Origin of the sequence: Flavobacterium sp. KACC 22761 (assembly GCF_034058155.1) — a bacterium.
Taxonomy (GTDB): Bacteria; Bacteroidota; Bacteroidia; order Flavobacteriales; family Flavobacteriaceae; genus Flavobacterium.
The window spans coordinates 3,921,663-3,979,333 of sequence record NZ_CP139148.1; the positions used below are offsets into that span (position 1 = coordinate 3,921,663).

Here is a 57,671-nt window from a genome sequence, read left to right on the forward strand (position 1 = left end):
CTGGTACTGTGTATTTTTTCCTCAGTAAATTCCCAAACAATTACTATTCCTGACGTTGATTTTAAGGCTAAACTTCTAGAAGCGGATGTTACTAATGATATTGCCAAAGATAATAATCAAAAAAATATCAAAATTGATTCAAACGGAGATGGCGAGATTCAGGAAAGCGAAGCATTAGAAGTGCGTTTTTTAAAGATAACGTTTACTAAAGCAGTTAGTCTAGAAGGGATTAAAAAGTTTACTAATTTATGGGATTTGCAATGTAGCAAAAATCAATTGACAAGTTTAGATGTAAGCAATTTGCCAAATTTAACAGCAGTTTCGTGCTATGATAATATGCTGACTTCGATAAATTTGAGTGGCTCAAATAAAATACTTGAATTAAATTGTTCAAGTAATTTTTTGACAGATTTAAATTTAACAGGATTAACTAAGCTCTTTAGGCTTGAATTTTATAGTAATTCTGTTGAAAATTTAGATCTTTCGAATTTACCTGAATTACTTTTTTTAGAGTGTGATGGCAATAGGTTAAAAAATCTAGATTTGAGTGGAAACCCCAAATTAGTATTTTTAAGTTGTGCAAATAATGAAATTTCGAACTTAGATTTATTAGATTTAAAACTTGTTAATTTATTTGTAAGTGGAAATAAGCTATCAGCACTAAATTTAGATAATAAAACCGAACTCCAAGCACTGAATTTTGAAAACAACCCATTATTAGATATTGAACTTGGCAAGCTAAATATGCCAAATTTGAAGATTTTGGTGTGCGGTGGTACTGCTACAACGAAATTTGATATTTCAAAGTTCAAAAACCTAACAATGTTATCTTGCGATGGGTTAAATTTGGAGGAATTAGATCTTACAAATCATAAATTTATAGAGTATTTGTGGTGTAGCAATAATAAATTTAAAAAATTGGATGTAAGCAATTTATCAAATCTAAAATCGTTTTATTTTGATTGGAATCCATTGTTAGAAACTGTTTTTATGAAAAATGGAAGCATTGAAAATGAGATATCTATGAATGAAACACCAAATTTAAAATACATTTGCGCAGATGATGATCAGTTGTCTGAAGTTCAAAGCATTGTGTCTTACTATAATTATAATAATTGTTTGGTTAATTCTTATTGTTCTTTTGAACCAGGAGGAGAGAATTATTCAATTCAGTTGACAAATCGTAATGATTTGAATAATAATGGCTGTGATGCTTTGGATATTCCAGCTTCTTTCTTAAAATTCAAAATTGATGATGGCGTCAAAGCAGGAAATTTTATAAGTAATGAAGCAGGAAAGTATGATGTAAAAGTTTCGGCAGGAAATTATAAAGTTACTCCAGTTTTTGAAAATCCAAGCTACTTTTCAATTTCTCCAACTTCAACCCAAGTTGAGTTTCCAACGGTTTCAAGCCCATTTCAACAGGATTTTTGTGTCAAAGCAGTAGGAGTTCATAATGACTTAGAAATTACATTTTTGCCAATTTGGCCATCGAGGCCTGGTTTTGCCGCTAGATACAAAATTGTGTATAAAAATAAAGGAAATGTTGCCCAATCGGGGACAATTAGTTTAGCATTTGATGATTCCGTTCTTGATTTAACTGGTGCAAATCCTTTAGTTTCGACAACCGCATCAAATAAAATTTCATGGAATTTCACTAATTTAAAGCCTTTTGAATCGAGACAAATTTTACTAAATTTTAATATAAACGCTCCAACTGATATTCCAGCAGTAAATAATGGCGATATTCTTTCTTATGTTGCAACCATAACTTCTTTTGCAACAGATGAATTGCCTATTGATAATACTTTTTCATATAATGAAACTGTTGTTGGCTCTTATGATCCAAATGATAAAACCTGTCTTGAAGGAAATATTGTTACTCCAAGTTTGATAGGTGAATATGTTCATTATATGATTCGTTTTGAAAATACAGGAACTTATATGGCTCAAAATATTGTAGTTAAGGATTTGATTGATCTTTCAAAATTTGATATTTCGACTTTGGTTCCTACTAGTTCAAGCCATTCTTATACGACAAAAATTTCTGATGGAAATAAAGTCGAATTTATTTTCGAAAATATAAATCTTCCTTTTAATAGTGTCAATCGAAATGGGTATATCGCCTTTAAAATCAAAACATTGCCAACTTTAAAAGTTGGTGACACTTTTGCAAATGAAGCTAATATTTATTTTGATTACAATTTCCCTATTTTAACCAATAAAGCGACTTCAACATTTAAGGCGTTGGGAATACAAGACTTTGAGTTTTCTAAATATTTTAATATTCATCCAAATCCTGTAAAAGATGTTTTAAATATCAATTCAAATATTGAAATGGAGAAACAAGCGATTTATGTTTATGATGCGCTAGGACAATTAGTAATTTCTGTTCCACATGCTGAGAAGGTTTCAAATATTGATGTTTCGAGACTTCAGGCTGGAAATTATATTTTAAAAATAAAATCAGATAAAGGAATTTCAGCCGTGAAATTTATTAAAAACTAATAATGCATATTAAGAGATAAAATCGTACAAAGTAAATATATCGACTTAATAGAATTAATTTTAACATTTGGCTTAGAGCCTTGTCAAATCAATATATAGAGGCAGTTTCGAAATTAAGAAACTGTCTCTTTTTTGTAAAATAATTGTTTTTCAAAAATCGCTTTTATATATTTATCACACAAAACCGAAGGATAATGTTAAAAAAATGAAATCCTTATATTAAGTAAAATCTCAAAGAAGAAAATCTTGCCCCAAAATATCATGAAGACTTCTACTTTACTATTTGATGTTGTTGACGATAACACGCTTTGGAACAAATTGAAAGATGGTGATGAAAAATCATTTTCAATGTTGTTCGAAAGATATTATGCCGATTTAGTTCGATATGGAAATTCGCTTTCTCCATTTGAGGAAAAGGTGCAAGATTGTATTCAGGACGTTTTTACAGATATTTGGATTTATCGCGATACACTTCAAAATTCGGTTGTTGTAAAAGCATATTTATTGTCGAGTGTGCGAAAACGCATTGCACGTTTGCATGAGCGCGATCATATCTTTCGAAAAACAACAAGCACAGATTCTGTTGCTTTTCTTCTTGAATTTTCGGTTGATCATGAACTTTTAGACGAAGCTGATGACGATGCGAAGGAAAAAATTATTCACTTGAACAAACTGTTGAATGAATTACCGGCGCGACAGAAAGAAGCTTTATATCTTCGTTATCATCAAGGTCTTAGTGTAGAACAAATTGCAGAAATGTTAGATGTTAATTATCAGTCTGCTAGCAATTTGTTGCATCGCGGTTTGATGAGTCTTCGCAAGGATTGGAAAGGCAGTTTTGGCTTATTTCTTCTGCTATCTGCAAGCAGTTTTTAGTTTTCTTTCAAAAAAAATAAAAAAAATCACAATTTAGTGAGTATATAATAAGAGTGCTGTCCTCTATGTTTTTGTAACCTTATTTTTAGATGCAAAAACGTAACACATATACTCAAATTGAAGACTTCTTGTCTGACGAATCTTTCCAATCCTGGATTTTGCTTAAAGTGGATCAAGATGGTTGGGAGGAATGGACTTTAGAAAACTTAGAACGCGCCAAATTGGTAGAAGATGCTAGGCATTTACTACTGGCAATGCAAATTCCTGATTCAGATTTAGAAAGATCTGATATTCAAAAAGCACTTCAAAAGACATGGCTGAAAATCGAAGAAAAAGAAAATGAAATTCTATTCAGCAAAAATGCCGATACTAAGTTTTTCAAAAACTATTTTTTTACAGGAGTTGCGGCCAGTTTATTCTTCTGCTTCATTTCAGTTTGGTATTATAAAAACTACATGACGGCAGACAATATTGTCACTTATAAGGAACTGATAGCCGAAAATAGTGAAGGATTAGTGGAGCAGACTAACAATTCCAATAATCCGCAAATTATCACATTATCTGACGGTAGTTCTGTTTTATTACAGCCAAATAGTAAATTAAGTTATCCTAAAATCTTTACCGGTAACGAAAGAAAGGTGTATTTATCCGGCGAAGGTTTCTTTGAAATTAGTAAAAATCCTAAAAAGCCTTTTTTCGTTTACGCAAATGAGATTGTCACAAAAGTTGTTGGAACTAGTTTTAGAGTTAAAGCTTTTTATGATCAGCCAGATGTTGAAGTTTTAGTGCGCACCGGTAAAGTGAAGGTAAAATCTAATGATTTGGTTGCCAAATCGAATCAGGAGGAAGTGGTGCTTCTTCCAAATCAGGCGCTTCGTTTTTTCAGAAATGAGCAGAAATTTAATAAAATAACAAATATTACGCAAGACAAAGAATTGGTTCAGAGCGCAGGCAATATTGAACAATTGAGTTTTGAGTTTAGTGATATTCCGGTTTCTCAAATCTTTGAAACCATTGAACAAGCTTATCAAGTCAAAATCGATTATCCTAAAAATAAATTGAAAGACTGTCATTTGACCACTTCGCTCAGCGATCAGCCGTTGCCAGAAAAACTTAAGATTGTCTGTAAAAGTATCAGCGCCACGACGAATTTTGAAATGAATGGAAATCAAATCATTATAACTTCTGAAGGTTGCAATTAATTTTTGTTTTATAACTGTAATTGTAAAGCATTTTTTGATTGAAACTAAAATTTAACACCAAAAAATAACCAAAAACCAAACTAATTGTATAAGCCTATGTAAAACAAAAAGCATAAAAAAAAGTGCCGAAATGCTGTAACATTCTCGACACTTATTGGGTTGAATTTCTCTCTGTAAAGAGCAATTCAGTTCGTTTCTTAAAATACACGCGAATCAGTATTAATCAAAACAAACCAAAATTATGAAAAAACCAGTTGGTAAACAACGATTACTCCATCGAATCATGAAAATAACACTATTTCAGTTTGTCTTAGCACTTATATTTTCAAGTGTTACTATGGCAAACAGTGTAAATGGACAAAAAAAATTAGATACTAAAGTTACCATTACAGTTGAGAATTTGACTTTAGACAATGCTTTATCTAAAATTGAAAAGTCGGCACAGGTAAAATTTTCTTATAACTCAAGATTACCTCAGTTAAACCAAAAAGTTAGCATCGAGGCCAATCAAGAAACGCTTTCAAGTATCTTGAACAGAATTTTATTGCCTTTTAATATTACTTTTTCTGAAGTAAGCAATCAAATTGTTTTGCAAAAAAGTGTATCTGAAGATTCATTTTCAAGCACAGCAAATCACGACGCTTTATCAAATATATTTACGGCGGGGCCAATTATAAAAGGAAAAGTGACTGATGTGACGGGAAACCCGCTTCCTGGCGCAACAGTATTGGCTAAAGGAACCAAAATTGCAGTTTTGACAGATTTTGATGGAAATTTTTCTATCGAAATGCCAGTAAATAGCACAGTTTTAGTGATTTCTTATGTTGGTATGGAGACAAAAGAAATTGGAACTTCTAATACTTCGCCAACCATTGTTTTGACAGAATTAGGTCAAAACTTGAAAGAAGTAGTAGTAACAACAGGTTATGAAAAAACATCTAAAAGAACTTTTACAGGAGCAATCAGTAAAATTTCTGGAAATGAGTTAAAAATAGATGGAGTAGTTGACGTAAGCCGAATGATCGAAGGAAAAGCTGCCGGAGTTACAGTTCAAAATGTCACGGGGACTTTTGGTACAGCGCCAAAAATTACAGTTCGTGGTTCGTCTTCAATTTTTGGAGATACAAAACCATTGTGGGTAATTGACGGTGTGGTACAAGAGGACATTATTAATTTAACATTTGCCGACTTGGCATCTGGAAATTCTGAAACTTTATTAAGCTCATCTGTTGCCGGTTTGAATGCAAATGACATTCAAAGCATTGAAATTCTTAAAGATGCATCGGCTACGTCAATTTATGGTTCAAGATCACTAAATGGAGTAGTGGTCGTTAATACCAAACAAGGAAGAAGAGATTCTCCTCTAAAAATAAGCTATTCAGTCGAGCAAACTGCGAGAACAGTACCAAATTACAGTCAGTACGATATCTTGAATTCGCAGGAATCAATGAGTATTTTCAAAGAAATGGAAGCAAAAGGATATCTTGATTTGCCATCGACAGTAAATGGAAGATATGGTGGAGCATACAACCTTTTAGGCAGAGCAATCAATACGTACAATCCTGAAACAGGAACTTATTTGGTAAATAATGATCCTGTAAGCCGCAATAATTTCTTGAAGAAATATGAATTGGCAAATACAGATTGGTTTGGCACTTTGTTCAGGCCTTCTTTGACTCAAAACCACTCTTTGAGTTTTTCTGGCGGAGGAAAAAATAACACGTTTTATGCTTCTTTAGGCTATTATACAGATCCAGGATGGACAATTGCCGATGACGTTAAACAGCTTTCTTCAAATATTAAAGGAACATTTTTCATCAATGACAAATTAAATGTTACGTTATCTACACTTGCTTCAGTTCGTGATCAAGGCGCGCCTGGAAGTTATGAAAGCGAAAAAGACATGGTTTTTGGAAAAGTAACGCGTGATTTTGACATCAATCCGTTCAATTATGTTTTAAATACCAGCAGAACGCTTAGGCCTTATGATGAAAACGGAAATTTAGAATATTACAGGAACAATTGGGCACCAATGAATATCATCAATGAATTGGCAAACAATTTTATGGAGATTAATGTAAAAGATGTTCGTTTTCAATTGGATTTGGAGTATAAAATAAATCCGCATTGGACTTATAATTTGACTGGTTCTGCGCGTTATGCAAACACCACTCGTGAGCACAAAATTTTAGAAAATTCTAACGTAGTTGGTGCTTATAATGCAATGGAAAATACGCTTGTAAGAGATGAAAATATCTTTTTATACCAAGATCCAAATGATTTGACAGCACCAAAAGTTTCGGTATTGCCAAATGGAGGTTTCTTAAGAAAATTTACAAACGACATGACTTCTTATAATATGAGAAACAGTGTTAGTTATAGAAATACATTCAATGAAAAACATGAATTAGAAGGTTTCTTCGGAACAGAAATGAGAGCAATTGATAGAACGAGCGATAATTTTGTTGCAGCAGGAATTCAATATGACAGAGGAATGACGGCTTTTACAGATCCGAGATTATTGGAAAAAATCATCAACGCTGGAGATTCATATTATGGTTTTAATGAAGAGAAAGAAAGAACAGTTGGTTTCTTCGGAAAAGTAGGATATACGTACGATCGTCGTTATACAGCTTCGGTTACAGGACGTTATGATGGTTCAAACAGACAAGGAGACAGTGGTTCATCAAGATGGCTTCCAACTTATACTTTCAGTGGAAAATGGAATCTTTCTGAAGAAAAGTTCATGAAAAATGTTGAATCTGTAAACAATTTAAGTTTAAGAGGTTCTTATGGTTTGACTGCAACTGCTGGTCCTGCAACAAATTCATTAGCAATCTATAAAAGTTTTATTACAGATCGTTTAAATCTAGACGACAGAGAAACTGGAATCAGAATTGACGAATTGCAAAATGGAGATTTGACTTGGGAAAAACAATACGAAACCAACATAGGTCTTGATCTTGGGATGTTCCGCAACAGAATTTCATTTACAACCGATGTATATCGCCGTAAAGCGTTTGATTTGGTTGATTATGTTGTGACTTCAGGCATTGGAGGACAAAGAATAAAACAAGGAAATAATGCCAATATGGAGACAAAAGGTCTTGAAATTGGTTTTACAACAAGAAATATTGTTGCAGATAAATTCAAGTGGTCAACAACGCTTAATTTCTCTGTTTACGACCAAAAAATCACAAAATTGGAAAACAAGCCAACTACTTTTGACTTGATTGACGGAAACGGAGGAAATACCGTTGGTCATCCAAGAAATTCATTGTATTCATACCAATTTACAGGTCTGAATGAACAAGGTTTGCCAACTTTTATTATGCCAGAAGGAGAAACAGATAATATTACTGGAGCTGATTTTCAGGATAATAAAGACGTTACAAAATACTTGAAATATGAAGGTTCAATTGAGCCGAATAAATCTATTGGTCTTGCGAATACGTTCACATATAAAGATTGGTCATTATATATCTTTTTTGTTGGTTCAGGCGGAAACAAAGTGCGTTTAAATCCGGTTTACGATAGTTCGTATGATGATTTAACCGTATTTACGAAAGATTTTACAAACAGATGGATCAATCCAGGTGATGAAGAATTTACAAATGTTCCTGTAATTGCAGACAAACGATTGAATGCAAATTACGGTGGAGAGCGTACGCTTGCAAGAGCTTACAATACGTATAATTATTCTGATGTTAGAATTGCAAGTGGTGATTTTGTGCGATTGAAAAATATTTCATTAGGCTGGGAGTTTCCTCGTGATTTCAAGAAAAAAATCGGTGTGAGCACTTTTAATTTAAAAGCATCTGCAGTGAATCCTTGGTTGGTTTATTCAGATAAAAAACTAAACGGACAAGATCCTGAGTTTAGAAATTCTGGTGGTGTTGCGTTGCCAGTTACGTCTCAATATACTTTTACTCTAAACATTTCATTATAATATTTAAAAATATGAAAAAGATAAAAATAACTTTATTTCTATTAGTACTTCTAAGTATTACTAGTTGTGATGATTTTCTTTCTGAAAAGCCAGATAACAGAACCGAAATAGATACTCCCGAAAAAATCTCTGAATTATTAGTTAACGCTTATCCGCAGGATAGTTATTTCGACTTTGCTGAAACAATGTCTGATAATGTTTTTGACAGCGGTTTGGCTAATACATTGAGAAAAAATGAGCAAAACTACAATTGGGAAATCCAAAGCGAGACAGATACAGACAGTCAAGCCGCATATTGGGATGCTTGCTATAGAGCGATTGCTCATGCAAACAAAGCATTGGTTGCAATTGAAGAATTAGGAAGCCCAAAAAGTCTGAATCCGCAAAAAGGAGAAGCATTGTTAGCAAGAGCGTATTCGCATTTCATGCTGGTTTCTTTCTGGTCACAACGATACAATCCAGCAACAGCCGATAAAGATTTGGGAATTCCGTATGTAACAAAACCAGAAACGGCTTTGATTACAAAATATACAAGAAACACAATGGCTGAAGTTTTTGATTTTATTCAGAAAGATATTGAAGAAGGTTTGCCATTATTGACAAATGATTATAAAGAGCCAAAATTTCATTTTAATAAAGAGGCCGGAAAAGCGTTTGCAAGCCGTTTTTATTTGATAAAAGGAAATTGGGATCGTGTGATTGAGTTGTCTAATGATTTAGGTTCAAGACCCGTTGGGAAATTAAGAGATTACGCTTCATACTTGGCAAATGACTTCCAGACTCAAAACATGCGTTATGCAAAAAGCGACGAAGCGACAAATTTATTGATTGCTTCACCAGAATCGTATTATGCAAGAGCTTCTTATGGCGGGTCTAACGCGTATCGCTTTTTTCTTGCGGGAAACAAAACAGAAGAAATCATTGGTACGCAGACAAATATTTTTGGGAAACCTTGGTATTATCTAATTTATTCTCGAAACAGTTTCATTACGGCTTTTGTGCCAAAATTCTATGAATATTTCAAGTACAGCAACGTGACGGCAAACATCGGAAATGGATATTTAGCCCAAGTTCTATTGAGCAATGACGAATTTTTCTTGAACAGAATTGAAGCGCATGTAATGAAAGGACAAATTACAGAAGCAAATGCCGAATTGGAATATTTTCTTTCAACAAGAACCAATGGTTATAATGCGACGACAGATAAATTGACACAAGCAAAAATTGTTGCAAAATATCCTGTAATCGACAATGAATTTACTCCATTTTATGCGTTGACGCCAGTTCAAACTTCTTATATCAAAGCACTTGCAGAAACTAGAAGAAGAGATTTTATTCACGAAGGAATGAGATGGTTTGATGTAAAACGATTCAATATCGTTGTAAAACATGAAACGATCAATAAACCGACAAATACGCTTGCAAAAGATGATAAACGTAGAGCAATCCAAATTCCGCTTCACGCTTCAAGCAACGGTATTGAGTCAAATCCTAGATAAAAACTTTAATTGAAAAGACATGAAATTATCAAAATATAACAAAATAGCAGGGTTGTTTCTATTAATCATATCACTTGTTTCTTGTGCTCATGAAGAGCAGCCGGGAGAAAGTCAATTAGATTTTACGCAACCACAAAAAACAGCTTTAGATAATTGGATTACAACAAATTATTTGATTCCGTACAACATTAATGTGCAGTACAAGTGGAACCAAAATACGGTTGATAATAACCGTTATTTATTTCCTCCTTTGACAGAAAAAGTGCAACCAGCTCTAGAAATCGTTCAGAAAATCTGGCTGGACAGTTACAGAGTAATTGGTGGAGCCGATTTTGTAAAAAAAGTGGCTCCAAGAGAATTTGTTTTAGTTGGAGGCGTGAACTTGAATACAGTTGGTACAAAAACACTTGGTTTAGCAGAAGGTGGCCAGCGCGTTACACTTTTTGAAACCGATTATGTAGATAAAGAGGATAGAGAAAACATCAAACAATTTCTGCATACAATTCAGCACGAATATGTTCATATTTTAAATCAAAACAAGCCTTTTGACGAAAAAACATGGGCAACGATCACTCCGGTTGGTTATACGGCAAGCTGGCATTTATATACAGACGCAGCGTCTAGAGAAATTGGCTTTATTACCAATTATGCAAGAAGCAATATCAACGAAGATTTTGCTGAAATGGCGTCAATGATGCTAATTAATTCTAAAGCGGAATACGCAGCAATTTTAGCTGGAATTAAAAGCACTACTGCAGTTGCGCAACTAAAAGCGAAAGAAGCTCTTGTGGTTAAGTATTATAAAGATGCTTACAATATAGATTTCTATGCATTGCGAGACGAGGCTGAAAAAAATACTAACGCTGTAATAAACAACTAATAAATGAAGATTATGAAAGCAAAAAATATATTGAAATATCTGGTTTTGATACTAATTTCATTGCAGTTCTTCGGTTGTAGCAGTACCGATGCAGAACAAAAATTTGATCAAACACCAACGGAGAGATTAAATGCACAGAAAAAAGAATTAGCTGATCTTTTGCTTACTTCTGAATACGGATGGAAAGCAGTTTATTTTACAGATAATACCCTTTTAGGCGGTTATACACATTTGTTCAAATTTGCTGCTGACGGAACTGTCCAAATGGCATCAGATTTTGACAGCGACACCAATACATACAAAAGTGAATATGCCGTACAATTAGGAAGCACAGTAAGTTTGACCTTTACTACCAAAAACAGGATTCACCTTTTGTCTGATTCAGAAAGTTATCCAATTGATGTATTGCGTGGAAAAGGATATTTAGGCGATTTTCAGTTTCTGTATTACGGACAAGAAAATGGTGAAATCATTTTCAAAACAAACAGAACTGTTCAAGAACTTCGTTTTGTGAAAGCAAATGCCGCTGATTGGGCAAATCTTCCAAAACATACTATAATGGAACAAAATGTTATTGGTTCAGATGCACGCCCATTATTTAGATTGTTAGAAACGAATGATGGAACAACAAAACATCAGTTTGATTTTAATTTTGCTGTTGAAACCAGATTTGCCGAGGCTAATTCATTGGAATCAGGATTTGCTATGACCTATGATATGGGAATCGCATACACGCCTGACGGAATTATTGTAAGTCCGGCTGTGCAAGTTGGAAGCCAAAAATTATCTGTATTTAAATATAATGATACCGATGGAAGTTTTACAGCTACTGGAACTGGAGGCGTAAGTGCAACCATAAAATACAGCACTAAACCTTTAATTATTACAGAGGATTACAAAGCATTATTAGATGGGAAGCCACAAATGGTAATCGGTTATATCGCTGCAAATTTATATACAGCGCCAACAACTTCTAAATATTGCAAAGCATTATTAGATAAAGCGAATGCAACGCTTCCAGTAAATCAGAAAATCAGCAGAATACAAATTTATTTTAATTCTCCATTTGGAAATTACATTGAATATCGTTTTGGTGGAGGAAAACCTACCGTTTATCACAACTTTACTACTACTGAAGATGCAACAAATAAGACACTAATTCTAAATCACGATTCATGGGATAATGGAAGCGCTTATATTCCGGCACCGGCTTTCTTAAAAGAACTTGATGATGAATTTATGAATCCTAAAGGATTGTACATCAAGAAGGAAAGTTTCAAAATAACATATAGTAATACTATTTGGACGCTTACAAGTGCAACGTCAAACTTTAGGATTACTACATATCAACTTAATTAGTTTTTAGTTTTTAGTTTTGTTTTAATTTTGGAAGAAAAGCAACTCATTTTATGAGTTGCTTTTTTTTCACTTTTTCAAAGAATGTAGATCACTTTTAAATAATTAAAATATTTGTAAAATATGATAAAAAAAATAGTAACACCAGTAAATGTTATTTTCCTTTTTTGGGGATTAGTATTGTTGACGTTTTCAGAATCATATCCGCAATACACAAGGTATTATTTGTATATGTCAATTCTCGTTATCCTTCCAATAATCATTTTCGACATGATGAAACAGAGAAAACAAGACAAACAAAACGGAACAGCAAAATTTCAATCAGCGATTTTTAGAATGTTTATTATGGCAATATTGCTTGTAATCGCATATTTAGTAACGCGACAGAATTATTTATAGATTTTTATTTTTTGTTTTTATTTTTTTTGAGCAAAAAGCAATCCAATTATGGGTTGCTTTTTTGGGTTAAAAAAGAAGATTAAATGCCATTTTTTGCAATCCAAATTTTATTAAACGCCCAAATAATCTATATTTGTAGTTCAAAAAATAAAAACGAATACCTTAATATGAAATTACTAGAAGGAAAAGTAGCAATCATTACGGGCGCTAGCCGCGGAATTGGAAAAGGAATTGCAGAAGTTTTTGCTAAACACGGCGCAAACGTAGCATTTACATATAGTTCATCTGCTGCATCTGCAGAGGCTCTTGAAGCTGAATTGAATAGTTTAGGAGTTAAAGCAAAAGGTTACCAATCAAACGCAGCCGATTTCAATGAAGCTCAAGCTTTTGTTGATGCTGTTTTGGCTGATTTTGGAACTGTTGATATTTTGATCAACAACGCCGGAATCACAAAAGATAACTTATTAATGCGTATGTCTGAAGCTGATTTTGACCAAGTTATTGATGTTAACTTGAAGTCGGTTTTTAATATGACAAAAGCGATCCAAAAAACATTTTTGAAACAACGTGCTGGTTCAATCATCAATATTAGCTCTGTTGTTGGTGTTTCTGGAAATGCAGGTCAAACTAACTACGCAGCTTCTAAAGCGGGTGCAATTGGTTTTACAAAATCTGTAGCGCTTGAATTAGGTTCTCGTAATATTCGTTGCAATGCAATCGCTCCTGGTTTCATCGAAACTGAAATGACTGCAAAATTACCTGAAGATGTAGTAAAAGGATGGAGAGACGGAATTCCGTTGAAACGTGGAGGAACTACAGAAGATGTTGCAAATGCTTGTCTTTTCTTAGCTTCAGATATGAGTGCATACGTTACAGGACAAGTTCTTAACGTTTGCGGAGGAATGCTTACATAAGGAGTTGATTGTTTGTTGTTTATTGTTCTGCAACCAAAACTATATACCAAAAACTATAAACTATAAACCCAAATAATATATGACTTCAAATACGATATTTTTATTATTGCTTTCTTTAATAATAGCTGGTGGATTGTCGTATTTTCAATATTTTTTTAAGGCCAAAAACAAATCAAATCTGATTTGGTTTTTGGCTTTTTTGCGTTTTTCAGCGATTTTTGGATTATTGGTTTTATTGATAAACCCAATAATTTCTAAAAGTTCGCTTGAAATAACTAAAACACCTCTGGCAATTGCCGTTGATAATTCAAGTTCTATAACCGCTTTAAAATCGGATAAAAAAGTTGTCGAATTATATCAAAAACTGATTTCGAATCCTGCTTTAAAAGAGAAATTTGAAATTCAATCGTATCAGTTTGATGCTGATTTTAAATCTTCGGATAAATTTGATTTCAAAGGCAATCAAACCAATCTTGATGAAGTTGCCAAAAATCTAAAAAACATCAACAAAAACTTGATTTTTCCAACGGTTATTATTACCGACGGAAATCAGACTACAGGAAACGACTACGTTTATAGATTTGATCCTGTCAATAAAGTTTATCCTTTGGTTGTGGGAGATACAACTACTTTTTTTGATTTAAAAATCAATCAACTCAACGTAAACAAATACGCTTTTCATAAAAATAAATTTCCTGTCGAGGTTTTTCTTCAATATTCAGGCGATAAGCCAGCAACTGCAGATTTTACTATTTCACAAGGAAGTTCTGTTGTGGCAAAAGAGAAAGTTTCTTTTTCGCCATCTAAGAAAACTGCTTCTTTAAATTTGCTTTTGCCTGCTGATAAAGTTGGATTGCAGATTTTTAGAGCGTCAATTTCTTCAAATGCAAAAGAGAAAAACAGCTACAATAACATCAAAAATTTTGCTGTCGAAATAATCGATCAAAAATCGACAATTGCAATTGTTTCGGCTATAAATCATCCAGATATTGCGGCATTGAAACGTTCAATAGAGGTTAACGCACAACGTAAAGTGATTTTGGTTAAACCAAATGATATCAGTCAATTACAAGAAGCTTCGGTTTTGGTTTTATATCAGCCAAATGCTTCTTTCAAAGCGGTTTTCGACAATAATAAAAATGCAGGAAGAAACACCTTTATCATTACCGGAAACAATACCGATTTTAATTTTTTAAATCAGCAACAAAATAATTTGATTTTTAAAATGAGCGGCCAAATTGAAGATTATCTTTCAGAATTTCAACCTCAGTTTAATTTGTTTGCCATCGATAATATTGGTTTCGAAAACTTTCCTCCATTGCAAAATGCTTTTGGAAATATTTCTACAAACGGAAATGTTTCAGTTTTGCTTTCTTCAAGAATTAGAAATGTTTCTACAAATGCGCCTTTATTGGCTTTTGCCGAAAATCAAGGAAAAAGAACCGCTTTTCTTTTAGGAGAAAACAGCTGGAAATGGCGTTTGCAGAGTCATATCGACAATCAATCTTTTGAGAAATATGATATTTTTATAGATAAAATCATTCAGTTTTTGGCAACTTCGGCTTCAAAAAAATCTTTGGTGGTAACACATGAAAGTTTTTATAATTCCGGAGACGAGCTTGTAATCAATGCGCAATATTTCAATAAAAACTATGAATTTGACGAAAAAGCGAGATTGACAATTTCGGTTACAAATGCCGAAACGAAACAAAGCAAAAACTACGATTTATTGAAAGGGAATAATTCATACTCCGTCAATCTGGACGGATTAACGGCTGGAAAATACAATTTCACAGTAAAAGAATTAAATTCAAATACTTCGTATTCAAGTCATTTTGAAATTTTAGATTTTGATATCGAAAAACAATTTGTAAATCCTGACGTTATAAAATTAAAGCAATTGGCATTACAAACTAACGGAAAAGCTTTCTTCGAAAATCAGGCTGACGATTTGATTAATGCACTTTTGGAAAACAAGGAATACAAATCAATCGAGAAAAACGTTTCAACTAAAACTCCAATTATTGACTGGGTTTGGTTGTTAATCTTAATTGCCACTTTATTAACAACGGAATGGTTTGTTAGAAAATATAATGGGCTATTGTAATTTTTAATTGAACATTATGAAAAATGATCATCCCATATATCATATATTAGAAGAATTAGATAAAGCGGAAATTTTTTATCAATTGCAGCGCACAAGAGAAAACTCAATTATGATTTGTGCATCAGTCATTGGGTCACGAATCGAAATAGAAGTTTTTAATGATGGAAGTATAGAATCAAGTATATTCACTGGAGATGAAAGCATAATATCAGGTTCTGATTTTGTAAAAAAAATAGTTGAAAGTAGCCGAGACAAATAGCTGATATCTAATTGAATTATTCATTTTGTAATCGTGTGGTTATAAATCAAAAGTCTCAAATTATGAAAGTTAAATTCTTCTTTGTTGTAGCAATTTTGATGGTAATTTTTTGTTTTTTTTCATTTTCAGAGATAAATAATACCAACAAAAACAATCTTTCGGAAAACACGATTCAGCAACGTTTTCAATTACCTCAGGGATTTGTGAGAGAAGAGGAATCTAAAACTTCGTTTGACTTTTTTTTACGAAATCTTCCATTAAAACCCTTGGGTTCAAATGTTTTGTATTTTGATGGAACTATAAAGCCAAATCGAAACGTTTATGAAGCGGTTGTGGATTTGCCCATTGGAAAACAGGATTTGCATCAATGTGCCGATGCCGTGATGCGTTTGCGAGCAGATTATTTTTATAGCCAAAAACAGTACGATAAAATACATTTTAATTTTACAAATGGTTTTCGAGCTGATTTTAGTAAATGGGCCGAAGGTTACAGAATTGCAGTTAAAGGCAACAAAACGAGTTGGGTTAAAACTGCAAAACCATCTGACAGTTATGAAACGTATTGGAAATACTTAGAGACGGTTTTTATGTATGCAGGAACGGCTTCGCTAGAAAAAGAACTGAAGCCAATCAATGTTTTAGACATAAAAATAGGTGATGTTTTTATAAAAGGAGGTTTTCCAGGTCACGCTGTTATTGTGGTTGATATGGCTGTGAATCCAAAAAACAATCAAAAAATTATGCTTTTAGCACAAAGTTATATGCCAGCACAGGAAATTCAAGTATTGAAAAATCCAAATAATAGTTCGTTGAGTCCTTGGTACGCTGTCGATTCTGGAACTTCTGTGAAAACTCCTGAATGGACTTTTAGTTCTTCACAATTAAAACGTTTTTAAATGAAACAATTCCTTTTTTTAGTCCTCATATTTCAAAATGCTTTTTCTCAAGAAATTCCATTGAATGTTCAAAAATTAATTAAAGCATATCCAGATCAAATTGTTGGTTACAACGACAATAAAATTATTTTTAGTGACAAATCAAGCTTGATTTATGATGATTTTAAAAATAAAACGAATCAAGAATTATTAGATAATCCTGATATTGAGGATCAATTTAGGTTTGTTTATACTAAAGGAGCTAAAAGTTTAATTCCAAAGGAAGATCCAGGAAGAATTCGAAATGAAGATTTTTTTAAGAAAATTTACGGAAATTCAAAATCAGAAGTTGAATCAAAAATGACTGAAATTATTTGGTGCCCGAAATTAGTCAATCAAAAAGTTAAAATAACAACCGTAAATGGAATTGATAAAATAATAAAAAAACTCTCATCAGAATTAGATAATAATCCAGAATTTAAAAAATACATTACTGATATTGGAGGTACATTTAATTGGAGAAAAATTTCAGGAACAAACCGATTGAGTATGCATAGTTTCGGAATGACAATAGATATTAATGTCAAAAATTCTAGTTATTGGCAATGGGATTGTAAATGTAAAAATGAAGAAGCTGCTCTTTCGTATAAAAATCAAATTCCCCTCAAGCTAGTTTCAATTTTTGAAAAATATGGCTTTATTTGGGGAGGAAATTGGAAACATTATGACACAATGCACTTTGAGTATCGACCTGAACTTTTGTTATAAATTTTAAAATTGTTTTATTGCAAAAAGAATATTGCAAAGGAAAGTGTAGTGTTTAGGAATTAAAAATTTATGATTATGGATTTCAGGCTAAAAGTATTTTACACCGTTGCGCTCCGCCTTAATTTTACTAAAGCGGCGACAGAATTATATATTACACAGCCAGCTGTTTCCAAACACATTCAGGAACTCGAAGAAACCTATAAAACCAAACTTTTTGAACGAAATGGTTCTAAAATTGCCTTGACTCCAGCGGGGCAAATTCTATTAAAACATACAAAAGATATTTTTGAAATTTACCGAGAAATTGATTTTGAAATGAGTTCATTCATCAGTGAACGCCAAGGTTTATTACGACTAGGGGCGAGTACAACTATTTCACAATATGTTATTTCTCCCGTTTTGGCGCGTTTTCATCAAAAACAAAAAGATATAAAAGTCAATTTGCTGAATGGAAATACAGAACAAATTGAAAATGCTTTGATCAATAAAGAAATCGAAATTGGAATTGTAGAAGGGCAATCAAAAAATCAGTCGATTAAATATATTCCGTTTTTGAAAGATGAATTGGTTTTGGTCTGCAACAGTAAAAATCCGTTAGCAAAGCAAAACGAAATTTCAGTAAATGATTTAAAATCAATGAAATTCATAACCAGAGAACGTGGTTCAGGAACACTTGAAGTTATAGAATTTGCTTTGAAAAATTTAAATTTAAAACTTTCTGATTTGCAGATTGAAATGCAATTGGGAAGTACAGAAAGCATAAAATCATATCTCCTAAATTCAGATTGTTTTGCATTTATGTCCATTCATGCTGTTGGTAATGAATTGAAAAATAAAGAATTAATGGTTTTAGATGTGGAAGGATTAACAATCGAAAGATATTTCTATATTATTACTTTATTAGGAAAATCAGACCCGTTGTCAGAGTTGTTTATTCATGATATTTCATCTCATTATAACTTGAGGTTATAGCAGATTGTTATTTGCGATTGGCGATTCTGTTGAAAAGAACAGAACTTTGCAAAGTAAATACCAATTATCTTTATTTTGAAAACAAAACAACAAACAGCATCACAATTATTTGAAATCAATCAATCTTTGCAAAAATTACTTTTTGCAGTAATAATTCTTTTGTGCTTATTTTCGATTATTTCTCCGCCAATTGCTTTGCTATTGGGTGTTGTGCTTGTAAATTTTTTCGGAAATCCATTTGTAGAATTTAATGCCAAAGCAATCACATTTTTATTACAGTTTTCTGTAGTTGGATTGGGCTTCGGAATGAATGCTTCAAGCGCTTTTTCAGCTGGAAAAGAAGGTTTTGTATTAACTGTATTTTCAATTTTCAGCACATTAATTTTTGGTTTTCTATTGGGAAAATGGCTTAAAACCGAGAAAAAAACTTCTCATTTAATTTCATGCGGAACGGCAATATGTGGTGGAAGCGCAATTGCAGCGATTTCGCCAGTGATCAAGTCAAATGAAAATCAGACTTCTATTGCTTTAGGAGTGATTTTTATCCTAAATTCAATTGCATTATTTGTTTTTCCTTTTATTGGACATCAATTAGATTTGTCACAAAAAGACTTCGGTTTATGGTGTGCAATTGCTATTCATGATACCAGTTCTGTAGTGGGCGCAGCAAATAAATACGGCGCCGAAGCTTTGCAAGTGGCAACAACTGTAAAACTGGCCAGAGTGTTATGGATTATTCCAATTTCGTTGATTACGGCATTTGTTTTCAAGAACAAATCCCAAAGCGTCGGGACAAAAATCAAAATTCCTTATTTTATCGGTTTCTTTATTTTGGCAATGCTATTGAATTCGTATGTTTCAAGCGTTTCTGTTTTTGCATCGCATATTGTAAATGTTGCAAAAATCGGATTGACAATAACCTTGTTTTTAATTGGTGCAACTTTGAATTTTACAACGTTAAAAGCGGTAGGAGTAAAGCCTTTGCTTCAAGGTGTTTTTCTTTGGGTTTTTATAGCGGTTTTAAGTTTGCTATCCATTTTGTATTTAAGTTAAATCACTTGGCATTAGAAATTTTTACAATTGGTTTTCCTGTCATTTTATAGAATTTTCCTTTGAATTCAAAACGTCGTTCAATTACAAAATCAAATTGTTTTTTGGTTTTGGCTATGGTAGCGAACTCTTCTGGCAAATCAACTTCGTAATCGTCTTCTGTGTTTTTTGCTTTTTTATAAGAACCCGTTGTTTTGATTATAAAATCCCTAAAAAACTTTTTGTTGTTATCTGTTACTACAGTGTAGGAACTTGACCAGTTTGTACTTGGACTATTGGAAAGCGTATAGTAATCTACGTCCATTAATGGTTGATATTTGCCGTCAAATCCTGCAATTAAATATAAATAGCCATTATATGGCGCGCCAGGGCCTCCATTAGTATGCCAAATTGTGAAAGCATATTGATTTTCTCCAATTTCTACAAGTTTGGGTTTTGGTGCTTGAGAAAATGAACCAAATGCCGCAATAGCAGGCTGAAATGACTTCATTTCCCAAATCTTTTCGTTTTTGGCAAATTTAGCAACACCGACAAGACCTCCAGAAAAACGGCCTGTTTGCAGTCCGTCTTCGTCGTGATTAGAATGATTAAAGAAAAGCAACTTGTATTGATTTCCCTGAGAGTCGGAATAATCAATGTTTTCAAGAAGTCTTGTTGCAACACCTTCGGTATATGGAAATAACTGATCGCCTTCAGTGCCATTTACATCCAAAAAAGGAGCAGGTTTGCAAGATTTACATTTCCAACTTATAAAAGTGTTTTTATCAGCGTAATGGTATATTTTTCCTGGAAATAATTTCAACATTGCAGTTTCCACATTAAATGGATCGGCAATTTTTAGTGTTCTTTTGGTATTTAAAATAGTGTCGCTAACATTTTTTAGCTGGATGTCAGCTTCTTGTGCGAATGAAATAGTTGTTATGAAAAGAAATAAATGTAAAGCTACAAGGCGCATAGTAATTTTGTTAAATTGTAAAATCAAACGTACAAATAAAAATTGAGTCAGAAATAAACTTAGGTAACTTATAAAGCGTAAAATGGATAAAAAATTAAATTAGTACAATCTTAAATAGTATTCTTTGAATTATCTTTAAATTATGTGTAGATTTGCCCCCTCAAATAACAAAAACAAATGAAAAACTTCAGAATGAGACCAAGGTTAATTGCCTTATTTGCTTTAATTATTGGTTTTTTTACTTTATCATGGGGTATTGTTGGCCATGAAAGAATCAACAAAGCAGCTGTAATGGCTTTGCCAAAACAAGTACAAGTATTCTTTTACAATCACATTGATTTTATTACTCAGGAAGCTTCAGTTCCAGACATCCGCAAATATGCCTTAAATTACAAAGAGGAAAATGGGAGACATTATTTTGATATGGAAAATTTTGGACCTGTTGAGAGTTTGCCACAGACATTAGAAGAAGCAAAACAAAAATATGATGCTAAGTTTTTGAATGACAACGGAATTTTGCCTTGGTACATTGAAGAAATGATGGCAAAGTTGACAAAAGCTTTTAAAGATAAAAACAGAGCTGAAATTTTGTTTCTTGCTGCAGATTTAGGTCATTATATTGGAGATGCGCATATGCCTTTGCATACTTCTGCAAATCATGATGGTCAATTAAGTGATCAAAAAGGAATTCACTCACTTTGGGAAAGCCGTTTACCTGAATTATTTGCGAAAAATTACAAGTATAATGTTCCTGAGGCACAATATTATGAAGATGTTCATAAGGCAACTTGGGCTATGATTAATGATACGCACAGCCTGGTTAAGCCTTTATTAGATATTGATAAAAAATTGAGAACTTCGACTCCGGAAGATGGTGTGTTCAAAAAAGATGCTGAAGGCAAAATTTTGAAAACAAAATACAACACTGCTGTTTTCTCTGAAGAATATGCTGAGAAATTGCACAAAGATTTGAATGGAATGGTTGAGTCTCAAATGAGAAAAGCAATCGCTGCAACAGCAAGTTTTTGGTACACAGCGTGGGTAAATGCAGGGAAGCCAGATTTAAGCACTTTGGATGCTCCAGCTGTTACACAAAGAAATTATCCTTTCTTACAAGAAGATTTGAAACTATATCAAAAAGGTGATTTATTTGGAATGAAGAATCAAAACGATTAAATCTTTTTGTTTCACGTTTCATGTTTGAAGTTTCAAGTTACTTTGGATTTAAACAAAAAAGAGAAAGCCTCAAGTTCAAGATGAATTTGAGGCTTTCTCTTTTGTTTTATGGTTTGTTATAATTTTTCGGTTGCGTAGAGCTTGGCATTTTTTACTTTAAAATTATTAAGCTGATATTGTTTTTCTTTTAATAAATAAGAAGCTGATTGATAAAATGAAATTGCATCGTTTACCAAATCGGTTTTTTCTACTTTCAATGGACTTTCTTCATACATAATTTGAAATTCTGGTGCAACACCTGCTGTTGGTTTTACTTTTAAAGCGTATTGTTTTACTACTTGTTTTGGCGACAAAATAGTCAAAACATTGTCCTTAATAAGTCCTAAGTCTTGATAAGTTGCAATGAAGGCTCTTGGTTTATAGTCGGCTTTAAAAACATCTTGGCCAAAAAATTTGCTTTCATAATCAAAATGCAACATTCCAAAAAGTGTTGGCATTAAATCAATTTGCGACATCAATTGATTGTATTGCGCTGGTTTTTGATTTGGTTGATAAATGAAAGCTGGAATTCTATACTTGTCTAATGGAAGTTGCGTTTTTCCAGCACTTGATGCGCAATGATCAGCCACAATAACAAACACAGTATTATTGAACCAAGGTTGTTTGCTCGCCATTTCAAAGAATTTTCGAAGGGCAAAATCAGTATATTTTACACCGCCTTCACGAGATTTAATATCACCTGGAATATCAATTTTATTGTTTGGATATGTAAATGGCCTGTGATTGCTCACCGTCATGATATGATTAAAGAAAGGTTTGTTTTCCTTGGCTTCAGCATTCATTACCTTGATTGCTTTGTTGTACATATCTTCATCGCAAACTCCCCAAACATTTGAAAACGTAATTTCTTCTGGCGAAAAGCTTGATTTGTCTACAATTTGATAGCCGTTTCCAGAATAAAAATCTCTCATATTGTCAAAAAAAGCATCGCCTCCGTACATGAATTTTACATTGTATCCTTTTTCTTTGAAAACAGATCCAGTTGAAAACTTGTTTTTGTTGTCTTCACGTTTTACAACGCTTTCGCCCGCAGTTGGAGGCAAACATAAAGTTACTGCTTCTAGACCTCTAACAGTTCGGTTACCGGCTGCATATAAATTAGTAAACTGTAAACTTTTTTGCGCTAAGCTATCTAGGAAAGGCGTAATGTTTTGCTTATTTCCGTAAGCTTTCATAAAATCGGCACTATAGCTTTCGATTGTAATCAAAACAACGTTTTTGCGAATTTCAATAGAATCACCAGCAATTTTTCTCGTAGTATTTTCGCCCGAAATATTAGGGAAATTTTCTTTTAGATTAGCAAATGCTTGATCATTTGGCAATGTTTTATAAAACTTGAAATAATCTAATTTGTTGTTTTGGAAAGCCAAGTAAAATTTATATATACCGTTGGATTGCAATTCGTTGACAAAAACATTTTTAGAGTTTTCTGTTTTTGACATCGTTGGAACTGCAAATAAAGAAATCAGAAATAAGCTTAAATAAACTCCTGAAATTTTTAATTTTTCACCCACATTCGGAATATCTTCAATATAATTTTTGGATCTTTGTAAAATAAAATACGTAATCGTAGCAGTTACAATAAAAAGAACTGAAAAAATAGGAACAACAGGGTAGGACTGCATGATATTTCCAATGACTTCATTTGTGTAAATCAAATAATTAACGGCAATAAAGTTGTATTTTACTCCAAATTCATTCCAAAAGAAATATTCACTCAATCCATTTTGAAGAATCAATAAAACGTAAAGAAAAATAACAAAAGCAAATAACCAGTATCTGATTTTGTCTCTCCATTTTGGAAGAAAAAGCAACAAAGCGAAAAGAAGTGTTTTTATTCCAACAAATATTAAAACAATTCGTGGCAAAGCACCGCCATATTCATCAAATATGCTTTTTCCTGAAGCGATATATAAAAGTAAAGCAACAAAACCACCAAGAATGATATATCCGTAAGGTTTGTTGTATTTTGCATTAGAAATGAAAATCAAATAAAGCCATAAAAATCCACTTGCCAATACAAAAACAAAAAAATCAGAAATTAATCCTAAGCTGAAAATCTTCAAACTTTCAACAATTGTAAAGGAGCTTTGCGTGATTGGGTGGAAAAAAAGCACAATTCGCAATAAGAAACTAATTAGAAAATAGAAAATTGCGAGATTGTAAAAAGGTGAAAACTTCTTATAAAAAACCATGGTACTATATTTTATGTAAAATTAATTTGCATTAATGAATAGCAGATGAAGATATGCTTTTACCTTGCTTAGTATTAACTTAATGTTGTCTTAAGATGATTAAATTGGTTTATTCTAGAGCATTGAGGTTACTTCTAAGTATGAAAATTTTTATCTTTGACAAACCAAGAAGGGATTCAATTTTAAATCTAAATCGGAAATACATGCATATTTTAATAGTTGAAGATGAATTAGGAATTGTTCAATTTTTGCAACAAGGACTACAAGAAGAAGGTTATTTGGTGACAACTGCCAATGACGGCTCAAAAGGATTTGAGTTGGTTCAAGAGCACCAATATGACTTGATTTTGTTGGATTGGATGTTGCCTAAAATTAATGGTTTGGATTTGTGCAAAGCAATCAGAATCAAAGATCAGCACACGCCAATTATTTTTTTGACTGCAAAAGATACCGTACAGGAAACGATTGCCGGCCTAAAAGCGGGTGCAAATGATTATATCAAGAAGCCATTTAGTTTTGAGGAGCTTGTAGAGCGCATTAAAATTCATTTTAGACATAAAAAAGGAGATCAGGAATTGACGCTTGGAACCATAAAAATCGATTTGGCAAAGCATATTGTGCTTAAAGACGAGGAAGAAGTGGCGCTTACGCAACGAGAGTTTGAATTGTTGACCTATTTGATTCAGAATAAAGGTAAAGTTTGTACCCGAAACCAGATTTTGAAAGATGTTTGGGAGATTAATTTTGAGTATGACACTGGTGTTATTGATGTTTTTATGAATGCCATCAGAAAAAAACTCAATTTGAAAATTGAAGAAGATTATATAAAAACAATTCGTGGTATTGGTTATATCGCTAATGATTTATAAATGGAGCAACTATCCTTTAAACACAGAATCGCTTTAAATTATATCATAACAACAGGATTGTTGATATTGGTGGTTTTTTCAGCAACTTATTTTACCGTAAAATTTACTGTTTATAAGCATATTGATGAAAATTTGATGATTGAAATTAACGATCATTTAAAAGAAGTCAGAGTCGAAAATAATAAAGTGATTTTTATGGATGCCCAAGAGTGGGAGGAGCGAGAGCACAATTCTGTTGATGTGAATCCTGTTTTTGTTCAGTTTTTAGATTTGAATAAAAAAATCATTGAAAAATCGCCGAATTTAAAAATCGAAAAATTAGTTTATCACGAAAGCAAAGACCATTATGAATTGTTTGATACCAAATTATTAGGCAATAAAATCAGGCAAATTCAGGTTCCGCTTTATGTAAAGTCAAAAAAAGTTGGCTATTTAATTATTGCAATGTCGCTTTCTGACTCGGCTAAAGTATTGAAGAATCTTTTTGATACCTTGCTGATTGCTTTTCCGATTATTTTGGTTGTGCTGTATTTAATTGCGAGGTTTTTTGCGGGCCGAAGCATAAGGCCAATAAATGCAATTATAAATACGTCTAAAGTAATTACAAAAGATAATCTGAAAACGAGAATTCCGTTGCCGAAAACGCGCGACGAATTGTTCACACTTTCAAAAACAATAAACAATTTATTGAACCGAATTGAAGATGCAATTGAGCGAGAAAAACAATTTACTTCAGATGCTTCACATGAGTTAAGAACACCTTTAACTGTTATTAAAGGAACTCTTGAAGTATTGATTCGTAAACCTCGTGATAATAAGGAGTATGAAGAAAAAATTAACTATTGCATAAATGAAGTCGATCACTTAAATGCACTTGTCGATCAGTTGCTTTTAATGGCGCGTTTTGAGAATCAAAAACAGAATATTAAAACAGAATCGGTTTATTTGAATTCAATGATTTTAGATGTTTTGACGTTGAATTCTGAGAAGATAAATGCGAAGAATCTTAATGTAAAATTCGATGCGATTACCGACTGCTATATCCAGTCGGATACTTTTTTAATGATTACGATTTTAAGAAATATCATTTCAAACGCAATTAAATATACAAATAACGGAGGAAGCATTTTGATTTTGCTTCTGAAACAAAATGGCAAAATAATCTGTAAAATAAAAGATAACGGAATCGGAATTGCAAAAGGTGATTTGGAATCTATTGTGAATCCGTTTTTTAGGTCAAATTCAACTGATCATCCTGAAATTAAAGGAACTGGACTGGGTTTGTCTATTGTTAAAAGAACTACTGAATTGCTTGATATCAAGTTTAAAATAGAAAGCGAATTAGAAGAAGGAACAACTGTGACTTTGACTTTTAACGAGGGCTAAGAAAACGTTATCGTAAATTGAAAATCCACAGTAAAAACGGTACTTCAATTTTTATTTAACAATAAACTATCGTTAAGTTATATTAAAAATTGTTTTTTTATGAAATTAACTAGTATATTTGCAACCGAATCAAAGAATTATAAAACAAACCAAACAATGATTTCAAATCAATTACATCATCATCATTTTCATTATTGCTCTCAGGCGATGTGTTAATGGTATGTGTGTAAATCATCATATTTTAAAACCCGTTTGAGTACATCAAACGGGTTTTTTTATACCAATTCTTTGTACTCAAACTATTAATCAAACAACAACTAAAAAAAAATGAGTACTTTAAAAATTGCAATTCAAAAATCTGGTCGTTTAAACGAAGACAGCATTCAAATCCTTAAAGATTGCGGTATTTCAATCAACAACGGGATTGATCAGTTAAAAGCAGAAGCTTCAAACTTTCCTCTTGAAGTTTTATATCTTAGAAATTCAGACATTCCTCAATATTTAATTGATGGAGTAGTAGATTTGGCCATTGTTGGCGACAATCTTTTGGTAGAAAAAGGAAAAGGAATCGAAGTGGTTCAAAAATTAGGATTCTCAAAATGCAAAGTTTCTGTAGCAGTTCCTAAAACATTTGACTACAATTCTGTGCAAGATTTAGCAGGTTTGCGAATTGCAACCTCTTATCCAAACACTGTAAATGAATATTTTAGTAAATTTGGTTTAAAAGTCGATATTCACCAAATCTCTGGTTCTGTTGAAATTGCACCAAACATTGGGCTTGCAGATGCTATTGTTGATATTGTTTCAAGCGGAAGTACATTATTTAAAAACAACTTAAAAGAAGTTGAAGTAATCTTAAAAAGCGAAGCAGTTTTAGCAGTTTCTCCAAAAGTTTCTCCAGAAATCCAAAAACACATCGATACTTTAAAGTTCAGAATTCAGGCCGTTTTGCGTGCCAGAAATTCAAAATATATTCTGATGAACGTTCCAAATGATAAAATTGATGCTGTAGGGAAGATTCTTCCTGTTTTAAGGAGTTTAACAGTTCTTCCATTGGCACAAGAAGGCTGGAGTAGTGTTCACTCCGTAATTGACAAAGATACTTTCTGGGATGTAATTGATCAGTTAAAAGAAGTTGGAGCCGAAGGAATTTTGGTTTGTCCAATCGAGAAAATGGTTCTTTAAAAAAAAGAAAATCTGAAGTGGAAATTCCAAATCCGAAGTTGTAGATGCAGCTTTGAAAACTTAGTGTTTTTCAAGACAAAGAGAATAATAAAACCTTGCGCCCTTTGCGATAAAAAAAAATAAAGGCATGAATAAAATAGACAATCCAAAACCAGAAATCTGGTCAGAAATATTAAAAAGACCAACTCAAACTATTGATGATATTGAGGTTACGGTAAAAGAAATTTTCAGAGAAGTACAGAAAAAAGGAGATGAAGCTGTAGCTAAATATACTTCAATTTTCGATGGTATTTCACAAGACAATTATGAAGTTTCTTTAGAAGAAATAAATGAAGCAATCGAATTGATTCCGAATGAATTGAAAGAAGCAATTCAATTGGCAAAAGACAATATTTACAAATTTCACAGAGCGCAGAAAACCGACAGAATTGAAGTTGAAACTGTTGAAGGAGTAAATTGCTGGCAGGAAAAAAGACCAATTCAGAAAATTGGTTTATATATTCCAGGTGGAACTGCACCTTTGTTTTCTACAGTTTTAATGTTGGCAGTTCCAGCAGAAATCGCAGGTTGTAAAGAAATCGTGTTGTGTTCGCCACCAGATAAAAAAGGAAAAATTAATCCGGCAATTTTGTATGCTGCAAATTTATGTGGCGTAACTAAAATTTTAAAAGTTGGTGGTATCCAGGCTATTGCAGGAATGACTTTTGGAACACAATCCATTCCGAAAGTATATAAAATCTTCGGACCTGGAAATCAATTTGTGACTGTAGCCAAACAATTAGCAACGCAATTTGGTGTGGCGATTGATATGCCGGCCGGACCATCAGAATTATTAATTGTGGCGGATGATACAGCAGTTCCGGCTTTCGTGGCTTCAGATTTATTGTCTCAAGCAGAACACGGAACAGACAGTCAAGTGATTTTGGTTTCGACTTCGAGAAAATTAATCAATGAAGTTGAGGATGAAATTCAGTCGCAATTAGAGGTTCTTCCGAGAAAAACCATTGCAGAAAAAGCAATTGAAAATTCGAAATTGATTTACGTTGAAAACGATCAAATTGCTTTAGATTTAATCAACGAATATGGGCCTGAGCACTTTATAATCTGTTCAGAATATGATGATTTTTATTGTAACGGGATCGTAAACGCAGGTTCAGTTTTCATTGGGAATTATACTCCGGAAAGTGCCGGAGATTATGCTTCAGGAACAAATCATACACTTCCAACAAATGGTTACGCGAAGAATTACAGCGGTGTAAACTTGGATAGTTTTATGAAATCGATGACGTTTCAAAAAATATCTAAAACCGGAATTCAAAACATCGGAAAAGCGATTGAAGCTATGGCTGAAGCCGAAGGTTTGCAAGCGCATAAAAACGCGGTGACGTTGAGATTGAAGAGTTTAAAATAAAAGACAAAGGGAGAAGAAAGAGCAAAGAAGTAAGATTTTAAAAAAAAAATCTTTCATCTTGGTTCTTGCTTCTAAAAAAATAAAGCAATGAGTACTTTCGATATAAATACAATTACACGTGAAAACGTAAAATCCTTAAAACCTTATTCTTCCGCGAGAGACGAGTTTGAAGATTTTGATACTGCCGAAATGATTTTTTTAGATGCCAATGAAAATCCGTTTCAAAATGGCGTAAACCGTTATCCGGATCCACAGCAGAATTCGGTTAAAGCGATTTTGGCTAAAAATAATTTAATAAAACAAAATCAGATTTTGTTAGGAAACGGAAGCGATGAAGTTTTAGACTTGCTTTTCAGAGCTTTCTGTGAGCCAAATAAAGACAATATTATTTCGTTGCCACCAACATACGGGATGTATGGTGTTTTGGCGAATATCAATGCAGTTGAAAATAGAGAAATTCTTTTAACTACTGATTTTCAGCCACAAGTAGAAAAAATTATAGAAGCGGTTGATGAAAATACCAAAATCATTTTTTTATGCTCGCCAAATAATCCAACAGGAAATTCTTTTTCAGATGAAAGCGTGGTGAAATTGCTTCAAAATTTCAAAGGTTTGGTGGTGATAGATGAAGCGTATATAGATTTTTCAGAGAAAGAAAGCTGGCTGGCAGAAATCGATGCTTATCCGAATTTAGTAATTACGCAAACACTTTCTAAAGCCTATGGTTTAGCAGGAATTCGCTTAGGGATTTGCTATGCTTCTGAAGCGGTAATTTCAATTTTGAATAAAATAAAGCCACCTTATAATGTAAACGAATTAACACAGCAAAGAGCAATTGAACGCTTAAAAGATTCTGATAAAATAAAACAAGAAATAGCTTCAATTATCGAACAAAGAGAAGAGTTACTTAAAGTTTTGCTTGAAGTGAGTTTTGTAGAAAAAGTATATCCAACTGAGGCCAATTTTATCTTGGCAAAAGTAGATGACGCGAATAAAAGATACGATCAATTAATCGAAAAAGGAATAGTAATTAGAAACAGAACAACACAGCCTTTATGTGAAAATTGTCTTCGTTTTACAATAGGAACAAAAGAAGAAAACGCTGTTGTAATTAGAGAATTGAAATTATTAAACTAGAAATTATTAGCTACAGATTAGAAAGATTAAAATGATTTCTTTCTGTTCGTGATTTTTAGCCACGAATTAAATTAGAGAAATTCGTGAATTCGTGGCTAAAAAAATCATATTAATCTGTGAAATCTGTGGCAGAAAAAATAAATTATGAAAAAAGTACTTTTTATCGATCGTGACGGAACGATTGTTTTAGAACCTGAAAATTATCAATTAGACAGCTTAGATAAATTAGAATTTTATCCGAAAGCCTTTCAATATTTGGCTAAAATCGCTACTGAATTAGATTACGAATTGGCAATGGTAACCAATCAGGACGGATTAGGGACAGACAGTTTTCCAGAAAATACATTTTGGCCAACACAAAATTTTATCCTGAAAGCATTTGAAAACGAAGGAGTTGTTTTTGATGAAATTTTTGTAGACAGAACTTTCCCTGAAGAAAATGCGCCTACACGCAAACCAAGAACTGGAATGTTGACTAAATATTTAAACAATCCAGAATATGATTTAGAAAATTCTTTTGTTTTAGGCGATCGTTTAACTGATGTAGAATTGGCTAAAAACCTTGGTGCAAAAGCCATTTTTATGAATGATACGGATGGTGCGGGAAGTAACGAAATTTCGGCAAAACGTGAAGAATTGAATGAAACAATCGTTCTGCAAACAATGGATTGGAAGAAAATCTATGAGTTTTTGAAATTAGAAGCGCGTTCAGCTTCAATTACAAGAAAAACAAACGAAACTGATATTTACATCAATCTAAATCTTGACGGAACAGGAAAAAGCAAAATTGATACTGGAATTGCATTTTTCGACCATATGTTAGACCAAATCTCACGTCACGGTCAAATGGACTTAGAAATCACTGTAAAAGGCGATTTAGAAGTCGATGAGCATCATACCATCGAAGATACAGCAATTGCTCTAGGAGAAGTTTTCGCGAAAGCGTTGGGGAACAAATTAGGAATCGAACGTTACGGATTCTGTCTTCCAATGGATGATTGTTTAGCACAAGCAGCAATTGATTTCGGAGGAAGAAATTGGTTGATTTGGGAAACAGAATTCAAACGTGAAATGGTCGGAAAAATGCCGACTGAAATGTTTTATCATTTCTTCAAATCTTTCACAGACGGGGCAAAAGCCAATTTAAACATCAAAGCAGAAGGAATCAATGAGCATCATAAAATCGAAGCCATTTTTAAAGCTTTCGCAAAAGCGATAAAAGTAGCCGTAAAAAGAGATACCGAAAAAATGATTTTGCCTTCAACGAAGGGAATGCTTTAAATTAGTCAAAAGTGGAAAGTCATAAAGTCAAAAGATTCCAAAATTGTAGGTATTAAAAATAGACTTTAAGACTTTCGACTTTCGACTTTAAGACTAAACAAAATGAAAATAGTAATTATAAATTACGGAGCAGGAAATATTCAAAGCATTATGTTTGCTATTGAAAGATTGGGTTTTAAAGCTGTTCTGAGTAATAATCGGGAGGAAATTAAATCGGCAGATAAAGTGATTTTTCCTGGCGTTGGCGAGGCGAGTTCTGCTATGACAAAACTTCGAGAAAGTGGTTTAAATAGTTTGATTCCTGAATTGAAACAACCTGTTTTAGGGATTTGCCTGGGAATGCAATTAATGTGCAATCAAACGGAAGAAGGAAATACAAAAGGTTTAGGAATTTTTGATGTTGACGTTTTGAAATTTTCAAACAACGTAAAAGTGCCTCAAATGGGCTGGAATCAGATTTATGATTTAAAAACCGATTTGTTTAAAGGAATTTCTGAAAATGAATTTATGTATTTGGTTCACAGTTTTTATGCACCAAATTGCGCAGAAGCCATCGCAAAAACAAATTACGATGTTGAATATGCGTCGGCTTTACAAAAAGATAATTTTTACGGAACACAATTTCACCCAGAAAAAAGCGGTGACGTTGGAGAGAAAATCCTTGGAAATTTTCTAAAAATGTAGAATTTTAAAATTTCAATATCAAAAATCAATTTCAATTTTTAGAGACTCTAAAATTTTGACTTTAAGACTTTAGACTTTCAAACTTTAAGACTAAAAAAATGAGAATAATACCAGCCATAGATATCATTGAAGGAAAATGCGTTCGTTTGTCCAAAGGTGATTATGATACTAAGATAATTTACAATGAAAATCCGCTTGAAGTGGCAAAATCATTTGAAGCACACGGAATTGAATATTTACATTTAGTAGATCTTGACGGAGCAAAATCAAGCAAAATTGTCAATTATAAAATATTAGAGCAAATCGCAACTCAAACCGGTTTAAAAATTGATTTTGGCGGCGGATTAAAATCAGATGATGATTTAAGAATTGCTTTTGAAAGCGGAGCAAATCAAATAACTGGCGGAAGTATTGCCGTAAAAAACAGAGCAATTTTCGAAAAATGGATTTCAGAATACGGTTCAGAAAAAATTATTTTAGGCGCTGATGCAAAAGATGAAAAAATAGCAGTTTCTGGCTGGCTAGAAGAATCAAATGAAGATTTGGTGCCGTTTATTCAGGATTATCAATCAAAAGGAATTCAGTATGTTATTTGTACCGATATTGCAAAAGACGGAATGCTTCAAGGACCAAGTTTTGATTTGTACAGTAAAATTTTGGCTGAAGCTGGCGGCATAAAGTTAATCGCTTCTGGAGGAATTTCAACTTTCGACGAATTGCCAAAATTAGCCGAATTAGGCTGTGAAGGAACAATTATCGGAAAAGCGATTTACGAAGGAAGAATTTCCTTGAAACAACTAGAGGATTTTATAATTAGAAAATAGAACAATTGAAATAATGTGTCAATTAGAAAATTAGTCAATTATTTAGCGTATGGTTAAAATTATCTAATTTTCTAATTTTCAAATTATCTAATTGTACAAATTGATACATTAAAAACATGTTAGCAAAAAGAATCATACCTTGCTTAGATATAAAAAACGGAAGAACCGTAAAAGGCGTTAATTTCGTTGACTTGCGTGATGCCGGAGATCCTGTAGAATTAGCTGCAATTTATTCGGCTGAAGGCGCAGACGAATTGGTTTTTCTGGATATTTCGGCAACAGAAGAACGACGCAAAACACTTGTAAATATGGTGCGAAGCGTGGCAGAAAAAATCAATATTCCGTTTACAGTTGGTGGCGGAATTTCATCTGTAGAAGATGTTGATATTCTGCTGAATAACGGAGCAGATAAAGTTTCGATCAATTCATCGGCAGTAAAAAATCCGCAATTGATTAATGACTTGGCACAGAAATTTGGAAGCCAATGCGTTGTCGTTGCTATAGATGCCAAACAAATTGATGGTCAATGGATTGTGCATTTAGTTGGCGGTAAAGTGCCAACAGAATTAAATTTATTCGATTGGGCGGTAGAAGTTGCAGAACGTGGTGCAGGAGAAATTTTATTCACTTCGATGGATAACGACGGAACTAAAAACGGTTTTGCAAACGAAGCTTTGGCTAAACTTTCAGAATTAGTAAATATTCCAATTATAGCTTCTGGAGGAGCTGGAAACATACAGCATTTTGTAGATTCATTTAAAGAAGGAAAAGCAGACGCAGCTTTAGCAGCAAGTGTTTTTCACTTTAAAGAAATCGAAATCAAAGCGTTGAAACAAGAGTTAAGAAATAATAATATAGAAGTTCGATTATAGTTTTAACTTTAAGACTTTGGACTTTACAACTTTAGACTAAAATTATGGAAATCGATATCAAAAGCGCACACGGATTAATTCCGGCAATTATTCAGGACTCAGAAACAAAAAATGTTTTGATGTTGGGGTATATGAACGAAGAATCGCTTCAAAAAACAATAGAAACACAAAAAGTAACTTTTTTCAGTCGTTCGAAGCAAAGACTTTGGACAAAAGGTGAGGAGAGTGGCAATTTTTTGAATTTGGTAAGCATTAAAAATGATTGTGACGGAGATACGCTTTTAATTCAGGCAAAACCAGTTGGCCCAACATGTCACACAGGCGCAGATACGTGCTGGCAAGAACCAAATGATGCCAATTACGGTTTTATTTCTCAGTTGGAGAATACAATAAAAACCCGAAGAGAAAATGCTGATTCTGAGAAAAGTTATGTAGCTTCTTTGTTTGAAAAAGGAATCAATAAAATTGCTCAAAAAGTAGGAGAAGAGGCTGTTGAAGTTGTTATTGAAGCAAAAGACAATAATGATGATTTATTTCTAAGCGAAAGCGCCGATTTGCTTTTTCATTATCTAATTTTATTGCAAGCAAAAGGTTATCAATTGAATGACGTTGTTGAAGTATTGAAAAAACGTCAGAAGTAGTGAATTTGCGAAAAAATATTTACTAAATTATGTTAAAATAGAAATTATTTTTTGATATTTACGTAAATATTTAATTTATGGATATCGAAACTTTCAGAAAACGTTTTGTAGATCATTCAGATGATGATTTGATTTTAATGGTGACTAAAAACGCCAGCAAATACAATCCTGATGCCCTGCTTGTAGCAAAGGAAATCTTGATTTCAAGAAATGTTGATATCGAAACTATTCTCAAAGAAGAAAGTGAAAATAACCAATCGGAGAAAGAACCTGAAATAAGACATATTGAGGATCTTTCTCCTTTGGAACAAATCGAATATTTATCGGAGAAAAGGCTTGAATTTGAAGAGAATATTGAGGAAATTATTGAAAACAGCAAAAAAGATTTGACAGATGAAGAACTGCTTCAAAATTTTGAAAGCATTCTTGACAAGATTATAGAAAACGGAAAATTCGGGGAATTTTCAGACAGTCATTCTAAAGAAAATTACTTTATTGTCAGTACTATTATTGAGCAGCGAAGCATCAAAATTCCAGTTTCAATTCTGAAAAAAATTGACAGTTTAAACGGCCTTGCCCGAAAAGATTTTTCAAGAAAATTTACTAGAAATATTATAATCGGACTTGTTCTTTCAACTCTTGGGCTAGTATTTTCTATAGGAACGGGTGGTGGCATTATTTTTTATGGTGCTGTATTATCTGGCTTAGGACTTATTGTTAATGGTATTGTAGGAAAAAGGCAATTGAAAAGAGGAGATCAAATTGTGCTTGAATCTTACGGTTAATAGTTGCCATAATTTTTTTTTGCTATGAAACTTTTTGTATGCTTGATTTTGACTTTATTGCCCTCTTTCAATTTTGATTACAAAAAAATGGAAATACCATATTCGATTGTAATTTCAAAAGCTGACCTGATTGTTGACGGTACAATTTTAAAAGTTTCAAAAAACAGTTACGAATTCAAAGCGAATCAGTTCATTAAAGGAAAATCAAATTCAAAAATCAATGTTGAAATTTGGGATGAATGGCTTTGCGATCCGAGAAATAAAGAATTAAAAGCGGGACAGCGATTAATCTTGTTTTTAGAAAAAAAGGCGAATGGTAATTTTTATCCAATAAATGAAAGTACTGGCGAATTGTATATTGATAATGATGCTTTTCTGAATATATTTCTTCCAAAAGATTTTTCTTCTCCAACAGTCTTAAAAGAAGGCGTTTCTATGTTTTCTAGAACATTTACAATACATGGAAATTTAAATGATAGATATTTTCAAGATATTTACTTTCAATCCAATAAGTCAATATTCGAAATTTATAAGATGAAAGAAAGCAATTCCTGTTTTAAATTTATAGTTGATCATAATTTAGTTACTCCACTGTAAAATATATTTCGGAATCGCAATTTCCTAACTAAATGATTTGTTAATAATAAAGTTATTCTATGAAAAAGTATTTTGGTGTTGTTTTGATTGCTTTTATTTCCAATTTTCCAACACAGGCACAATCCATTTTTAGTAAAACTGATGTTTTGACACATCAAGACACTTTGCGCGGAAGCATCACAAAAGAAAGAGCTTGGTGGGATTTGAAATATTATCACTTAGATATAAAAGTAAATCCGTCTGATAAAACAATTACGGGTTCAAATACAGTGCGTTACACTGTTTTATCTGAAAATAATAAAATGCAGATTGATCTTCAAGAACCAATGAACATTTCAAAGGTAACTCAAAATGGAAAAGATCTAAAATTTGAAAGAAACGGAAGCGCTTTTTTTATTACGTTAATCGAAAATCAAAAAATTGGTGAAACAAAAGAGATTGTAATTTCTTTTGGAGGAAAACCTAAGGAAGCCGTTAATCCGCCTTGGGACGGAGGAATTACTTGGAAAAAAGATAAAAACGGAAAAGATTTTATTGCCTCATCATGTCAAGGACTTGGCGCTAGTATTTGGTGGCCGTGCAAGGATCATATGTATGATGAAGTAGAAAATATGCTAATCAGTGTAAATGTTCCAGGAGATTTAACTGATGTTTCAAACGGAAGACTGCAAAGCGTTAAAAAGCAAAAAGACGGAACCAAAACTTTCAATTGGTATGTTGCCAATCCAATCAATAATTACGGAGTAAACATCAATATTGGGGATTATGTAAGTTTTTCTGAAAAATTTAAAGGAGAAAAAGGTGATTTAGACTGTGTTTATTATGTTTTAAAAGATAATTTGGCTGTTGCCAAAGAACATTTTAAAGACGCTCCCCGAATGCTAAAAGCTTTTGAAAACTGGTTTGGTCCTTATCCGTTTTATGAAGATAGCTATAAATTAGTCGAAGCACCATATTTAGGAATGGAACATCAAAGTTCTGTGACATACGGAAATGAGTTTAAAAATGGCTATCTAGGTCATGACTTAAGCAGAACGGGCTGGGGTTTGAAATTTGATTATATAATTATTCATGAATCTGGGCATGAGTGGTTTGCCAATAATATCACTTATAAAGATATTGCTGATATGTGGATTCATGAGAGTTTCACTAATTATTCAGAAGCGTTGTTTGTGGAATATTATTATGGAAAAGATGCTGCAAATGCCTACATAAAAGGTTTAAGAAAACAAATTAGCAATGACAAACCAATTATTGGCATTTATGATGTAAACAAGGAAGGTTCAGGAGACATGTATCCAAAAGGGGCAAACATGCTTCATACAATTCGCCAACTAGTGAATAATGACGACAAATGGAAATCAATTTTAAGAGGCTTAAATAGTACTTTTTATCATCAAACGGTTACCACCAAGCAAATTGAAGATTATATCAGTGCACAATCGGGGATTAATTTAAAGACTGTTTTTGATCAATATTTAAGAACAGCGCAAGTGCCAACTTTAGAATATTTTTTCGCTAATCATAAATTAGGTTTTCATTGGATCAATTGCAATTCAAATTTTGACATGCCTATAAAAGTCACTTTAAATGGCGTTGAAACTTGGTTAAAACCAACCGCAGAATGGCAAGATATGAATGTGAAAGGAGAACAGAATACTTTAGTAGTTGACGAGAATTTTTATATCATAAAATCCAATTTGAATAATTAATTCCTATAATTGTTTAAAAATCAATCCCGACAAGCGTTTTTGACTTTTGTCGGGATTTGTTTTTTGTTTCAAAAATCATAAAATTTTCAAAAACTTAATCAGTTTGTTTACATTTGCTGAAGACTATATAGGTCTATGTATCTTTTTTTTACAAATTTTTAAATAATGAAGAAATATTTTGGTAGCGCTTTTATCGCTTTTTTAGTTGGTTTCGGCGCAAATGCACAAGGGCTTTTAAATAAGTCAGAAACTGTTTTTACACATCAGGATACTTTACGCGGAAGCATTACAAAAGAAAGAGCTTGGTGGGATTTGAAATATTATCATTTGGATGTAAAGGTAAATCCGTCAGAAAAAACAATTACGGGTTCAAATACAATGCGTTATACTGTTTTGAGTGAAAACAACAGAATGCAGATTGATTTGCAGGAACCAATGAACATTACTAAGGTGACTCAAAATGGAAAAGATTTAAAATTCGAAAGAGACGGAAACGCTTTTTTTATCACTTTGACTGAAAAACAAAAAGTTGGAGAAACAAAAGAAATCGTAGTTTCTTTTGGAGGAAAACCTAAAGAAGCCGTGAGACCGCCATGGGACGGAGGAATTACGTGGAAAAAAGATAAAAACGGAAAGGACTTTATTGCTTCATCTTGTCAAGGACTTGGCGCGAGTGTTTGGTGGCCATGTAAAGACCACATGTACGACGAAGTCGAAAATATGTTGATAAGCGTAAATGTTCCTGGAGATTTAACCGATGTTTCAAACGGAAGATTAAAAAGCGTTAAAAAAGAAAAAGACGGTACTAAAACTTTCAATTGGTACGTTTCAAACCCAATCAATAATTATGGTGTAAACATCAATATTGGGGATTATGTGAATTTCTCTGAAAAGTATAAAGGAGAAAAAGGTGATTTAGATTGTAATTACTACGTTTTAAGAGATAATTTGGCTCTAGCCAAAGAACAATTTAAAGATGCACCAAGAATGCTGAAAGCTTTTGAAAACTGGTTCGGACCTTATCCTTGGTATGAGGACAGTTATAAGTTAGTTGAAGCACCCTATTTAGGAATGGAGCATCAAAGTTCTGTAACTTACGGAAATGGCTATAAAAATGGTTATTTAGGCCGAGATTTAAGCGGAACAGGCTGGGGATTGAAATTCGATTTTATTATTATCCACGAGTCTGGACACGAATGGTTTGCTAACAATATTACATATAAAGATATTGCAGATATGTGGGTTCACGAAAGTTTCACAAACTATTCTGAAAGCCTTTTTCTAGAATATTATTATGGAAAAGACGCTGCTGCAGAATATATTATCGGTTGCAGAAAAAACATTAAAAATGACACTCCAATTATTGGACATTATGATGTAAACAACGAAGGTTCAGGCGATATGTATCCAAAAGGAGCTTCAATGCTTCACATGATTCGTCAGGTGATTAATGATGATGCAAAATGGAAATCAATTTTGAGAGGAATGAATAAAAAATTCTACCATCAAACGGTTACCGGAAAGCAAATTCAGGATTATATCAACGAACAATCTGGAATTAATTTCAATAGAGTTTTTGCACAATATTTGACTACAACTCAAATTCCGGTTTTTGAATATATGTTTAAAAATGGAACTTTTGGATATCATTGGACAAATTGCGTAGCCAAATTTGATATGCCGATAAGAGTAAAATTAAACGGTGTCGAAATGTGGCTAAAGCCAACAACAGAATGGCAGTCTGAAAAAACAACAAACGAAGATAGAAAAGTAGAAGTTGATAAAGATTTTTATGTGACGAGTTCTAATATTGTCGAATAAAAGTTCAACAAATTTCAATTTTTAAAATCCCAAATTCCAATTTTAAGTGGAGTTTGGGATTTTTTTACGTTTGGTTTGTGCAAAGTATGTCATTTCGAGGAAGGAGAAATCTCCGCAAGTAGCTCCGCAAGCAATGTCATCAATCTTTGTAGAGTTTCTCGCGAAGATTTCTCCTTCCTCGAAATGACAAAAAGCGTGGAAAATTAAATTTTCCACGCTTTTTTTATTGGAATTTAGAATTTAGAATTTAGAATTTAGAATTGAAAATTTTATCGACTATTTAGCTTCGCCTTTTCTTTAATAATATCAGCAATTTTGCGATTCTCAATTTTGCTTTCCAACCACGAAATAATATCTAAATACAAGAAAGCTCTTTTTTCATAAGTATTCTTTTCAAGTTCTACAAAACGGGCGTGCATTTTTTTGAATTCCTTCTTGATATCTGCCGGATAAAAGTTATTTAAGTTTCTTAGAAATTTAATGATTTCCTTTTGGACTTCATGTAAATCATTCATTTTCAGCAAGAACTTATAAGTGCTTTTAAGATGATTCTCTAAATAATAATCTTTTCCTAATTCATAATGTGCAATCAAAGATAAAAGTCTTGCAAAGCACATTAAATCTTCACGCATCGTTAAATTCTTGTTGTTGATGATTTTATCCAAATAATTGATGCACTCGTTGTATTTTTCGTTTCCAAAATAAATTGAAGCAATTTTATAGAAAAACAACATTTCGTGATGCTCATCCAAGTGTTCACTGTGAAGTTTTAGTTTTTCTAAAATCTCCGGAATCAAATATTCGCTTTCTGCAAAAGTTCCTTCCAGAATATGCAAATTCAATTTATTATTATAGATGTACAGAAATGATAGCGATGCAATGTTATCGTTTACCGGAAATTTATCATCAGCAATAGTTTCTTCTAAAAGCGAAAGGTATCTTTTGAAATTCGAAGTATATTTCAGCATATAAAGTGATTCCAAAAAATAATGATTTCCTTTTAAGAAAAACACCGGATTCAAATAAATCATATTCGGATTATCATAAAACAAAGTCACCCATTTATAGGCATATTTGTAGCTCGCCAAGAAATCCTGAACCAAGAAACTACGCCATAAATTGGCATTGTAAAACCAGTATTTTTCTCTGAAACCAAATTTGCTTTCGTCAAGTTTTGCAATATGTCGGTTGAAATAATCGTCGATATATTTATATTCGGCATCACTTTTTACGTAACCTGTTTTTAACATGATTCCGTACAATTGAAGCGATAAATTCGATAGTTTGCTTGAAATCGTATTTCTGTAATTCAATTCTTTTGCTTGAATAACTAATTCATCAGCGCGGCCTTGAATACTTCGGGTAATATATTGTGATTCGATCAATTTTTCGAATTCTACAATTTCATACGCCATATATTTTTCATCGTTTTCTAAAGCTTGCTGTTTTGTCTTGTCTAGAATTTTTAAACTCTGTTTATACAAACCTTTATTATAAAGAATAACAGCAAAATCTATCTGTTCGCGCAATTGATAACGAATATTCTGACTCGGAATATTTAATCGGATGCTAACTAAAATTTGCTTGTATAAGTATGATTTTAAGTTAGATAATTGAACTTTTTTGATGCTTCCGCTTTTTAAAATGAGCTTTTCATCATACGTTTCAGACTTGTCTAAAATATTGAACAGTTCGATAAATTTTGTATTCGAACTGGTTTCTAAGCGACTCGCAAAAATTTTAAATTGTCTTTTTTCAGATTTGGAAAGCGATTTAATCAGAACAAATAAGAAATCTTTTTGATGGTTAGCCATTGTAAAAAATAATAATATAACTTATTGATTATAAGGTTATTAGATGGATATAAAATGATTTATGAACAGTATAATTTCATTAAATTGAATTTCGTACTGCATAAGTACAATATATATTTGTTATCACAATGTGAAATTACATTAAATTAATGAATATGAATAGAGAGAAAGTTCAAATTTTTGACACCACTTTGCGCGATGGTGAACAAGTTCCAGGATGTAAGTTAGATACTAAACAAAAATTAGTTATCGCAGAACGACTAGACAAAATGGGAGTTGATATTATCGAAGCAGGTTTTCCTGTGTCAAGTCCGGGCGATTTTTTATCGGTCTCTGAGATTTGTAAAATTGTAGAAAATGCAACCGTCTGCGGATTGACAAGAGCCGTGAAAAATGACATTGATGTTGCTGCAGCTGCCTTGAAGCACGCGAAGAAACCTAGAATCCATACCGGAATCGGAACCTCAGAATCTCATATCCTCCACAAATTACAAACCACGCCCGAAGATATTATTGCTAGAGCAAAATTTGCAGTTTCTCACGCAAAATCTTATGTAGAAGATGTTGAATTCTATGCTGAAGACGCTGGAAGAACTGATAATGCGTTTTTGGCAAAAGTTTGTGAAGAAGTGATCAAATCTGGTGCAACTGTATTAAATATTCCTGATACAACAGGATATTGCCTTCCGGAAGAGTACGGAGCAAAAATTAAATATTTGAAAGAAAACGTAAAAGGAATTGAAAATGTAATTCTTTCATGCCACTGTCATAATGATTTAGGAATGGCAACTGCAAACTCAATTGCAGGAGCTATAAATGGAGCAAGACAAATTGAATGTACCATTAATGGTATTGGTGAAAGAGCTGGAAATACAGCACTTGAAGAAGTGGTGATGATTTTCAAACAACACCCTTACTTAAATTTGGATACAAACATCAATACGAGAGAATTAAACGAAATGAGCCGTTTGGTTTCTGAAAGTATGGGAATGATTGTACAGCCAAATAAAGCGATTGTTGGAGCAAATGCATTCGCGCACAGTTCTGGAATTCACCAAGACGGTGTTATCAAAAACAGAGCAACGTACGAGATCATGGATCCGTTAGATGTTGGTGTGAATGAATCTTCAATCATTTTAACTGCTAGAAGCGGAAGAGCAGCTTTGGCTTACCGTGCAAAAAAAATAGGCTATGAGCTTACAAAAGTACAATTGGATATTGTATATATTGAGTTTTTGAAATTCGCTGATATTAAAAAGGAAGTTGTTGATGCTGATATTCATCAAATTATTGAAGCTTCAAAAATTCAGGGAGAATTAATCAGAAGCTAGTTGAAAAGAAAATAGAATAAAGAAGAAAGAAAAATAACAAAGATTTAAATCATAAAGAACGAGACGTTATGAATTTGAAAATAGCAGTTTTACCAGGAGACGGAATTGGACCAGAAGTAATTTTACAAGCCAAAAAAGCATTATACGCTATTGGTGAGGTGTATAATCACGAATTTGTTTTTGAAGAGGCACTTATGGGTGCTGTTGCAATTGATAAAACAGGAAATCCGCTCCCGGAACAAACGCTAAATCTTTGTTTAAATACAGATGCAGTTTTGCTTGGTGCAATTGGTGATCCAAAATACGATAACAACCCAAATGCAAAGGTTCGTCCTGAACAAGGATTATTAAAACTGCGAAAAGAATTAGGATTGTTTGCTAATATTCGTCCAATTAAGCCTTATAAAGCTTTAATTGAATCTTCTCCTTTAAAAAGAGAAATTATTGAAGGAGCTGATTTTACCATTTTTAGAGAATTAACAGGTGGAGCTTATTTTGGCACAAAAACACTTAATGAAGAAGGAACACATGCTTCAGATTTATGTGAATATTCAGAAGAAGAAATTACCAGAATTGCACATTTAGCTTTTAAATCGGCTCAAAAAAGACGTAAAAAGCTGACAATGGTTGATAAAGCAAATGTTTTGGAAACTTCAAGATTGTGGAGAAAAGTAGTTCAGAAAGTGAGTGAAGAGTATTCAGATGTTAAACTTGATTTCTTATTTGTTGACAACGCAGCAATGCAGTTGATTTTGAATCCAAAACAATTTGATGTGATTTTGACTGAGAATTTGTTTGGAGATATTTTATCTGATGAAGCCAGCGTAATTACTGGATCTATTGGTTTGTTGCCGTCAATTTCTTTAGGAGAAAAAAATGCTTTGTTTGAGCCAATTCACGGATCGTATCCGCAGGCAAAAGGAAAAAATATTGCCAATCCGATTGCTTCGATTTTGGCAGCAGCACTTTTGTTGGAGCATTTTGGATTAACTAAAGAAGCTAATGTAATTTATAAAGCGGTAGAAAAAGCAATTGAATACCAGGTGGTTACAGTTGATTTGAAATCAGATTCAAAATTTGGAACAAACGAGGTTGGAGAGTTTGTTTCTAATTTTATTTTTAGCAAAGATGATTTGCTGTATTTCAATAATGATAACGTAAGTATTGGGCAATCGACAATTGTTTAATATTTTTTGTTAAAACGTAGAGGAAATAACAAGAAGTCTTTAAAATGTTGAGATTTTATTTTTTTAGTTCTTAAAGTTTGTTTACTTTTGTGACACTAAAAAATAGAAAAGATGCAAATCTCAGTTATTATTATTACTTCTGTCGTTGTTGTCAATGTGATTAGCACATCTGCGTCGGGAATGGTATAAATATAATTGAAAGACTATATTATAAACCTTCCAAATACTGGAAGGTTTTTTTTTGAACAAAAATTAAAATAAAATAATACATAATGGAATTAAATAAGTACAGCAAGACCATCACTCAAGATCAGACACAGCCTGCAGCGCAAGCGATGTTATACGGGATTGGTTTAACTGAAGAAGACTTGAAAAAAGCACAAGTTGGAATTGTGAGCATGGGTTACGATGGTAACACTTGCAACATGCACTTGAATGATTTAGCTAAAGATGTCAAAAAAGGTGTTTGGGATGCTGATCTGGTCGGACTTATTTTTAATACTATTGGTGTTAGTGACGGAATTTCAAACGGAACTGAAGGAATGCGTTATTCATTAGTTTCTCGTGATGTAATTGCTGATTCTATTGAAACAGTTGCCGGAGCACAATGGTACGATGGTATAATTGCAATTCCTGGATGTGACAAAAATATGCCTGGAGCACTTATTGCAATGGGAAGATTGAACCGTCCATCAATGATGGTTTACGGAGGATCTATTCATTCAGGAAAATGGAAAGGAGAATCTTTGAATATCGTTTCTGCTTTTGAAGCTTTAGGGAAAAAAGTGAAAGGCGAAATTACTCCAGAAGATTTTAAAGGCGTTATCCAAAATGCTTGTCCAGGCGCTGGCGCTTGCGGCGGTATGTACACTGCAAATACAATGTCATCTGCAATTGAAGCATTAGGAATGAGTATGCCATATAGTTCTTCAAATCCTGCTTTAAGTCAGGAGAAGAGAGATGAATGTGTTGCTGCGGGAGCTGCAATTAAAATTTTATTAGAGAAAGATATTAAGCCAAGAGACATTATGACTCGCAAGGCTTTTGAAAATGCTATTACAATTGTAGCGGTTTTGGGAGGTTCTACAAATGCAGTTATGCACTTAATCGCGATGGCACATTCGGTTGGAATTACAATCACTTTGGATGATTTTCAAGCAATTAATGACAGGACTCCTGTTCTTGCTGATATGAAACCAAGTGGTAAGTACATGATGGAAGATATTCATGAAGTTGGAGGAATTCCTGCAGTAATGAAATATTTATTAAAAGTTGGATTGATTCACGGAGAATGTTTAACTGTAACAGGAAAGACAGTTGCTGAAAATTTAGCTGCAACTCCAGATTTACAAGATGGACAAGAAGTAATTCACGAAATTCAAAAAGCGTTGAAGCCAACAGGAAATATTCAGGTTTTATATGGAAATCTTGCTTCTGAAGGCGCTGTCGCAAAAATCAGCGGAAAAGAAGGAGAATATTTCGAAGGTCCAGCTGTAGTATTTGAAGGTGAATTTGAAGTAATTCCAGGTCTTCAAGCCGGAAAAATTAAACCAGGTAATGTAGTCGTCATTAGAGGTTGTGGACCAAAAGGTGGTCCGGGAATGCCTGAGATGCTGAAGCCTACATCCGCTATTATTGGTGCTGGATTAGGAAGCAGCTGTGCACTAATTACAGATGGTAGATTCTCGGGCGGTTCGCACGGTTTCGTGGTAGGACACGTTACACCAGAAGCATATGACGGTGGAGGTATTGCACTAGTAAAAGATGGAGATATTATCGCTATTGATGCTGTGAAAAATACAATCGACTTAAAGATATCTGAAGAAGAATTTGCAGCTAGAAAAGCTAGCTGGGTTCAGCCTCCTTTAAAAGTTGACAGAGGAGTTTTGCTTAAATACGCTAAATCGGTATCAAGCGCTTCTACAGGTTGCGTTACCGATAATTAATTTAAAAACAATAATATCAAGAATCAATTGAAATACGGATATTGATTCTTGAAAAACAATATACTATGAGAATATCAGGGGCAGAAGCCGTTATAAGATGTTTGTTAGCAGAAGGTGTAGACTTGATTTATGGTTATCCAGGTGGAGCGATCATGCCAGTTTACGATGAATTATATAAATTTCAGGATCAGTTGCACCACGTTTTAGTACGTCACGAACAAGGTGCAACGCATGCCGCTCAAGGTTATGCAAGAGCTACAGGGAAAGTAGGAGTAGCGATTGCGACTTCTGGACCAGGAGCAACTAATTTGGTAACAGGAATCGCTGATGCTCAGATCGATTCGACTCCAATGGTTTGTATTACAGGACAAGTTGGAAGACATTTATTAGGTTCTGATGCATTTCAGGAAACGGATATTATTGGAATTTCAACTCCAGTTACAAAATGGAATTTTCAGGTAACTGAGGCTTCTCAAATTCCAGAAATTATTGCAAAAGCGTTTTATATCGCTCGTTCTGGACGTCCAGGGCCAGTTTTGATTGACATTACTAAAAATGCTCAGTTTGATGAGTTTGATTTTAGCTATGAAAAATGTACAGGAATCAGAAGTTATGTTCCTGTTCCAAAATTAAATTTAGATAAAGTTGCCGAAGCGGCTGCATTGATCAATAGTGCAAAGAAACCATTAATCGTTTTTGGGCAAGGAATTATTCTTGGTCAAGCAGAAGCAGAATTTAAAGCGGTAATCGAAAAATCTGGAATTCCAGCAGCATGGACAATTTTAGGGCTTTCAGCTTTACCTACAGATCATCCTTTAAATGTTGGAATGCTTGGAATGCATGGAAATTATGCGCCAAATTTATTGACAAATGAGTGTGATGTTTTAATTGCTTTCGGAATGCGTTTTGACGACCGTGTTACAGGTAAATTAAGTACTTATGCAAAACAGGCAAAAGTAATTCACTTCGAAATTGATCCTGCTGAAATTGATAAAAACGTTAAAACTGAAATTGCAGTTTTAGGTGATGTAAAAGAATCTCTTGCGGCTTTATTGCCTTTATTGGATGAAAAATCACACGATTTATGGCACAATGAATTTAAGGCATTGCAAGAAGTTGAATTTAACTCGGTAATAAAAGAAGAATTGAATCCAACGAATGGTAAAGGAATTTCAATGGGAGAAACTATTGAAATGATCAACAAACATTCAAAAGGTGATGCAATTATCGTTTCAGATGTTGGTCAGCACCAAATGTTTGCTTGTCGTTATGCAAAATTCAATTCGACTAAAAGCAATATCACTTCTGGTGGATTAGGAACAATGGGATTTGCGCTTCCAGCAGCAATTGGAGCAAAAATGGGAAAACCAGAACGAGAAGTGGTAGCGATTATTGGTGATGGTGGATTCCAAATGACAATTCAGGAATTGGGAACAATTTTCCAGACTGAAGTTCCAGTTAAAATTGTGGTTTTAAATAATGAATTCTTAGGAATGGTGCGTCAATGGCAGGAATTGTTTTTTGACAATCGTTATGCATCAACAAAAATGATTAATCCAAATTTTGTTGCAATTGCAGAAGGGTATCATATTAAATCTAAAAAAGTAACACAACGTGAAGATTTAGACGAGGCTGTTGCAGAAATGCTTGCTTCTAAAGATTCTTTCTTCCTAGAAGTCATGGTGGAAAAAGAAAACAACGTTTTCCCAATGATTCCAACAGGGGCATGTGTTTCAGAAATTAGATTAAGCTAAGAAAAAAAAGTTTCATGTTTCAAGTTTTAAGTTCCAAGTTCGACAACTTGAAACATGGAACTTGAAACTAAAAAAACTAAAAAACAAATGGAAGATAAAACTTTTACCATATCGGTATACTCAGAAAATAATGTGGGTTTGTTGAACAGGATATCTGGAATATTCTTAAAGCGTCACATTAATATATTAAGCCTAAATGTTTCTGAATCAGAAATAGAGAATGTTTCAAGATTTATTATTGTAGTAAATACAACTGAAAAATGGGTTCAAAATATTGTTGGCCAAATTGAAAAACAAATTGAAGTAATAAAAGCATTTTATCACACAGATGAAGAGACGATTTTCTTAGAAAATGCTTTATTCAAGATCGCTTCAAGTTTGTTGTTTGACGAGAAACAAATTCAGAATATCATCAAAGAGAGCCAATCAACGATTGTGACAGTTTCTCGTGATTTCTTCGTGATTTCAAAATCGGGAAGACGTTCTGAAATTGAAGAATTGTACGAAAAATTCAAACCATACGGAATTATGCAATTTGTTCGTTCTGGAAGAATTTCGGTTTCTAAAGAAAAAATGGAGATTTCAACATTATTAGAAACTTTCAAATAAAATCATTCATACTTAAATATAGATTACTTATTAAATTACACATTCATTAAATAAAAAAAAATGGCAAATTATTTCAACACATTACCACTTAGATTACAATTAGAGCAACTTGGAGTTTGCGAATTTATGGAGCAGTCTGAATTTGCAGACGGAATCGCAGCTTTAGCAGGAAAAAAAGTTGTTATCGTAGGTTGTGGTGCACAAGGTTTGAATCAAGGTTTAAACATGAGAGATTCTGGTTTAGACATTTCTTATGCATTGCGTGCAGATGCAATTGCTGAAAAGAGAGCTTCATATAAAAATGCAACTGAAAATGGATTTAAAGTAGGAACTTATGAAGAATTGATTCCAACTGCTGATTTAGTTTGCAACTTAACTCCAGACAAACAGCATACTGCTGTAGTTACTGCAATTATGCCATTAATGAAACAAGGATCAACTTTAGCATATTCTCACGGTTTCAACATTGTTGAAGAAGGAATGCAGATTCGTAAAGATATCACTGTTATTATGTGTGCTCCTAAATGTCCTGGTTCTGAGGTTCGTGAAGAGTACAAAAGAGGATTTGGAGTTCCAACTCTTATTGCTGTTCACCCAGAAAATGATCCAAACGGATTTGGTTTAGATCAAGCAAAAGCTTACGCTGTAGCAACTGGAGGACACAGAGCTGGAGTTTTAAGATCATCTTTCGTAGCAGAAGTAAAATCTGATTTAATGGGTGAGCAAACAATTCTTTGTGGATTATTGCAAACAGGATCTATTTTATGTTTTGATAAAATGGTTGAAAAAGGAATTGATGCAGCTTATGCTTCAAAATTAATTCAGTACGGATGGGAAACTATCACTGAAGCTTTGAAACATGGTGGTATTACAAATATGATGGACCGTTTGAACAATCCTTCAAAAATTGAAGCTTACGAATTAGCTGAAGAATTGAAAGACATCATGCGTCCATTATTCCAAAAACACCAAGATGATATCATTTCTGGAGAATTCTCAAGAACTATGATGATTGACTGGGCTAATGATGATGTTAACTTATTGAAATGGAGAGCAGCAACAGGAGAAACTAACTTCGAAAAAACTGCACCGCAAGAGGCTCCAATTTCTGAACAAGAATATTTTGACAATGGAGTTTTAATGATTGCAATGGTAAAAGCTGGTGTTGAATTGGCTTTCGAAACAATGACAGAAGCTGGAATTATTGAAGAATCAGCTTATTATGAGTCATTACACGAATTGCCATTAATTGCAAACACAATTGCAAGAAAGAAATTATTCGAAATGAATCGTGTAATTTCTGATACTGCTGAGTACGGATGTTATTTGTTTGATCATGCATGCAAGCCATTATTGACTGAATTCATGAAAAAAGTAGAAACTAACATTATCGGAAAACCATTTTCAACTTCAAACGGAGTAGATAATGCAGTATTAATTGCTGTAAACAGAGAAATTCGTCAACATCCTATTGAAGAAGTAGGAGCTTGGTTGAGAGAGTCTATGACAGCAATGAAAAAAATTGGATAATTAAAAAGTTGGGGAAATCTCGCAAAATTGGATTTTGCGAGATTTGCACTGTATCATGATTTGTAATATTTTGAATTAGTAAGCACTTATTAAGAAACTAGATATAGATGCATGTTGCATTCACTTAACTTCGGTGAAAGTAAGTTAAGTGAAGCTAATCCCTTATAATGGGGTATATTTTTGGTAGAAATATACTTGTTGAAATTTCTATATTGGTTAATAAAGATGCTGCTATTTTCAAAATAGAGAAAAGTATTGTAATTCTATAATTACGAAATTAATTGTTATTGAAATTGTTAAAAATAAAAAGGTGCAATATTTGTTTATTGCGCCTTTTTTGTAATATACATTTTAAGTTAAAAAAGTATTTTTTTGCATTAAATACATAAAAAAGGAATATTTTTTTTAATATGTGTTTTTATTTGCTAAAATTTATGAATTAAATAATTTTAAGAATACACTTAGATTTAATACATTTATAAAAAAAAATTCCAATAAAGTTATGAGTTATTATAAAATTGAAAATTTAGAACAATATTTTAAGCATTACAATAAGTCAATAAGGGAACCAAGAAAATTTTGGGGCAAAATTGCCGAAGAAAATTTCACATGGTACCAACAATGGGAAAAAGTAGTTGATTTTAATATGGCTGATGCCGAAGTGAAATGGTTTACTGACGCAAAAGTTAATATTACAAAAAATTGTATCGATAGACATTTAAGCAAAAGAGGAGAAAAAACGGCTATTATTTTTGAGCCTAATAATCCGTCTGAGGAAGCTTTGCATATAACGTATAACGAATTATACGAAAGAGTTTCTAAAATGGCGAATGTTTTACGCGAGCAAGGCGTACGCAAAGGAGACCGAGTTTGTATTTATTTGCCAATGATTCCAGAATTGGCTGTTTCAGTTTTGGCTTGTGCTAGAATTGGAGCAATCCACTCTGTCGTTTTTGCTGGATTTTCTGCTTCAGCAGTTTCTGCAAGAATCAATGACTGTGAATGTAAAATGGTGATTACTTCTGACGGAGGATATAGAGGAAACAAAACAATCGATTTAAAAGGAATTGTTGATGAAGCTCTTGATACTTGTCCTTCAGTAGAAAAAGTATTGGTTGCTAAAAGAACGAATACTGATGTGAAAATGAAAGATGGTCGTGATATTTGGTTGCAGCCTTTATTAGATGCAGCACTAGACAACAGTGTTGCTGAAATTATGGATGCCGAAGATCCGTTGTTTATTTTGTACACTTCAGGATCAACAGGAAAACCAAAAGGTATGGTTCATACTACTGCTGGTTATATGGTTTATACAGCTTATACATTTAAAAACGTATTTAGTTACGAAGAAAACGATATTTTCTGGTGTACTGCAGATATTGGTTGGATTACTGGACACTCATATATTTTATACGGACCATTATTGAACGGAGCTACAACAGTAATTTTTGAAGGAGTTCCATCTTATCCAGATTTTAGCCGTTTTTGGGATATCATCGAAAAACATAAAATCACGCAATTTTATACAGCACCAACTGCAATTCGTTCATTAGCAAAAGAAAGTTTAGATTATATTCAAAAATACCCTTTAAAATCTTTAAAAGTAATCGGGTCTGTTGGAGAGCCAATCAACGAAGAGGCTTGGCACTGGTTCAATGACCACGTAGGTGATAAGAGATGTCCGGTGGTAGATACGTGGTGGCAGACAGAAACAGGAGGAATCATGATTTCGCCAATTGCTTTTGTTACGCCAACAAAACCAACTTATGCGACATTGCCATTACCGGGAATTCAGCCAGTTTTAATGGATGAAAAACGTAATGAAATCGAAGGAAATCAAGTGGTTGGAAGTTTGTGTATCAAATTCCCGTGGCCAGGAATTGCTAGGACAATTTGGGGTAATCATGATCGTTATAAAGAAACTTATTTCTCTGCTTTCCCTGGAAAATATTTTACAGGTGACGGAGCTTTGAGGGATGAAGTAGGTTACTACAGAATTACAGGAAGAGTCGATGACGTTGTTATTGTTTCGGGTCATAATTTAGGAACGGCTCCAATCGAAGATGCAATCAACGAGCATCCGGCGGTTGCTGAATCTGCGATTGTTGGATTCCCACATGATATTAAAGGAAATGCTTTATATGGTTATGTAATCTTGAAAGAAACTGGTGAAGTAAGAAATAAAGAAAACTTGACAAAAGAGATCAATCAATATATTGCAGATCACATTGGGCCAATTGCAAAATTGGATAAAATTCAATTTGTGTCTGGTTTGCCAAAAACTCGTTCAGGAAAAATTATGCGTAGAATTTTACGTAAAATAGCTGAAGGTGATTTCTCTAATTTTGGAGATACATCAACTTTGTTAAATCCTGAAGTGGTGGAAGAAATTACAAAAGGAAAGATTTAATAATTTCTACTGATAATAAAAAATGCCTCTTAAGATTTTTAAGAGGCATTTTTTTTATGTTTAGCAGCGAACAAATGTTTGTCAGACTGAGCGTAGTCGAAGTCTATCAAGCTGAATCACTTTGCAGGACTTCGACTACGCTCAGTCTGAAAATTGATGGCTTATAGTGTTTTTTACTTAATTCCTAATCTAGATTTTAATTTTAAAAACAACAGCGCAATTCTGTATGCATCCTCAGCAGAAGAATTTCTGTCGCTTTTTGGAATTTTATAAATTTCGCATAAATCGTCAAGCGAAAATTGTTTATCATTTATATCCATTAGTTTTCTATACATTACATCGACATCCAGAGCTTCATTTTTCAATCGGCCACAATCAAGGCGTTCTAGAGAGGAATTGAGCATTTCAATGTCAAAATTAATGTGATGACCAACCAAAACAGCATTCCCAAGAAAGTTAATAAATGCTTCGAGTGCTTCAGATTCTTGCATCTTGCTCATTTTGCTTTCGATGATAAACTCATTTGAAAGTCCATTATCCTGCAAAAATTTGTATTGAAGCAAAACGCATTCAAAATTATCTTTAATTACAATTCCGTCATCAATTACAGAAAAAGCTCCTAGTGAAAGAATCACATCCTTATTCGGATTCAAACCAGAAGTTTCAGTTGATAAAACAACGAATCTGTTGGGTTTTGTTTCGAATTTGTTCAGGTAATCTTTCCAAAAATCTGGGTATTCTTTATTAATATTTTTAAGCCAGTCTAGCATATTTTACGAGAATTGTGTAAGTTGAAATTTACTCTTAATTAATTCCTCAAGATCTTTCATTGGGGTTAGGGCATTTTTTAACTTCTCTTTGTCTGTTTTAGACATATCTCTTACATTAATATATTGTCCAGAATCATCATTTTTTAATCCTTCAACTGTTCTGAATTTTGAGAGTATCAAAAATGCTTCGGCACAGCTCAAATAGATTTCAGCATTTTTAGAATCGGTTATGGCTAATTGTTTGAATCTCAAATAGGTATTCTTGATTCCTTTAATGTTTGCATTTAAAATTAACAAACGTGCTGCATCAATCAACGGCATCAAAGCGCGATTTTTGATATCAAATTTTCCTTTATGCGGACCTTCTTCTTCAATAATGAATTTTTTGAAGAAACTCAAAGGAGAGTTCTTTTTCAAGGCATCATTTCCTAAAAAGTCAAAGAATAAAGTATTGTTTACAGCATTTTTGAAAATTACGTTTTCAATTACTTCTTCAATTTTTGGCTCTCCAAAAACAATTTCATAATCAAAGAAAATACTGCTCAAATCATTGCTGTTTTCACCTGGAGTATTCATCCAGCTGTTGTATTGTTTTGTCCAGTCTGTCAATGATTTACACCACAACATATTGCTTCCCATGTGGCCATTTGGACAAAATTCATAACCTACTTTTTCTAATATAGAAGTAGCTCTTTTTGCCAATCTTAAAAAATAATCTTTAACTTCTCTGTATTTTTCCGGAGCAACATCTTCAAAAATCAAAATGCTATCTTGATCCGTAAGCAATAATTGTTCTTTACGTCCTTGGCTTCCAATGCTTAACCATGCAAAACGAGCAGGAGGTGAGCCTAAATCTAAAATAGACAATTCAACAGAACGCTTGATAATTGCTAAGTTGATTTCGCTCGCAATATTGCTGACATGCGAAATTGGAATATTCTTTTGAATCGAATTCTGAATCAAATCAGACAGACGATCACGGATTTGTTTTAGGTCTTTTGGTAACTGTGAACGCTTAATTTCTTTGATTAAGACACCAGGGTTACTAGCTTGAGCAACAATTAGATCGTGCTCAGAAATAATTCCTTTTACAGCCGATTTGCTTGTGCCATCTTTAGTCACACACAAATGGCTTACATTATGTTTCAACATCAACAATTGTGCTTCGGCAAGCGACACATTTTCAATCACCGTTACCACAGGCGATGACATAATTTTGTCAATAGACTCCGTAATAGGATAACGGCCAGTAGCAATTTTTGAAGCCAAATCTGTAGCGGTTACAATACCAATAGGGCGGTTTTTTTCGCCACAAACAATAATATTGTCAACCATTGCTTCGGTCATCAAAATGGCAACATCCTTAACCACGTGATTTGCTTCAGTAGTTAAAGGCGAATTGTTGTAGTTAAGTGATTGAATATATTGCATTTCTGATTGCTGATCCACATAAAAAGAGGTATCAGAAATCATTTTTCCATTTGAATTTACGCTGTCTTTTGTATGTCTTGAATTTGTCGCGAAACTTTCCAATAAAAAGTTTAAAACATCAGAATTATTGGCAACAAAAGGTCTGAAAACAGCAATAGGGATAGCGTAGATAATACTTTCTTCACGTGCTTTTGCCGTCATCATATAGTTGTTTTTGGCAAAGAAAGGTCTTAAGCCAAAAATATCGCCTTCATGACACTTATTGATAATAGTTTCCTCAGCATCAGCAATTGTAGTCAAATTGATGACACCCGAAGCGACAACATAAAAACTATCATGCAACGTATCGTTATTTTGAAATAGTACAGTGTGTTTTTCTAAATTTAATACGCGGATATTTGTTGCAATATCAGATAATTCCTGAAAAGTCAAATTATTAAATGGCGGGTATTCTTTTAAAAAATCTGCAATATGCTCAGCAATAGTATTCATATGTTTGATAATTTTTTTAAAGTATCGAATGTAAAAATAAGAAAATAAAGTCTTACAATGACAGCATCTTTAGCAGAATCTGAATATTTTAAAGAAATGTTAAGAATTACTGATTTCAAGGCTTTAAAATGTTTTTTTTACGTTTAAAATTTAAAATATCACTGTAAAGTGCATTTTGTTTAAACTTAATTTGTTTAATTTTTTTAGTAAAATTCTCATTTACAATTGTTTCTAAAAGAAGGTGAGCGATTTTAAAAACTTTTCAAAGAAAATAAGAACTGAGAATTATTAGCAGAGTGTATAAGTTTTGAAATATTCTATTTTACATAATATAAATTATAGGTCATTTATGTATTATTTCCGGAATGTGTCGATAAGGGCTCTTATTTGGCAGAATTATGAAACTAGAAAAGTTATATGAAAGATTATTAAAACAATTTAAAAATTTTAAATCAGTATGAAGTACATTTCAACTCTAATCAAAAAACGAGAATTATTAATTTTAGAATTAGCCTACATAAATTATGATCTAAGTGAACATTTTGAAAAAAAAATAAATACAACAAATACATATAATTTGCTTGATCTGAATTATCAACGTGATTTCACAATTAGGGAAATTCTAAAAATTGACCAGCAAATCAAAATTCTCACAAATTCTGAAAATTCTAAAACGTAAAAATAATTTTTGAAACTTAGCGGAAAATAAACAAAATAATAGAGTAGATTCAGATCAAAAAATTTCATGGCTTTAATTTATGAAGAAAACAACAAAAAAGTTTTTTACCACTCCCCTTTTAATTTCTTGTTTTTTTGTAGGGTACAAGCTAAATAGTTTTGTTTTTTAAATCGTTTTTCAGTGCCAAAAGTAGATTTTCAGAATTGACAGTAATACTTTTTTACTTTTGCTATAACATATTGTTCTTCTATTAAGCCTTTTAAGATGTGTTCTGATAGCAAGATTTTTTCTCTCAATATTATTTGTTCCAAATTTTACTGTTTTATGAATTTCAGAAGGAATAAGATATTTGTAATTTTTTAGATTATCTGTATATATAGCTTTTGGATTTGATAATTTTAAGGTTGTTAAAACAATTTCCAATGTTTTGTTTGTTCTATTTCCAACATTAAAACTAACAACTTTTCCGCTTTCTCTTTCCAATGCATACACAATCCATATTAAATTACTTTTCTTTTTCAGATAACTTCTCATTTCATCGACCTCATATGTTTTTCCTATTTTAATTACAGGTCTTGGAATATTTTCTGCAATCAAACATATTTTTTTAAGTACAGTTGTTGTTGATATATTCAATACTCTTGCTGTGCTTCTTATTCCTAATCCTTCTTTCGTTAGTATTATTATTTTTTCATTTATATTGTTTTTGTAAGCGTTATAAGTATAATTTGCTTGTTGTTTTTTTTGACAATAAACGCATTTATATCGTTGAACTCCATTAGATTGAAAACCATCTTTGTTGCATTTTTCTCCACAATTCTCACATTTCTTTTTCATCCCCTAATCTGATACATTTAATTGATTTATACATGATTTTAAGTATTTTAAATGTTTAAAACAAAAAAAGACAACCTTCGGGTTGTCCTCTTTTAATTTGAAAATTATAATTTATCGTCCATTTTGTAGGGCTTAAAGACGTGTTTTTTATAAAAACCCCTAATCTGAAACGTGACCTTTTAAACGGCTAAAAACAAAAAAGACAACCCGAAGGTTGTCTTTTTTTTAAATTGAAATTTTATTTTATCGTCCATTTTGTTGGGCTTAAAGGCTTGTTTTTATAAAAACCCCTAATCTGAAACGTGACCCTGTTTAAGCAATAAATATACGGACTAATACTTGGATATTTCTCCGCCAGCGGATCAACAGAAGTCCAAACAGAAATTTTAGGATCATAATATCTTGCACCGTAATAATACAAGCCTGTCTCCTTGTCTAACTCTTTACCATTAAACAAATAAGGCGTATTCCACTTAGCATTTTTCTCTTCCAAGAAAACCTCCCCAAAAGGTACGTATTCTATATGCTGAACAACTTCGCCGTCTAAATTAGTGATATATGACGAACTTCCCAAATGGTCAGGATGGTAATAAAACTGCTGCAACTCAGAATTGTCGTTTTTAGCAGTTTTAGCAGTAGAACTGCTCGCGCTTGCACTTTGAGATGGATTACAGCAGAAACCAAGTCCATTTACATAGTCATTATTATCAACGCCATAATAAGGAACGTCAAATGATTCGTAATTAGCTTTAGTGATTTCCAGCGCTTTCTTGTATTTAGCATCATAATTTACCTTCACTCCAGAGAAAGATTCTCCCGCTTTCTCTACTCTTCTAGGATCTGCTCCATAAGAATCAAAATCACCAAGTTTACTAACGATACGTTGCGAACCAATGTAAATGTGTTTCGTATAACGACCGCCATTCTGAGCCACCAAATAAGGATTCACATAAAGTGTAAAATCTGAAGTAGAAGTTTTTCCACCAGCAAAAACTGAATTTACGAATATACCCTGACCGCCACCTGAAAGTTTCGTTACTCTTTCTCCTCCAGCATCATAGGTGTAATTAGAAACATAGCCGTTAATGTCAATTGCCTGCAATCTATTCTCTTCATCCCAAAGCATCTTTTTCTCCAAAGCTTTTTCAGCAATCTGACCGTCTATTTTTACTTCTTCCGTATTTACGTAAATCATATTTCCGTTGGCATCATAAACATATTTGTTGTTTTTCTGCTTATCGTTTCAAATATTACAATTCCTTTCTAATTTTTTAAGTCCTAAAAGATTTATTTCAAACACAATAAGCCAAGAAAAAGCATGTTTTCACACCCTATTCTGATAAACTTAATTCATTTTTATTTGATTTTGTGCTTTTTAAACAGCTAAAAACAAAAAAGACAACCTTCGGGTTGTCTTTTTTTTAAATTGAAATTATATTTATCTGTTATTTTTCAGGGCTTAAAGGCTTATTTTTATAAAATCCTAATCTGAAACGTGACCTGTTTTTAGAAAAAAACCTAATCTGAAACGTGACCACTTAATTTCCTAAACTTTCATCTGGGTAATTCTTAATAGATTCCTTTAAAATTCCTTCGTAAAATAATTCTGAATAATCTTTATTTGTAGCCTTCATACTATCAATTTCTTTCAAGGCATTTTTTTTACCTTTCAAAAA

Annotated in this window: 46 protein-coding genes (2 of these 46 cut by a window edge); 37 read left to right on the forward strand and 9 right to left on the reverse strand. The window is 32.9% G+C overall.

Annotation, left to right across the window (positions count from 1 at the left end; all coding sequences use genetic code 11):
* From SCB73_RS17020 to SCB73_RS17090, 15 genes are all read left to right on the forward strand, one after another.
* Window positions 1-2,508, forward strand: the 3' portion of a protein-coding gene (locus SCB73_RS17020) for a DUF7619 domain-containing protein (protein ID WP_320567389.1). Its footprint begins 24 nt before the window's first position; only the last 2,508 of its 2,532 coding nucleotides appear in the window; the start codon falls outside the window, past its left edge; the stop codon is at window positions 2,506-2,508.
* 261 nt (window positions 2,509-2,769) lie between these two features.
* Complete coding sequence (locus SCB73_RS17025; protein ID WP_320567390.1) at window positions 2,770-3,384, forward strand: RNA polymerase sigma factor; 615 nt, start codon at window positions 2,770-2,772, stop codon at window positions 3,382-3,384.
* An 89-nt stretch (window positions 3,385-3,473) separates the two neighbouring features.
* Window positions 3,474-4,586 carry a FecR family protein gene (locus SCB73_RS17030; protein ID WP_320567391.1) on the forward strand — a complete coding sequence of 371 codons (1,113 nt, stop codon included), beginning with the start codon at window positions 3,474-3,476 and terminating at the stop codon, window positions 4,584-4,586.
* A 241-nt stretch (window positions 4,587-4,827) separates the two neighbouring features.
* Window positions 4,828-8,535: a SusC/RagA family TonB-linked outer membrane protein gene (locus tag SCB73_RS17035; protein WP_320567392.1), complete on the forward strand. Its 3,708-nt coding sequence runs from the start codon at window positions 4,828-4,830 to the stop codon at window positions 8,533-8,535.
* Window positions 8,536-8,546: 11 nt separating this feature from the next.
* Window positions 8,547-10,034, forward strand: a complete 1,488-nt coding sequence (locus tag SCB73_RS17040) for a RagB/SusD family nutrient uptake outer membrane protein (protein WP_320567393.1) — start codon at window positions 8,547-8,549, stop codon at window positions 10,032-10,034.
* A gap of 19 nt (window positions 10,035-10,053) precedes the next feature.
* Window positions 10,054-10,914: a zinc-binding metallopeptidase gene (locus tag SCB73_RS17045; RefSeq protein WP_320567394.1), complete on the forward strand. Its 861-nt coding sequence runs from the start codon at window positions 10,054-10,056 to the stop codon at window positions 10,912-10,914.
* A gap of 12 nt (window positions 10,915-10,926) precedes the next feature.
* Window positions 10,927-12,273, forward strand: coding sequence for a DUF4302 domain-containing protein (locus tag SCB73_RS17050; RefSeq protein ID WP_320567395.1), 1,347 nt, complete (start codon window positions 10,927-10,929; stop codon window positions 12,271-12,273).
* A gap of 120 nt (window positions 12,274-12,393) precedes the next feature.
* A complete protein-coding gene (locus SCB73_RS17055) occupies window positions 12,394-12,669 on the forward strand; it encodes a hypothetical protein (RefSeq protein ID WP_320567396.1) in 276 nt (91 codons plus the stop codon).
* Between the two features lie 167 nt (window positions 12,670-12,836).
* Window positions 12,837-13,583, forward strand: a complete 747-nt coding sequence (gene fabG, locus SCB73_RS17060; protein WP_026729795.1) for a 3-oxoacyl-[acyl-carrier-protein] reductase — start codon at window positions 12,837-12,839, stop codon at window positions 13,581-13,583.
* A 79-nt stretch (window positions 13,584-13,662) separates the two neighbouring features.
* A complete protein-coding gene (locus tag SCB73_RS17065; RefSeq protein WP_320567397.1) occupies window positions 13,663-15,690 on the forward strand; it encodes a hypothetical protein in 2,028 nt (675 codons plus the stop codon).
* Window positions 15,691-15,706: 16 nt separating this feature from the next.
* Window positions 15,707-15,949 (forward strand): hypothetical protein, encoded by a 243-nt coding sequence (locus SCB73_RS17070; RefSeq protein ID WP_320567398.1) that lies wholly within the window; start codon window positions 15,707-15,709, stop codon window positions 15,947-15,949.
* 62 nt (window positions 15,950-16,011) lie between these two features.
* On the forward strand, window positions 16,012-16,845 hold the full coding sequence (locus tag SCB73_RS17075) for a DUF4846 domain-containing protein (protein ID WP_320567399.1): 834 nt from the start codon (window positions 16,012-16,014) through the stop codon (window positions 16,843-16,845).
* Window positions 16,846-17,592 (forward strand): M15 family metallopeptidase, encoded by a 747-nt coding sequence (locus SCB73_RS17080; RefSeq protein WP_320567400.1) that lies wholly within the window; start codon window positions 16,846-16,848, stop codon window positions 17,590-17,592.
* 75 nt (window positions 17,593-17,667) lie between these two features.
* Window positions 17,668-18,564 (forward strand): LysR family transcriptional regulator, encoded by an 897-nt coding sequence (locus SCB73_RS17085; protein ID WP_320567401.1) that lies wholly within the window; start codon window positions 17,668-17,670, stop codon window positions 18,562-18,564.
* Window positions 18,565-18,639: 75 nt separating this feature from the next.
* Window positions 18,640-19,617: a YeiH family protein gene (locus SCB73_RS17090; RefSeq protein WP_320567402.1), complete on the forward strand. Its 978-nt coding sequence runs from the start codon at window positions 18,640-18,642 to the stop codon at window positions 19,615-19,617.
* 1 nt (window position 19,618) lies between these two features.
* Here SCB73_RS17090 and SCB73_RS17095 read toward each other — a convergent pair whose 3' ends face one another.
* The gene (locus SCB73_RS17095) at window positions 19,619-20,569 is read right to left on the reverse strand and encodes a glycoside hydrolase family 68 protein (RefSeq protein ID WP_320567403.1); all 951 of its coding nucleotides are present in this window, start codon (window positions 20,567-20,569) and stop codon (window positions 19,619-19,621) included.
* Window positions 20,570-20,746: 177 nt separating this feature from the next.
* Here SCB73_RS17095 and SCB73_RS17100 point away from each other — a divergent pair, with 177 nt between their 5' ends.
* Complete coding sequence (locus SCB73_RS17100; protein WP_320567404.1) at window positions 20,747-21,745, forward strand: zinc dependent phospholipase C family protein; 999 nt, start codon at window positions 20,747-20,749, stop codon at window positions 21,743-21,745.
* A 116-nt stretch (window positions 21,746-21,861) separates the two neighbouring features.
* Here SCB73_RS17100 and SCB73_RS17105 read toward each other — a convergent pair whose 3' ends face one another.
* Window positions 21,862-24,000, reverse strand: coding sequence for an LTA synthase family protein (locus SCB73_RS17105; protein ID WP_320567405.1), 2,139 nt, complete (start codon window positions 23,998-24,000; stop codon window positions 21,862-21,864).
* A 203-nt stretch (window positions 24,001-24,203) separates the two neighbouring features.
* Between SCB73_RS17105 and SCB73_RS17110 the strand changes: the two genes are divergently transcribed.
* Both SCB73_RS17110 and SCB73_RS17115 read left to right on the forward strand, forming a co-directional pair.
* Entirely contained in the window at window positions 24,204-24,869 is a 666-nt protein-coding gene (locus SCB73_RS17110; protein WP_320567406.1) for a response regulator transcription factor, read from the forward strand.
* On the forward strand, window positions 24,870-26,255 hold the full coding sequence (locus SCB73_RS17115) for a sensor histidine kinase (protein WP_320567407.1): 1,386 nt from the start codon (window positions 24,870-24,872) through the stop codon (window positions 26,253-26,255). It begins immediately after the preceding gene.
* Window positions 26,256-26,364: 109 nt separating this feature from the next.
* Here SCB73_RS17115 and SCB73_RS17120 read toward each other — a convergent pair whose 3' ends face one another.
* Window positions 26,365-26,493, reverse strand: a complete 129-nt coding sequence (locus SCB73_RS17120; protein ID WP_320567408.1) for a hypothetical protein — start codon at window positions 26,491-26,493, stop codon at window positions 26,365-26,367.
* Window positions 26,494-26,582: 89 nt separating this feature from the next.
* On the opposite strand from SCB73_RS17120, the gene hisG reads away from it, so the two are divergent.
* The 12 genes from hisG (at window position 26,583) to SCB73_RS17180 (ending at window position 39,205) form a co-directional block, all read left to right on the forward strand.
* Complete coding sequence (hisG, locus tag SCB73_RS17125; RefSeq protein WP_035643834.1) at window positions 26,583-27,440, forward strand: ATP phosphoribosyltransferase; 858 nt, start codon at window positions 26,583-26,585, stop codon at window positions 27,438-27,440.
* Window positions 27,441-27,567: 127 nt separating this feature from the next.
* Window positions 27,568-28,851, forward strand: coding sequence for a histidinol dehydrogenase (gene hisD, locus SCB73_RS17130; protein ID WP_320567409.1), 1,284 nt, complete (start codon window positions 27,568-27,570; stop codon window positions 28,849-28,851).
* An 87-nt stretch (window positions 28,852-28,938) separates the two neighbouring features.
* On the forward strand, window positions 28,939-29,988 hold the full coding sequence (gene hisC, locus SCB73_RS17135) for a histidinol-phosphate transaminase (RefSeq protein WP_320567410.1): 1,050 nt from the start codon (window positions 28,939-28,941) through the stop codon (window positions 29,986-29,988).
* 144 nt (window positions 29,989-30,132) lie between these two features.
* Window positions 30,133-31,269: a bifunctional histidinol-phosphatase/imidazoleglycerol-phosphate dehydratase HisB gene (hisB, locus tag SCB73_RS17140; protein WP_320567411.1), complete on the forward strand. Its 1,137-nt coding sequence runs from the start codon at window positions 30,133-30,135 to the stop codon at window positions 31,267-31,269.
* A 102-nt stretch (window positions 31,270-31,371) separates the two neighbouring features.
* Entirely contained in the window at window positions 31,372-31,953 is a 582-nt protein-coding gene (hisH, locus tag SCB73_RS17145; protein WP_320567412.1) for an imidazole glycerol phosphate synthase subunit HisH, read from the forward strand.
* Between the two features lie 98 nt (window positions 31,954-32,051).
* A complete protein-coding gene (hisA, locus tag SCB73_RS17150; RefSeq protein WP_320567413.1) occupies window positions 32,052-32,777 on the forward strand; it encodes a 1-(5-phosphoribosyl)-5-[(5-phosphoribosylamino)methylideneamino]imidazole-4-carboxamide isomerase in 726 nt (241 codons plus the stop codon).
* A gap of 116 nt (window positions 32,778-32,893) precedes the next feature.
* Window positions 32,894-33,649 carry an imidazole glycerol phosphate synthase subunit HisF gene (hisF, locus tag SCB73_RS17155; RefSeq protein WP_320567414.1) on the forward strand — a complete coding sequence of 252 codons (756 nt, stop codon included), beginning with the start codon at window positions 32,894-32,896 and terminating at the stop codon, window positions 33,647-33,649.
* A gap of 44 nt (window positions 33,650-33,693) precedes the next feature.
* Window positions 33,694-34,290: a bifunctional phosphoribosyl-AMP cyclohydrolase/phosphoribosyl-ATP diphosphatase HisIE gene (gene hisIE / locus SCB73_RS17160; RefSeq protein ID WP_320567416.1), complete on the forward strand. Its 597-nt coding sequence runs from the start codon at window positions 33,694-33,696 to the stop codon at window positions 34,288-34,290.
* A 77-nt stretch (window positions 34,291-34,367) separates the two neighbouring features.
* Window positions 34,368-35,075 carry a hypothetical protein gene (locus SCB73_RS17165; protein WP_320567417.1) on the forward strand — a complete coding sequence of 236 codons (708 nt, stop codon included), beginning with the start codon at window positions 34,368-34,370 and terminating at the stop codon, window positions 35,073-35,075.
* An 87-nt stretch (window positions 35,076-35,162) separates the two neighbouring features.
* Complete coding sequence (locus tag SCB73_RS17170; protein WP_320567418.1) at window positions 35,163-35,672, forward strand: hypothetical protein; 510 nt, start codon at window positions 35,163-35,165, stop codon at window positions 35,670-35,672.
* 59 nt (window positions 35,673-35,731) lie between these two features.
* On the forward strand, window positions 35,732-37,384 hold the full coding sequence (locus SCB73_RS17175) for a M1 family metallopeptidase (RefSeq protein ID WP_320567419.1): 1,653 nt from the start codon (window positions 35,732-35,734) through the stop codon (window positions 37,382-37,384).
* A 165-nt stretch (window positions 37,385-37,549) separates the two neighbouring features.
* The gene (locus SCB73_RS17180) at window positions 37,550-39,205 is read left to right on the forward strand and encodes a M1 family metallopeptidase (protein WP_320567420.1); all 1,656 of its coding nucleotides are present in this window, start codon (window positions 37,550-37,552) and stop codon (window positions 39,203-39,205) included.
* A gap of 269 nt (window positions 39,206-39,474) precedes the next feature.
* On the opposite strand, the gene SCB73_RS17185 is transcribed toward SCB73_RS17180, so the two are convergent.
* Window positions 39,475-41,019, reverse strand: coding sequence for a hypothetical protein (locus SCB73_RS17185; protein ID WP_320567421.1), 1,545 nt, complete (start codon window positions 41,017-41,019; stop codon window positions 39,475-39,477).
* Window positions 41,020-41,174: 155 nt separating this feature from the next.
* On the opposite strand from SCB73_RS17185, the gene SCB73_RS17190 reads away from it, so the two are divergent.
* The 7 genes from SCB73_RS17190 (at window position 41,175) to acs (ending at window position 51,786) form a co-directional block, all read left to right on the forward strand.
* A complete protein-coding gene (locus tag SCB73_RS17190) occupies window positions 41,175-42,350 on the forward strand; it encodes a 2-isopropylmalate synthase (protein ID WP_320567422.1) in 1,176 nt (391 codons plus the stop codon).
* Between the two features lie 68 nt (window positions 42,351-42,418).
* Window positions 42,419-43,537: a 3-isopropylmalate dehydrogenase gene (gene leuB, locus SCB73_RS17195; RefSeq protein WP_320567423.1), complete on the forward strand. Its 1,119-nt coding sequence runs from the start codon at window positions 42,419-42,421 to the stop codon at window positions 43,535-43,537.
* 272 nt (window positions 43,538-43,809) lie between these two features.
* Entirely contained in the window at window positions 43,810-45,483 is a 1,674-nt protein-coding gene (gene ilvD, locus SCB73_RS17200) for a dihydroxy-acid dehydratase (protein ID WP_320567424.1), read from the forward strand.
* Window positions 45,484-45,548: 65 nt separating this feature from the next.
* Window positions 45,549-47,237: a biosynthetic-type acetolactate synthase large subunit gene (gene ilvB, locus SCB73_RS17205; RefSeq protein WP_320567425.1), complete on the forward strand. Its 1,689-nt coding sequence runs from the start codon at window positions 45,549-45,551 to the stop codon at window positions 47,235-47,237.
* Between the two features lie 87 nt (window positions 47,238-47,324).
* Window positions 47,325-47,846 carry an acetolactate synthase small subunit gene (gene ilvN / locus SCB73_RS17210; RefSeq protein WP_320567426.1) on the forward strand — a complete coding sequence of 174 codons (522 nt, stop codon included), beginning with the start codon at window positions 47,325-47,327 and terminating at the stop codon, window positions 47,844-47,846.
* A 60-nt stretch (window positions 47,847-47,906) separates the two neighbouring features.
* Window positions 47,907-49,376: a ketol-acid reductoisomerase gene (gene ilvC / locus SCB73_RS17215; RefSeq protein ID WP_026729819.1), complete on the forward strand. Its 1,470-nt coding sequence runs from the start codon at window positions 47,907-47,909 to the stop codon at window positions 49,374-49,376.
* Window positions 49,377-49,878: 502 nt separating this feature from the next.
* A complete protein-coding gene (acs, locus tag SCB73_RS17220; protein WP_320567427.1) occupies window positions 49,879-51,786 on the forward strand; it encodes an acetate--CoA ligase in 1,908 nt (635 codons plus the stop codon).
* A 173-nt stretch (window positions 51,787-51,959) separates the two neighbouring features.
* Here the strand turns inward: acs and SCB73_RS17225 are convergent, their stop codons facing one another.
* From SCB73_RS17225 to SCB73_RS17245, 5 genes are all read right to left on the reverse strand, one after another.
* Window positions 51,960-52,556 (reverse strand): 3'-5' exonuclease, encoded by a 597-nt coding sequence (locus SCB73_RS17225; RefSeq protein WP_320567428.1) that lies wholly within the window; start codon window positions 52,554-52,556, stop codon window positions 51,960-51,962.
* A gap of 3 nt (window positions 52,557-52,559) precedes the next feature.
* Window positions 52,560-54,479, reverse strand: a complete 1,920-nt coding sequence (locus tag SCB73_RS17230; RefSeq protein WP_320567429.1) for a DUF294 nucleotidyltransferase-like domain-containing protein — start codon at window positions 54,477-54,479, stop codon at window positions 52,560-52,562.
* A gap of 856 nt (window positions 54,480-55,335) precedes the next feature.
* On the reverse strand, window positions 55,336-55,995 hold the full coding sequence (locus tag SCB73_RS17235; protein ID WP_320567430.1) for an IS1 family transposase: 660 nt from the start codon (window positions 55,993-55,995) through the stop codon (window positions 55,336-55,338).
* Window positions 55,996-56,233: 238 nt separating this feature from the next.
* Window positions 56,234-57,190: an RHS repeat domain-containing protein gene (locus SCB73_RS17240; RefSeq protein WP_320567431.1), complete on the reverse strand. Its 957-nt coding sequence runs from the start codon at window positions 57,188-57,190 to the stop codon at window positions 56,234-56,236.
* 343 nt (window positions 57,191-57,533) lie between these two features.
* Window positions 57,534-57,671 carry the end of a hypothetical protein gene (locus SCB73_RS17245; protein WP_320567432.1) on the reverse strand. The gene runs 465 nt beyond the window's last position, so 138 of the gene's 603 nt are visible here — the last part of the coding sequence; its start codon lies off the right edge, out of view; the stop codon is at window positions 57,534-57,536.

Bases quoted from the DNA above. Each gene is read 5' to 3' on its own strand.
- SCB73_RS17025 (WP_320567390.1), top strand. From the start codon at position 2,770: ATGAAGACTTCTACTTTACTATTTGATGTTGTTGACGATAACACGCTT.
- SCB73_RS17030 (WP_320567391.1), top strand. From the start codon at position 3,474: ATGCAAAAACGTAACACATATACTCAAATTGAAGACTTCTTGTCTGAC.
- SCB73_RS17035 (WP_320567392.1), top strand. From the start codon at position 4,828: ATGAAAAAACCAGTTGGTAAACAACGATTACTCCATCGAATCATGAAA.
- SCB73_RS17040 (WP_320567393.1), top strand. From the start codon at position 8,547: ATGAAAAAGATAAAAATAACTTTATTTCTATTAGTACTTCTAAGTATT.
- SCB73_RS17045 (WP_320567394.1), top strand. From the start codon at position 10,054: ATGAAATTATCAAAATATAACAAAATAGCAGGGTTGTTTCTATTAATC.
- SCB73_RS17050 (WP_320567395.1), top strand. From the start codon at position 10,927: ATGAAAGCAAAAAATATATTGAAATATCTGGTTTTGATACTAATTTCA.
- SCB73_RS17055 (WP_320567396.1), top strand. From the start codon at position 12,394: ATGATAAAAAAAATAGTAACACCAGTAAATGTTATTTTCCTTTTTTGG.
- fabG (WP_026729795.1), top strand. From the start codon at position 12,837: ATGAAATTACTAGAAGGAAAAGTAGCAATCATTACGGGCGCTAGCCGC.
- SCB73_RS17065 (WP_320567397.1), top strand. From the start codon at position 13,663: ATGACTTCAAATACGATATTTTTATTATTGCTTTCTTTAATAATAGCT.
- SCB73_RS17070 (WP_320567398.1), top strand. From the start codon at position 15,707: ATGAAAAATGATCATCCCATATATCATATATTAGAAGAATTAGATAAA.
- SCB73_RS17075 (WP_320567399.1), top strand. From the start codon at position 16,012: ATGAAAGTTAAATTCTTCTTTGTTGTAGCAATTTTGATGGTAATTTTT.
- SCB73_RS17080 (WP_320567400.1), top strand. From the start codon at position 16,846: ATGAAACAATTCCTTTTTTTAGTCCTCATATTTCAAAATGCTTTTTCT.
- SCB73_RS17085 (WP_320567401.1), top strand. From the start codon at position 17,668: ATGGATTTCAGGCTAAAAGTATTTTACACCGTTGCGCTCCGCCTTAAT.
- SCB73_RS17095 (WP_320567403.1), bottom strand. From the start codon at position 20,569: ATGCGCCTTGTAGCTTTACATTTATTTCTTTTCATAACAACTATTTCA.
- SCB73_RS17100 (WP_320567404.1), top strand. From the start codon at position 20,747: ATGAAAAACTTCAGAATGAGACCAAGGTTAATTGCCTTATTTGCTTTA.
- SCB73_RS17105 (WP_320567405.1), bottom strand. From the start codon at position 24,000: ATGGTTTTTTATAAGAAGTTTTCACCTTTTTACAATCTCGCAATTTTC.
- SCB73_RS17110 (WP_320567406.1), top strand. From the start codon at position 24,204: ATGCATATTTTAATAGTTGAAGATGAATTAGGAATTGTTCAATTTTTG.
- SCB73_RS17115 (WP_320567407.1), top strand. From the start codon at position 24,870: ATGGAGCAACTATCCTTTAAACACAGAATCGCTTTAAATTATATCATA.
- SCB73_RS17120 (WP_320567408.1), bottom strand. From the start codon at position 26,493: ATGATGATTTACACACATACCATTAACACATCGCCTGAGAGCAATAAT.
- hisG (WP_035643834.1), top strand. From the start codon at position 26,583: ATGAGTACTTTAAAAATTGCAATTCAAAAATCTGGTCGTTTAAACGAA.
- hisD (WP_320567409.1), top strand. From the start codon at position 27,568: ATGAATAAAATAGACAATCCAAAACCAGAAATCTGGTCAGAAATATTA.
- hisC (WP_320567410.1), top strand. From the start codon at position 28,939: ATGAGTACTTTCGATATAAATACAATTACACGTGAAAACGTAAAATCC.
- hisB (WP_320567411.1), top strand. From the start codon at position 30,133: ATGAAAAAAGTACTTTTTATCGATCGTGACGGAACGATTGTTTTAGAA.
- hisH (WP_320567412.1), top strand. From the start codon at position 31,372: ATGAAAATAGTAATTATAAATTACGGAGCAGGAAATATTCAAAGCATT.
- hisA (WP_320567413.1), top strand. From the start codon at position 32,052: ATGAGAATAATACCAGCCATAGATATCATTGAAGGAAAATGCGTTCGT.
- hisF (WP_320567414.1), top strand. From the start codon at position 32,894: ATGTTAGCAAAAAGAATCATACCTTGCTTAGATATAAAAAACGGAAGA.
- hisIE (WP_320567416.1), top strand. From the start codon at position 33,694: ATGGAAATCGATATCAAAAGCGCACACGGATTAATTCCGGCAATTATT.
- SCB73_RS17165 (WP_320567417.1), top strand. From the start codon at position 34,368: ATGGATATCGAAACTTTCAGAAAACGTTTTGTAGATCATTCAGATGAT.
- SCB73_RS17170 (WP_320567418.1), top strand. From the start codon at position 35,163: ATGGAAATACCATATTCGATTGTAATTTCAAAAGCTGACCTGATTGTT.
- SCB73_RS17175 (WP_320567419.1), top strand. From the start codon at position 35,732: ATGAAAAAGTATTTTGGTGTTGTTTTGATTGCTTTTATTTCCAATTTT.
- SCB73_RS17180 (WP_320567420.1), top strand. From the start codon at position 37,550: ATGAAGAAATATTTTGGTAGCGCTTTTATCGCTTTTTTAGTTGGTTTC.
- SCB73_RS17185 (WP_320567421.1), bottom strand. From the start codon at position 41,019: ATGGCTAACCATCAAAAAGATTTCTTATTTGTTCTGATTAAATCGCTT.
- SCB73_RS17190 (WP_320567422.1), top strand. From the start codon at position 41,175: ATGAATAGAGAGAAAGTTCAAATTTTTGACACCACTTTGCGCGATGGT.
- leuB (WP_320567423.1), top strand. From the start codon at position 42,419: ATGAATTTGAAAATAGCAGTTTTACCAGGAGACGGAATTGGACCAGAA.
- ilvD (WP_320567424.1), top strand. From the start codon at position 43,810: ATGGAATTAAATAAGTACAGCAAGACCATCACTCAAGATCAGACACAG.
- ilvB (WP_320567425.1), top strand. From the start codon at position 45,549: ATGAGAATATCAGGGGCAGAAGCCGTTATAAGATGTTTGTTAGCAGAA.
- ilvN (WP_320567426.1), top strand. From the start codon at position 47,325: ATGGAAGATAAAACTTTTACCATATCGGTATACTCAGAAAATAATGTG.
- ilvC (WP_026729819.1), top strand. From the start codon at position 47,907: ATGGCAAATTATTTCAACACATTACCACTTAGATTACAATTAGAGCAA.
- acs (WP_320567427.1), top strand. From the start codon at position 49,879: ATGAGTTATTATAAAATTGAAAATTTAGAACAATATTTTAAGCATTAC.
- SCB73_RS17225 (WP_320567428.1), bottom strand. From the start codon at position 52,556: ATGCTAGACTGGCTTAAAAATATTAATAAAGAATACCCAGATTTTTGG.
- SCB73_RS17230 (WP_320567429.1), bottom strand. From the start codon at position 54,479: ATGAATACTATTGCTGAGCATATTGCAGATTTTTTAAAAGAATACCCG.
- SCB73_RS17235 (WP_320567430.1), bottom strand. From the start codon at position 55,995: ATGAAAAAGAAATGTGAGAATTGTGGAGAAAAATGCAACAAAGATGGT.
- SCB73_RS17240 (WP_320567431.1), bottom strand. From the start codon at position 57,190: ATGATTTACGTAAATACGGAAGAAGTAAAAATAGACGGTCAGATTGCT.